Source organism: Agrobacterium bohemicum (assembly GCF_002896715.1).
Classification (GTDB): Bacteria; Pseudomonadota; Alphaproteobacteria; order Rhizobiales; family Rhizobiaceae; genus Agrobacterium; species Agrobacterium bohemicum.
On sequence record NZ_PGEL01000015.1, the window covers coordinates 1 to 57,671 of the forward strand.

The 57,671-nt window shown below is 55.8% G+C and carries 55 protein-coding genes and 5 pseudogenes (1 of these 60 running past the window's edge); 22 read left to right on the forward strand and 38 right to left on the reverse strand.

The features are described 5' to 3' along the window. Nucleotides 1-95: 95 nt before the first annotated feature. Nucleotides 96-265, reverse strand: a pseudogene (locus CUC55_RS23470) (transposase); the annotation flags it as partial. Continuing rightward, nucleotides 264-424 (reverse strand): annotated as a pseudogene (locus CUC55_RS23475) (transposase); the annotation flags it as partial. The pseudogenes CUC55_RS23475 and CUC55_RS23470, both read right to left, overlap by 2 nt. A gap of 295 nt (nucleotides 425-719) precedes the next feature. Between CUC55_RS23475 and CUC55_RS01140 the strand changes: the two are divergent. The 3 genes from CUC55_RS01140 to CUC55_RS01150 all read left to right on the forward strand — a co-directional run bounded on the left by CUC55_RS01140 (nucleotide 720) and on the right by CUC55_RS01150 (nucleotide 3,710). Further along, nucleotides 720-2,162 (forward strand): DUF7125 family protein, encoded by a 1,443-nt coding sequence (locus CUC55_RS01140; protein WP_103086734.1) that lies wholly within the window; start codon nucleotides 720-722, stop codon nucleotides 2,160-2,162. Next, nucleotides 2,159-3,202, forward strand: a complete 1,044-nt coding sequence (locus CUC55_RS01145; RefSeq protein ID WP_103086735.1) for a sensor histidine kinase — start codon at nucleotides 2,159-2,161, stop codon at nucleotides 3,200-3,202. Before CUC55_RS01140 ends, CUC55_RS01145 begins: the two co-directional genes overlap by 4 nt. A gap of 145 nt (nucleotides 3,203-3,347) precedes the next feature. Next, nucleotides 3,348-3,710 carry a response regulator gene (locus tag CUC55_RS01150; protein WP_067653629.1) on the forward strand — a complete coding sequence of 121 codons (363 nt, stop codon included), beginning with the start codon at nucleotides 3,348-3,350 and terminating at the stop codon, nucleotides 3,708-3,710. Between the two features lie 53 nt (nucleotides 3,711-3,763). Here the strand turns inward: CUC55_RS01150 and CUC55_RS01155 are convergent, their stop codons facing one another. Beyond that, nucleotides 3,764-5,227: a sensor histidine kinase gene (locus CUC55_RS01155; RefSeq protein WP_103086736.1), complete on the reverse strand. Its 1,464-nt coding sequence runs from the start codon at nucleotides 5,225-5,227 to the stop codon at nucleotides 3,764-3,766. Nucleotides 5,228-5,673: 446 nt separating this feature from the next. Between CUC55_RS01155 and CUC55_RS01160 the strand changes: the two genes are divergently transcribed. Then, complete coding sequence (locus tag CUC55_RS01160) at nucleotides 5,674-6,537, forward strand: TIGR02587 family membrane protein (RefSeq protein WP_103086737.1); 864 nt, start codon at nucleotides 5,674-5,676, stop codon at nucleotides 6,535-6,537. A 605-nt stretch (nucleotides 6,538-7,142) separates the two neighbouring features. On the opposite strand, the gene CUC55_RS01170 is transcribed toward CUC55_RS01160, so the two are convergent. Next, nucleotides 7,143-8,033 (reverse strand): LysR family transcriptional regulator, encoded by an 891-nt coding sequence (locus CUC55_RS01170; protein ID WP_067653621.1) that lies wholly within the window; start codon nucleotides 8,031-8,033, stop codon nucleotides 7,143-7,145. A gap of 98 nt (nucleotides 8,034-8,131) precedes the next feature. On the opposite strand from CUC55_RS01170, the gene CUC55_RS01175 reads away from it, so the two are divergent. After that, nucleotides 8,132-9,250 carry an aldo/keto reductase gene (locus tag CUC55_RS01175; protein ID WP_067653619.1) on the forward strand — a complete coding sequence of 373 codons (1,119 nt, stop codon included), beginning with the start codon at nucleotides 8,132-8,134 and terminating at the stop codon, nucleotides 9,248-9,250. Between the two features lie 139 nt (nucleotides 9,251-9,389). On the opposite strand, the gene CUC55_RS01180 is transcribed toward CUC55_RS01175, so the two are convergent. Together CUC55_RS01180 and CUC55_RS23480 are read right to left on the reverse strand one after the other, a co-directional pair. Continuing rightward, complete coding sequence (locus CUC55_RS01180) at nucleotides 9,390-9,686, reverse strand: PRC-barrel domain-containing protein (protein WP_067653617.1); 297 nt, start codon at nucleotides 9,684-9,686, stop codon at nucleotides 9,390-9,392. A 125-nt stretch (nucleotides 9,687-9,811) separates the two neighbouring features. Beyond that, the gene (locus CUC55_RS23480) at nucleotides 9,812-10,132 is read right to left on the reverse strand and encodes a GCG_CRPN prefix-to-repeats domain-containing protein (protein ID WP_103086739.1); all 321 of its coding nucleotides are present in this window, start codon (nucleotides 10,130-10,132) and stop codon (nucleotides 9,812-9,814) included. A gap of 442 nt (nucleotides 10,133-10,574) precedes the next feature. Here CUC55_RS23480 and CUC55_RS01190 point away from each other — a divergent pair, with 442 nt between their 5' ends. Beyond that, the gene (locus CUC55_RS01190; RefSeq protein WP_425352699.1) at nucleotides 10,575-11,240 is read left to right on the forward strand and encodes an SDR family NAD(P)-dependent oxidoreductase; all 666 of its coding nucleotides are present in this window, start codon (nucleotides 10,575-10,577) and stop codon (nucleotides 11,238-11,240) included. After that, the gene (locus CUC55_RS23485) at nucleotides 11,224-11,364 is read left to right on the forward strand and encodes an SDR family oxidoreductase (protein WP_425352700.1); all 141 of its coding nucleotides are present in this window, start codon (nucleotides 11,224-11,226) and stop codon (nucleotides 11,362-11,364) included. Before CUC55_RS01190 ends, CUC55_RS23485 begins: the two co-directional genes overlap by 17 nt. 164 nt (nucleotides 11,365-11,528) lie before the next feature. On the opposite strand, the gene CUC55_RS01195 is transcribed toward CUC55_RS23485, so the two are convergent. The 7 genes from CUC55_RS01195 to CUC55_RS01220 form a co-directional block, all read right to left on the reverse strand. After that, nucleotides 11,529-12,161 (reverse strand): hypothetical protein, encoded by a 633-nt coding sequence (locus tag CUC55_RS01195; RefSeq protein WP_103086798.1) that lies wholly within the window; start codon nucleotides 12,159-12,161, stop codon nucleotides 11,529-11,531. A 182-nt stretch (nucleotides 12,162-12,343) separates the two neighbouring features. Beyond that, nucleotides 12,344-12,658 (reverse strand): DUF1810 family protein, encoded by a 315-nt coding sequence (locus CUC55_RS01200; protein WP_342587800.1) that lies wholly within the window; start codon nucleotides 12,656-12,658, stop codon nucleotides 12,344-12,346. After that, nucleotides 12,619-12,756: a DUF1810 family protein gene (locus CUC55_RS23370; RefSeq protein ID WP_342587801.1), complete on the reverse strand. Its 138-nt coding sequence runs from the start codon at nucleotides 12,754-12,756 to the stop codon at nucleotides 12,619-12,621. Before CUC55_RS23370 ends, CUC55_RS01200 begins: the two co-directional genes overlap by 40 nt. Nucleotides 12,757-12,988: 232 nt before the next feature. After that, nucleotides 12,989-13,465, reverse strand: a complete 477-nt coding sequence (locus tag CUC55_RS01205) for an ureidoglycolate lyase (RefSeq protein ID WP_067653613.1) — start codon at nucleotides 13,463-13,465, stop codon at nucleotides 12,989-12,991. Continuing rightward, nucleotides 13,462-14,508, reverse strand: coding sequence for an L-idonate 5-dehydrogenase (locus tag CUC55_RS01210; protein ID WP_103086740.1), 1,047 nt, complete (start codon nucleotides 14,506-14,508; stop codon nucleotides 13,462-13,464). The genes CUC55_RS01205 and CUC55_RS01210 overlap by 4 nt, the downstream gene beginning before the upstream one ends. 39 nt (nucleotides 14,509-14,547) lie before the next feature. Further along, the gene (locus CUC55_RS01215) at nucleotides 14,548-15,315 is read right to left on the reverse strand and encodes an SDR family oxidoreductase (protein WP_103086741.1); all 768 of its coding nucleotides are present in this window, start codon (nucleotides 15,313-15,315) and stop codon (nucleotides 14,548-14,550) included. A gap of 8 nt (nucleotides 15,316-15,323) precedes the next feature. Further along, nucleotides 15,324-16,523, reverse strand: a complete 1,200-nt coding sequence (locus tag CUC55_RS01220; RefSeq protein WP_170063800.1) for a mandelate racemase/muconate lactonizing enzyme family protein — start codon at nucleotides 16,521-16,523, stop codon at nucleotides 15,324-15,326. 157 nt (nucleotides 16,524-16,680) lie between these two features. On the opposite strand from CUC55_RS01220, the gene CUC55_RS01225 reads away from it, so the two are divergent. The 6 genes from CUC55_RS01225 (at nucleotide 16,681) to CUC55_RS01250 (ending at nucleotide 21,452) form a co-directional block, all read left to right on the forward strand. Then, nucleotides 16,681-17,448, forward strand: coding sequence for a GntR family transcriptional regulator (locus CUC55_RS01225; protein ID WP_103086743.1), 768 nt, complete (start codon nucleotides 16,681-16,683; stop codon nucleotides 17,446-17,448). 146 nt (nucleotides 17,449-17,594) lie between these two features. Then, nucleotides 17,595-18,431, forward strand: coding sequence for a 2-hydroxyacid dehydrogenase (locus CUC55_RS01230; protein ID WP_425352705.1), 837 nt, complete (start codon nucleotides 17,595-17,597; stop codon nucleotides 18,429-18,431). A gap of 128 nt (nucleotides 18,432-18,559) precedes the next feature. Continuing rightward, nucleotides 18,560-19,306, forward strand: coding sequence for a transporter substrate-binding domain-containing protein (locus tag CUC55_RS01235; protein WP_425352706.1), 747 nt, complete (start codon nucleotides 18,560-18,562; stop codon nucleotides 19,304-19,306). 70 nt (nucleotides 19,307-19,376) lie between these two features. Continuing rightward, on the forward strand, nucleotides 19,377-20,087 hold the full coding sequence (locus CUC55_RS01240; RefSeq protein ID WP_067653602.1) for an amino acid ABC transporter permease: 711 nt from the start codon (nucleotides 19,377-19,379) through the stop codon (nucleotides 20,085-20,087). Continuing rightward, nucleotides 20,087-20,740, forward strand: a complete 654-nt coding sequence (locus CUC55_RS01245; RefSeq protein WP_067653600.1) for an amino acid ABC transporter permease — start codon at nucleotides 20,087-20,089, stop codon at nucleotides 20,738-20,740. The genes CUC55_RS01240 and CUC55_RS01245 overlap by 1 nt, the downstream gene beginning before the upstream one ends. Further along, complete coding sequence (locus CUC55_RS01250; protein WP_103086746.1) at nucleotides 20,721-21,452, forward strand: amino acid ABC transporter ATP-binding protein; 732 nt, start codon at nucleotides 20,721-20,723, stop codon at nucleotides 21,450-21,452. The genes CUC55_RS01245 and CUC55_RS01250 overlap by 20 nt, the downstream gene beginning before the upstream one ends. Nucleotides 21,453-21,708: 256 nt before the next feature. On the opposite strand, the gene CUC55_RS01255 is transcribed toward CUC55_RS01250, so the two are convergent. The 7 genes from CUC55_RS01255 to CUC55_RS01285 form a co-directional block, all read right to left on the reverse strand. After that, nucleotides 21,709-23,538 (reverse strand): ABC transporter ATP-binding protein, encoded by a 1,830-nt coding sequence (locus CUC55_RS01255; RefSeq protein ID WP_103086747.1) that lies wholly within the window; start codon nucleotides 23,536-23,538, stop codon nucleotides 21,709-21,711. Nucleotides 23,539-23,554: 16 nt separating this feature from the next. After that, nucleotides 23,555-24,313: a DUF1028 domain-containing protein gene (locus CUC55_RS01260; protein WP_103086748.1), complete on the reverse strand. Its 759-nt coding sequence runs from the start codon at nucleotides 24,311-24,313 to the stop codon at nucleotides 23,555-23,557. Between the two features lie 4 nt (nucleotides 24,314-24,317). After that, complete coding sequence (locus tag CUC55_RS01265) at nucleotides 24,318-26,102, reverse strand: gamma-glutamyltransferase family protein (RefSeq protein ID WP_103086749.1); 1,785 nt, start codon at nucleotides 26,100-26,102, stop codon at nucleotides 24,318-24,320. Nucleotides 26,103-26,122: 20 nt separating this feature from the next. Next, the gene (locus CUC55_RS01270; RefSeq protein WP_067653591.1) at nucleotides 26,123-26,998 is read right to left on the reverse strand and encodes an ABC transporter permease; all 876 of its coding nucleotides are present in this window, start codon (nucleotides 26,996-26,998) and stop codon (nucleotides 26,123-26,125) included. Beyond that, nucleotides 26,995-27,942 carry an ABC transporter permease gene (locus CUC55_RS01275; RefSeq protein ID WP_103086750.1) on the reverse strand — a complete coding sequence of 316 codons (948 nt, stop codon included), beginning with the start codon at nucleotides 27,940-27,942 and terminating at the stop codon, nucleotides 26,995-26,997. Before CUC55_RS01275 ends, CUC55_RS01270 begins: the two co-directional genes overlap by 4 nt. A gap of 86 nt (nucleotides 27,943-28,028) precedes the next feature. Continuing rightward, nucleotides 28,029-29,492: an ABC transporter substrate-binding protein gene (locus tag CUC55_RS01280; protein ID WP_425352243.1), complete on the reverse strand. Its 1,464-nt coding sequence runs from the start codon at nucleotides 29,490-29,492 to the stop codon at nucleotides 28,029-28,031. Between the two features lie 119 nt (nucleotides 29,493-29,611). Then, on the reverse strand, nucleotides 29,612-30,340 hold the full coding sequence (locus CUC55_RS01285) for a FadR/GntR family transcriptional regulator (protein ID WP_103086800.1): 729 nt from the start codon (nucleotides 30,338-30,340) through the stop codon (nucleotides 29,612-29,614). A gap of 135 nt (nucleotides 30,341-30,475) precedes the next feature. Between CUC55_RS01285 and CUC55_RS23045 the strand changes: the two are divergent. Beyond that, a pseudogene (locus CUC55_RS23045) lies at nucleotides 30,476-30,729 on the forward strand (hypothetical protein); the annotation flags it as partial. Nucleotides 30,730-30,784: 55 nt separating this feature from the next. Here the strand turns inward: CUC55_RS23045 and pglB are convergent. The 7 genes from pglB to CUC55_RS01325 all read right to left on the reverse strand — a co-directional run bounded on the left by pglB (nucleotide 30,785) and on the right by CUC55_RS01325 (nucleotide 38,411). Then, nucleotides 30,785-32,128 carry a polygalacturonase PglB gene (gene pglB, locus CUC55_RS01295; protein WP_103086751.1) on the reverse strand — a complete coding sequence of 448 codons (1,344 nt, stop codon included), beginning with the start codon at nucleotides 32,126-32,128 and terminating at the stop codon, nucleotides 30,785-30,787. 63 nt (nucleotides 32,129-32,191) lie between these two features. Further along, complete coding sequence (locus tag CUC55_RS01300) at nucleotides 32,192-33,163, reverse strand: mannonate dehydratase (RefSeq protein ID WP_067653582.1); 972 nt, start codon at nucleotides 33,161-33,163, stop codon at nucleotides 32,192-32,194. Nucleotides 33,164-33,196: 33 nt separating this feature from the next. Next, nucleotides 33,197-34,090 carry an SMP-30/gluconolactonase/LRE family protein gene (locus CUC55_RS01305; RefSeq protein WP_082760373.1) on the reverse strand — a complete coding sequence of 298 codons (894 nt, stop codon included), beginning with the start codon at nucleotides 34,088-34,090 and terminating at the stop codon, nucleotides 33,197-33,199. A gap of 24 nt (nucleotides 34,091-34,114) precedes the next feature. Then, nucleotides 34,115-35,200, reverse strand: coding sequence for an ABC transporter ATP-binding protein (locus tag CUC55_RS01310; protein ID WP_067653578.1), 1,086 nt, complete (start codon nucleotides 35,198-35,200; stop codon nucleotides 34,115-34,117). Between the two features lie 39 nt (nucleotides 35,201-35,239). Beyond that, the gene (locus tag CUC55_RS01315; protein ID WP_103086752.1) at nucleotides 35,240-36,079 is read right to left on the reverse strand and encodes a carbohydrate ABC transporter permease; all 840 of its coding nucleotides are present in this window, start codon (nucleotides 36,077-36,079) and stop codon (nucleotides 35,240-35,242) included. Nucleotides 36,080-36,089: 10 nt separating this feature from the next. After that, entirely contained in the window at nucleotides 36,090-37,088 is a 999-nt protein-coding gene (locus CUC55_RS01320; RefSeq protein ID WP_425352701.1) for a carbohydrate ABC transporter permease, read from the reverse strand. Nucleotides 37,089-37,097: 9 nt separating this feature from the next. Further along, complete coding sequence (locus tag CUC55_RS01325) at nucleotides 37,098-38,411, reverse strand: ABC transporter substrate-binding protein (RefSeq protein WP_425352702.1); 1,314 nt, start codon at nucleotides 38,409-38,411, stop codon at nucleotides 37,098-37,100. 371 nt (nucleotides 38,412-38,782) lie between these two features. On the opposite strand from CUC55_RS01325, the pseudogene CUC55_RS01330 reads away from it, so the two are divergent. Next, nucleotides 38,783-39,447: pseudogene (locus tag CUC55_RS01330) on the forward strand (IS3 family transposase); the annotation flags it as partial. Between the two features lie 160 nt (nucleotides 39,448-39,607). Here CUC55_RS01330 and uxuA read toward each other — a convergent pair. The 6 genes from uxuA to CUC55_RS01360 form a co-directional block, all read right to left on the reverse strand. Further along, nucleotides 39,608-40,843 (reverse strand): mannonate dehydratase, encoded by a 1,236-nt coding sequence (gene uxuA / locus CUC55_RS01335; protein WP_103086754.1) that lies wholly within the window; start codon nucleotides 40,841-40,843, stop codon nucleotides 39,608-39,610. A 24-nt stretch (nucleotides 40,844-40,867) separates the two neighbouring features. Next, complete coding sequence (locus CUC55_RS01340) at nucleotides 40,868-41,608, reverse strand: cyclase family protein (RefSeq protein WP_103086755.1); 741 nt, start codon at nucleotides 41,606-41,608, stop codon at nucleotides 40,868-40,870. Between the two features lies 1 nt (nucleotide 41,609). Beyond that, nucleotides 41,610-42,545 (reverse strand): ABC transporter permease, encoded by a 936-nt coding sequence (locus tag CUC55_RS01345; protein ID WP_103086756.1) that lies wholly within the window; start codon nucleotides 42,543-42,545, stop codon nucleotides 41,610-41,612. Continuing rightward, nucleotides 42,542-43,507, reverse strand: coding sequence for an ABC transporter permease (locus CUC55_RS01350; RefSeq protein ID WP_067653567.1), 966 nt, complete (start codon nucleotides 43,505-43,507; stop codon nucleotides 42,542-42,544). The genes CUC55_RS01345 and CUC55_RS01350 overlap by 4 nt, the downstream gene beginning before the upstream one ends. Next, nucleotides 43,500-44,960: a sugar ABC transporter ATP-binding protein gene (locus CUC55_RS01355; RefSeq protein ID WP_103086757.1), complete on the reverse strand. Its 1,461-nt coding sequence runs from the start codon at nucleotides 44,958-44,960 to the stop codon at nucleotides 43,500-43,502. Before CUC55_RS01355 ends, CUC55_RS01350 begins: the two co-directional genes overlap by 8 nt. Nucleotides 44,961-44,972: 12 nt before the next feature. Next, on the reverse strand, nucleotides 44,973-46,010 hold the full coding sequence (locus CUC55_RS01360) for an ABC transporter substrate-binding protein (RefSeq protein ID WP_210200649.1): 1,038 nt from the start codon (nucleotides 46,008-46,010) through the stop codon (nucleotides 44,973-44,975). 311 nt (nucleotides 46,011-46,321) lie between these two features. On the opposite strand from CUC55_RS01360, the gene CUC55_RS01365 reads away from it, so the two are divergent. After that, nucleotides 46,322-46,999 carry a GntR family transcriptional regulator gene (locus tag CUC55_RS01365; protein WP_245417669.1) on the forward strand — a complete coding sequence of 226 codons (678 nt, stop codon included), beginning with the start codon at nucleotides 46,322-46,324 and terminating at the stop codon, nucleotides 46,997-46,999. Nucleotides 47,000-47,151: 152 nt separating this feature from the next. After that, nucleotides 47,152-47,668, forward strand: a pseudogene (locus CUC55_RS23375) (ABC transporter permease); the annotation flags it as partial. Nucleotides 47,669-48,247: 579 nt separating this feature from the next. Here CUC55_RS23375 and CUC55_RS01380 read toward each other — a convergent pair. Then, nucleotides 48,248-48,559: an ArsR/SmtB family transcription factor gene (locus tag CUC55_RS01380; protein ID WP_067653559.1), complete on the reverse strand. Its 312-nt coding sequence runs from the start codon at nucleotides 48,557-48,559 to the stop codon at nucleotides 48,248-48,250. Nucleotides 48,560-48,657: 98 nt separating this feature from the next. Here CUC55_RS01380 and CUC55_RS01385 point away from each other — a divergent pair, with 98 nt between their 5' ends. The 3 genes from CUC55_RS01385 (at nucleotide 48,658) to CUC55_RS01400 (ending at nucleotide 51,676) form a co-directional block, all read left to right on the forward strand. Next, nucleotides 48,658-49,749 (forward strand): NADH:flavin oxidoreductase/NADH oxidase, encoded by a 1,092-nt coding sequence (locus tag CUC55_RS01385; protein ID WP_067653557.1) that lies wholly within the window; start codon nucleotides 48,658-48,660, stop codon nucleotides 49,747-49,749. A 392-nt stretch (nucleotides 49,750-50,141) separates the two neighbouring features. Further along, nucleotides 50,142-51,305, forward strand: coding sequence for a TadE/TadG family type IV pilus assembly protein (locus CUC55_RS01395; RefSeq protein ID WP_425352707.1), 1,164 nt, complete (start codon nucleotides 50,142-50,144; stop codon nucleotides 51,303-51,305). 137 nt (nucleotides 51,306-51,442) lie between these two features. After that, the gene (locus CUC55_RS01400) at nucleotides 51,443-51,676 is read left to right on the forward strand and encodes a hypothetical protein (RefSeq protein WP_067653551.1); all 234 of its coding nucleotides are present in this window, start codon (nucleotides 51,443-51,445) and stop codon (nucleotides 51,674-51,676) included. Between the two features lie 83 nt (nucleotides 51,677-51,759). On the opposite strand, the gene CUC55_RS01405 is transcribed toward CUC55_RS01400, so the two are convergent. From CUC55_RS01405 to CUC55_RS01425, 4 genes are all read right to left on the reverse strand, one after another. After that, nucleotides 51,760-52,110 (reverse strand): HNH endonuclease, encoded by a 351-nt coding sequence (locus CUC55_RS01405; protein ID WP_067653549.1) that lies wholly within the window; start codon nucleotides 52,108-52,110, stop codon nucleotides 51,760-51,762. Between the two features lie 593 nt (nucleotides 52,111-52,703). Further along, nucleotides 52,704-52,814: a DUF2474 family protein gene (locus CUC55_RS01415; RefSeq protein ID WP_082760367.1), complete on the reverse strand. Its 111-nt coding sequence runs from the start codon at nucleotides 52,812-52,814 to the stop codon at nucleotides 52,704-52,706. After that, entirely contained in the window at nucleotides 52,814-53,818 is a 1,005-nt protein-coding gene (gene cydB, locus CUC55_RS01420) for a cytochrome d ubiquinol oxidase subunit II (RefSeq protein ID WP_103086761.1), read from the reverse strand. The genes CUC55_RS01415 and cydB overlap by 1 nt, the downstream gene beginning before the upstream one ends. Beyond that, nucleotides 53,808-55,220: a cytochrome ubiquinol oxidase subunit I gene (locus CUC55_RS01425; RefSeq protein WP_103086801.1), complete on the reverse strand. Its 1,413-nt coding sequence runs from the start codon at nucleotides 55,218-55,220 to the stop codon at nucleotides 53,808-53,810. Before CUC55_RS01425 ends, cydB begins: the two co-directional genes overlap by 11 nt. A gap of 598 nt (nucleotides 55,221-55,818) precedes the next feature. Here CUC55_RS01425 and hglS point away from each other — a divergent pair. Continuing rightward, entirely contained in the window at nucleotides 55,819-57,198 is a 1,380-nt protein-coding gene (gene hglS, locus CUC55_RS01435; protein WP_425352708.1) for a 2-oxoadipate dioxygenase/decarboxylase HglS, read from the forward strand. Between the two features lie 11 nt (nucleotides 57,199-57,209). Then, nucleotides 57,210-57,671, forward strand: partial view of an FAD-binding oxidoreductase gene (locus CUC55_RS01440; protein WP_103086763.1) — the beginning only. 957 nt of this gene lie beyond the right edge of the window; 462 of the gene's 1,419 nt are visible here — the first part of the coding sequence; its start codon is at nucleotides 57,210-57,212; its stop codon lies off the right edge, out of view.

Below are 57,671 nucleotides of genomic sequence, written 5' to 3' on the forward strand. Positions count from 1 at the left end.
ATACGGCAACTGAGTGAGAAAAAACCTGNAATCTTCACTCAAANCCCAAGCCATGACATGCTGGGACCAAACACCTAGGCTCAGGACTCGTTAAATCAAAGCCAGAAGATGACGGCTGCTGCGATGCTATGCTTGAGAAAAAGGTGTGGGCGCATCGATCGTATCGAGTGTGAATTCGCCTCCAGTCCTTGAGCCTGCCAAACATGTTTTCGATCTTGTGGCGCTTTTTGTAGAGCGCCGAATCATGTGAGATTGGCACCTTGCGGTCCGTACTCGCGCGGCGCATCGCGCCACCGTAACCCATGACGCAGATTATGCCGCTCAAAACGAGCCGATCATCAACGCGCGGCACGCCATGGGACAATGGGAAATACGGCTCTATACGGCGCATTTGCGCCTCCGACAAAAGCATCAAATCATTCATCGCACTGTCTCCGTTTGACCCCAATGCATCNAAACAGAGCAAGCCCCGCAAGTTATTTACTAGGTCCTGAGCCTAATTAAGCGTCCTGCCACAGCGCTCCGAGGTCCGGACGGGTCGCGAGATGGGAATTCCGGTTGCGTTCAGGTTCGCGCAAAGCGGGCAACCTCAGTATGTTTCTCCCCGTAGCCGTCATTGATGTTTTGGGAAACCCAAATATAACAGGAAGGCATCTTTCAACGACGATGATGCGCGCGTTCCGTMAAAAAACGCGCTAACTGNTTTTGGAAGATGAGATATGCCGAAACGAAAAGTGCCAGCGGTTGTCAGCACGGGCATCACGGGACTGAACGAAATCTTGCGTGGCGGCCTCCCGGCTTCCAATCTCTATATGCTGCANGGTGCGCCCGGGTCCGGCAAGACGACCGCAGCCTTGCAATTCCTGCGCGCCGGAGTGGAATCAGGAGAGAACTGCATCTATGTCACGCTTTCGCAGACGGCGGCAGAGCTTGAAGCAATTGCTTTTTCTCACGGCTGGACACTGGATGGCATCCGCGTCGAGGAACTGTCCACCTCTGGCTCGGTCGGAGAAGCCGATGACCAGAGCATATTCCTGACCACGGACCTGCGGCTTGACGAGACGCGAAAGGCGATTGAAGCGGCGATTGAAGAATACAAGCCGCGCCGCCTGGTTTACGATTCACTCTTGGAAATCCGCCTGATCACCGGTGACTCCCCAAGGTTTCGTCGGGAACTGATCGGTTTCAAATCCTTTCTGGCAAAGCGCAACGTTGTCGCCCTTCTTCTCGATACCCAGACGCCCGGCTATGATCGTAGCGGGGAAGAAGTAGAAGGACTGGCCCATGGGGTCATCCGTCTCGACAAGGCGCTGGAAGAATACGGCGGCGTGCGACGGCGTGTCGAGATTTCCAAGATGCGCGGTGTTCCTGTCGCCGACGGCTATCACGACATGGCGATCCGGGAAGGCGAGGGCGTCGTTGTCTTTCCTCGTATCATGCCCAACACTGCGTCGGAAAATACCAAGCCACAACTGATAAAGTCGGGTGTCGCAGCGCTTGACGATATGTTTGGTGGCGGCCAGGAAGCGGGAACCACTACACTGGTTATCGGGCAATCGGGTACCGGTAAATCGACCATGTCGTCGCTGTATGCGACCGCAGCGCTTGAACGAGGCGAAAGTGTCGCGCTGTTCCTGTTCGAGGAGCGGTTGGAAACCTTTTTCCGCCGCTCTGAAGGTCTGGGCATGCAGCTTCGGCAGTTCCACAAGGATGGCAAGCTCATTCTGCGTGACTTCAACCCGAACGAAATTTCCCCGGGCGAATTCGGACAGATCGTCCAGGATGCCGTTACCCAAAACAAGGCCCGCGTTGTCGTGATTGATAGCCTGACCGGCTATCTCAACTCGCTGCCGCACCGGGAAAAGGCTGTCCGCGATATTCAGTCGCTGCTGAAGTTCCTTGCCCGTTCCGGCGTGCTGACGATGCTGATCGTTGCCCAACATGGCCTGATCGGTCAAAATGTCGGCATCGATGTCGACGTCAGCTTTCTCGGCGACACCGTCCTCTTGCTGCGGATCATGGAGCACGAAGGCCGTCTGCGCCGCAACATCACGGTTGTCAAAAAACGTCACGGGCCGCATGACCTCAACATCCAGGAACTGCTGATCGAAAGCGGCAGCGTCAGCGTCGTTTCCTACAACCCCCTTCCTGATCCGAAATGAACGAAGCCCTGAGCGAGAGTGAGTTGGACTGGGTGCTCGTTCTTGCCCCCTTTCGCAAGGACGCCGACTACATCGCGGCGTCTTTGCGGGAGCAGAACGTGGCTGTCAGGCNAAACCAGGTTGGCGAGGATCTAACCCATAATTTGTCGCTATCGCCCGGCGTCATCATCATCACCCACGAAGCCTTGAACCCGCCCGCGGTCGCAACCATTGGCGATCATCTCGCATCCCAGCCGGACTGGTCTGAAGTTCCGATCCTTATCCTGCTCGAGAAGGCAGCACAGGTTACTCAAATTCGCAATCAGCTCGAACGGTCCTGGCTAGGTGCCCGTCTCCTGTTCCACACACGCCCGATTGCACGATTGGAGCTGGTGAACAGCGTTCAGACCAATCTTCTCGTTCGGTTGCGCCAAAAGCAAGTGCGTGATGCCATTGAGCGCGAAGTCGAATTGCGGCTTGAGCTCAACCATCGTATCAAAAATATTCTTGCGAGCGTGACCTCGATTTTTCAGATGACACGGCGCAGCGCATCCACGGTTCAAGAACTTGCTGCAGACTTCACAGGCCGCCTTCACGCCCTGTCCAACGTCCATACCGCAGTATTCGAGGCAGGCGGAGAGGAAGTTTCTTTGCCGTCTGTGATCGCCCTAACCGTCGCCCCCTACAATGACGACGAAGTGAGCCGGATCAAAGCCGAAGGTCCGGAGGTGTTCATAAACCGAACCTCTGCCACAACCATCGCACTTTGCCTTCACGAGTTGACGACGAATGCCATCAAGTACGGTGCGTTGTCTCAAAAGGAAGGTCGTGTGGAGGTTATCTGGTCCATTTCGGAGGAAGCAGCGCCGGTCTTTACGATGAACTGGGTCGAGACAGGCGGACCCGAAGTTGTTGAACCGACCCGGCAGGGTTATGGCACGAAGTATGTTCGCTCGGCCCTAGCGTCGTTATTGGGTGCGACGCCCGCCATCACCTTTGATCGGGATGGGCTTCGATGCTACGCTGCGGGTCCTTTGGCACGGCTTCAAATTGGTCATTGAAAGTGACTGATGCGGCGAAACGGCGACCTTTATTGATGTTGCCGCAAAACCGTATGAAACCCACGGATCAATATCGCCCAAGCAGCGTTACCAAGGTTGTGTCCGTATATGAANTTTTTTAGTGAACCACGATGGAGCTTTGGGGATGGGCGACAGCGGCGTAACGGTTCTCGTCGTTGAGGACGAGGTTCTTGTCCGAATGGATATCGTAGAGTCGCTGGAGGACGATGGTTTCGATGTGCTTGAAGCGTCGAACGCAGACGAAGCGATCGTTCTTCTCAATGCGCATCCCGAAGTTCGTTTGATGTTCACCGATATTGATATGCCCGGCAGTATGGATGGTCTAAAGCTCGCAGCTGCAGTTCGAGACCGATGGCCACCAGTGAAGATTATTGTCACGTCCGGTCATCTTCAGATGAGTGACGATATGCTTCCAGTCGTCGGGCGATTTTTCAGCAAGCCTTATGATCCGTCAAACGTTATCCATGCGATACGCGAAATGATCTAACGTAACTGCGTAACCGACTTAGGTGATCTCGTCGGACCGCCATTTGTGTTCAGTCATGAAAGCCGTGATTGAACATGGTCGTTGTCGCTCCAACCGCTGTCGAGCGGCGCGCTAATGATGCAATGGACGCCGCAAACGTCGTAGTTGAGTTCTACGTAGCCTCCGAGTTGGCCAGACGACAGGGCTTCGATCAATCGGGATCCAAAACCCTTTCGGGATGGCGGCGTAACTTGCGGTCCTCCCGTTTCTTTCCAGGAAATAGACAGTTGGGCATCGGAAGATGAGACGTCCCATGACACGGTCACCCTTCCGGAAGACACTCCCAAGGCCCCATANTTTGCAGCATTCGTGGAAAGCTCATGCAGGATAAGTGCGAGCCCCACCACGGCCTTCGGCGAGATGTTCACTTCTGGTCCACTGACGTCGAACTGCTCCGGTGGATAAGGAGATAAAGCCTCGGACACCGCGGTACGAAGGCTGGCGGCCTCCCAGCTTCCGCGCGTGAGCAGGTCATGCGCTCTGGCCAGGCTTTGCAAGCGCGCGTCGAATGCTGTCCTTGCTGTTTCAATGTCCTGTGCGCCGGTAAAAGTCTGTCGGGCTATGGCGGCGACGGTCGCAAGGACGTTCTTGACGCGATGATTTAGTTCACCAATCAGAAGCTCCTGAACGCGCTCTGCTTCTTTTCGCGCTGTGATGTCGCGGGCAATTTTCGACGCGCCGACAATCCTCCCGTCTGCGTCATAGATTGGCGAGACAGTCAGGGAAACGTCTAGGAGCCGTCCGCTTCTGTGCCGTCTGACGGTTTCATGAGTCTCCACCCGTTCGCCTGCCTTTATGCGAGCGATAATACGCGCCTCCTCCTCGACACGGTCATCTGGCACAAGAAGCGTGATTGACCGACCTACAATTTCCTCGGACGAGAAGCCATAGAGCTTCTCGGCTCCAGTATTCCAATCTGTGACCATCATATCGAGGTCGGTGCCGAGGATTGCGGCTTCGGAAGAAGAGACGATAGCCGCCAGGCGTTCGAGCGTCGCCTCGTAGCCGACGCGCTCTGTCGTTTCATTGACGATACACAGGACGGCCAGCACCTGGCCATGGTCATCGGAAACGGGTGAATAGGAGATGTCGAAGTACACCGTTTCGGGGACACCGCGTCGTTCGATATAGAAAGGCCTGTCCTTTGCGACAACGGTCTCGCCGGCGTCCCGCACCTTAAGCAGGAGCGGCTCAAGATCGTCCCAAAGTTCGGCCCAGTTTTCCTTCGCTGGTCGCCCTAGGGCGTTGGGATGCTTGGCACCGATCGTCGGAGCATACGCATCATTATAAATGGCGGTGAAGTCATCGCCGCNAAACAATACGATCTGCGCTCCGGATGGGATTGCGAGATCAACCGCGCATTTCAGCTGGGACGGCCATGACGACATCGGCCCCAGACTGGTGGTTGCCCAGTCGTGGTTGCGGATCATGTTAGCCAACGACACCTGATCGGAGATGACAGGATTATGATTTGCCATTGAACCCCCTCGCTCTTTCAACACATTTGGAGGCTTCCGCTCTTTAAGTCAACGCAAAACTTGCACGAGAAACCACATCGATCGAATGTATTTGTTCATGCAAAACAGGAGGTTAGTGGACGTCGACTACGATGTTAAGACCGGTACGCCCTCGAATGGAGTTCTTGTCAGGCATGACGACTGGAACTCGGATAGCCTGTGCATTGACAGACATTGAGACCTCTTGGTCGCGGTGCTTGGGGGAGCTCTTATCGACCTGTGTCCCCAACGCGACAAACGCCCGCGCAGGTAGAATTGCGTTTACCCCACGTAACGGGCTGCGATTTGCCAAAGACGGGAACTTGTCGGTGACCACGGCCTTACACTTGCGAGCATAATCTTACTTCAAGGGCCGCCACACTGATGCCGTTGCGCACTACCAGAGTGGTCATTCTGTGGAGGNAAAAATGGGTTCGGAAAACAGCGCGAGTGGCTTCGATACAAGGAAATTCCTCGCTGGAATAGCGCGCGGAGTTGCAGGCGCTTTATTGTTCGCCCTGCCTATGTTTATGACGATGGAAATGTGGGAGCTCGGCTTCTATATGGACCGTACCCGGCTTTTGCTTCTGCTGCTGCTGAATGTGCCTTTGTTAATCGTTTTGTCTCGCCGCATGGGGTTTGAGCAGACCTCGGGTTGGCGGCAATCTGCCCGAGACGCCGTCATTGCCTATGCATTGGGGATGGTCGCAAGCACCTTGATCCTCTTGTCCATAGGCGTCTTGCAGGCTGGTCAAACGTCGCATGAGATCGTGGGTATGATTGCTCTGCTGGCAGTTCCGGCGAGCATTGGTGCGATGTTAGGCCGGAGCCAACTGGGCGGCCAGTCCGACGACGATGAAGACACTGAGGATGACGATGATCCGGTTCAAAATCGTGAGACGAGTTATGCAGGCGAGCNTTTTTTGATGGCGGTTGGTGCGCTGTTTTTAAATCTGAACGTGGCACCCACCGAGGAGATGATATTACTGTCATTTAAGATGACGCCTTGGCACGGCCTTGCCATTATCGCGGCGTCGCTGATCCTCATGCATGGATTCGTTTACGCGCTGTCATTTCATGGAAGTCACGATCTCGTGGAGGGAACGCCCAGCTGGCACGCATTCGTGCGCTTCACATTGCCTGGCTATGTGATAGCAGGATCTATCAGCGCATACTGTCTCTGGACATTCCATCGGATTGACGATCTGGGCTCCACGCAGGTGCTTATGGCGATCGTTATCCTGAGTTTCCCCGGTGCTATCGGAGCGTCCGCCGCTCGACTTATCCTCTGAGGGTTTCATGACCAAAACGATTGGCGACAAAAATCTCGAGGCGCAAAATCCTCACTGGCTCGAGTGGCTTACCGGACTGGTATCCGCAGTGATTGTGCTGGCAGTGGTCGGCTGGATCGCNAAAGATGCNTTTAGAGATCAGGACACAACGCCCGACCTTGGCGCAACAGTCGTTACCACTGAACAGCGCAGCAACAAGTTTCAGGTCTTGTTCGAGGTGTCGAATGGTGCAAGCGCAACGGCCTCGCAGGTGACAGTCCACGGCGAAATCCTCGATGGCTCCGATATCGTTGAAAAGGCCAGCACGATACTGGATTATGTTCCGGGAAAATCGAAAGCCCGAGGCGGCCTGANTTTCAAGAATGATCCCACCGGCAGGATCATTCTCAATGTGTCAGCCTTCAACGAGCCTTGAGTGCAGCTTGACATAGGCGCTGATCCGCGCGCATCTTTTGACAGCGATGCGTGCGGTCATAGAAGAGGTTGCCGAGCTGCAAACTACTGACGAGCGCGATCCATATCCAGTAGAGGATACGGCCATTCAAGAACCTGCAAATGAAGGGCCGGCCACAAATCAGGCTCGACCGAACGAATGAGGTGCATGGTCATGCCAGTTTGAGGGCCGCGATCAGCGCCCTAAGGGCTGGTGGCGATTGCCTGCGACCGGGGTGATACAGATAAAACCCCGGATAGCTTGGACACCAGTCCTTCAGGACCTGAACAAGGGTTCCTGCCGCGATCTCGTCAGCCACATCATGCTCCATGATGTAGCCTAGTCCCGCGCCGGCACGAACCGCAGCGGCTGGCAGATCGCCATCATTGGCGATCAAGGGGCCGCTGGTGCGGATATTGATCTCTTTGCCGTCTTTCTCGAATTCCCAAGGCAACAATCCACCGGATGTCGTCAGCCGGTAGCCGATACAGGCGTGCCGTTCGAGGTCATATGGAGTCAGCGGGGGAGGGTAGCGGTCGAAATAGGACGGCGTGCCGACCACCACCGTCCTCAAATCCGGCCCGACCTTGACCGCGACCATGTCCTTGGCGACGGCTTCTCCTAGTCGAATACCGGCATCGAAGCCTGCTGCGACGATATCCGTCAGGCCATCATCGATATTGACCTCAACCCTGACATCCGGATTAGCCAGCAGGAAGGCTGGCAGTTTCGGTAAAAGCACCATGCGCGCCGCATAGGCGAACGTGGTGATACTGACCGTGCCGGAAGGGTTGTCACGCCACTCCGCCAAGGCTTCCAGCCCGCTTTCGATATCGGCGAGCGCCGGATTGAGCGATTCTAGCAACCGCACGCCCGGTTCTGTTGGCGCGACGCTGCGCGTCGTGCGCGACAGAAGCCGCACGCCCAACCGTTCCTCCAGTCCGCGCATCGCATGGCTCAGCGCAGAGGGTGACATGCCGAGAATGGCAGCAGCACGGGTGAAGCTGCGCTCGCGTGCCACTGCAGCAAAGGCAAGCAGATCATTGAGTTCATTTCGTTCCATTGATGCACTGTGCTCACAAGTTCATGTCGCTATCAATGGCTTATCCTCGTGGGCGCCTGTCGTTACATCATGTTGCATGACAAAGATGGAGAATACCTATGAATCTCACCAGTTACCGCACGCTCGGCAAATCCGGCCTGATCGTCAGCCCGTTGGCGCTGGGCACCATGACATTCGGGGCAGAGCGCTGGGGAGCCGGTGACAAAACCTCGCGCGCGCTTTTCGACGCCTATGTCGAAGCAGGCGGCAATTTCATCGATACTGCAGATGTCTATTCCGCGGGCCGTAGCGAGGAAATGCTCGGAGAGTTTGTGTCCGACAGTAGCACGCGTGATCGGTTAGTGATTGCGACCAAATCCGGTTTTCCGCGCGGGCAGGGAACACCTTTATGGGGCGGTAACGGTGCCAAGAACATCCGTATGGGCATAGAAGGCTCGCTAAAGCGGTTGAAAACCGATTACATAGATATGTACTGGATGCATGTGTGGGACCGTACCACACCAGCAGAGGAGGTTCTGCAAACACTGACCGATGCGGTTCGCTCCGGTAAAATCCTGCATTACGGNTTTTCCAACACGCCTGCATGGTATGTGGCAAAAGTCGCGACGCTGGCCGAAGCGCATGGCCTGCCCAAGCCAATCGGATTGCAATACGCCTATTCACTAATCGACCGCGGAGTGGAGTTGGATCTCATTCCGGCTGGCGCCGAATTCGGTTTGGGCATGGTACCATGGAGCCCGCTTGCGGCTGGCCTGCTCACGGGNAAATACGGTCGTGACAAGGTCAGCGACGCCAACCGTGCAACCGCTCTACCAGACAAGACCGGAACTGTGACCGAAGGCGAAAGCGATGGGCGCCTCAACGGTGACAACCCGTTTGGCGGTATGCTGTTCACGGATCGCAACTTTGATATTGTAGATGCTCTTAAGGCTGTAGCATCGCAAGTCGGCCGTTCGCCTGCGGAGGTCGCCCTGGCCTGGCTGGCGAAACGCCCTGGCGTGTCCTCCGTGTTGATCGGCGCAAGCAGGGTAGACCAACTCACCCAGAACATCGCCTCGCTGAATGTGGTGCTGGAGGAAGACCATCTGCAGCGGCTGGTGGAAGCCACCGCGCTACCTGTCCTCAACCCTTATTTTATCTTCCAAATGCCAACTGAAATGGTGTTCGGTGGACAGAAGGTCCTTGGCTGGCAAATGAACTCGAACCGGGGGCCCTAAGTCCTGACACTATTGGGCCTTGGTGAACGAATCTTCAATGTGTGACCTTCCGGTGTATGGAGCCGGAATGAGAATATAGTTAGACTGCGGGAAAAGCGGCAGGTTCAGGGCCCGATCTTGCTACCGGGCCCTGAGCGCATCAGTGATGATGTTCTGGCATATCTTTCAACTGGTCTTTGGTCCATGACGTCACAGCATGGATATCGCCGTCTTCGTCACGCATAAAATCAAGGTCGCTGAGAGCGACTGCAACAGGCTTGGCACCAATTCCGAGAAAGCCGCCGACGTCGATAATGACTTGACTGCCTGCGCCCGCGCCATGGACATGATCGACCTTGCCAACCTTATGGTCATCCGCGCCGTAGACAGTGGCACCTTCCAGGATTTCTGGGGTCAACTCTGTCGTCGATAGGCGAACGTGGTTTGTATGATCCATTGGTTTTCCTCCTTGTTGAATGATTACCTAACGGGATCGAGCACCACAGGTTCCCAAATAAAGCCAAGCTTTGACTAACTCGTTAAGCAAATGGCTCGGCTGCGAGTCACAAGAGAATCCAACGATTACCATCGGTAGTCACGATACTCATGTCGCCCCCGCCACGTGCGTTGGTCATAAAAATCGCGGCGTTCTCTCCATTCGCGACGATCGCGTCTATCACTCCATTCTCTTCTGGCTTCCCACCGATCTCGATATTCAGGCGGCGGTCGATTTGGCCGGCAATAGCCACGAGGGGAAAGGTGGAATCCGCGTCCACAAGCGTAGTCTACCNTTTGCACGACTGATACCGACGGGACAGATGGTTGAACTGACGGCATTGCGTTGGCCACGTTTGCAAACACACTGCTTAGAATTATTCCCGCGCCCATAACTATCTTGCGCATCTCACATCACTCCGTTGGCGATGACGTGATTTAGCAGTTCAACTCGTGAACCATGCCTGAATGAATGTTGACGTTTTCGTGGCATTGAACGGTAAGAAAGAGTTTCGCACGCTCCTCTATAGCGGTGGAACTTCCGTCTCTATACAGTGTCGCGAGCAAGGCAGCGTACGGCCCACAAGGACTTCGGGACAGCTGTTGATCGCGTGTTGGAAGGGCTTGTCGTCCCTCCGATCCTGGTAGTTTGGATCANTTTGAGTAAGCGGATGTCAGGTCATATTTCCGGGTTCTTGACCGACCTGGTGAGGATGAGTTAGTCAGAACCTGCTGATAGGGAGTATATGACCATGGACAGCAGTATCCGGTAATCCGGACTTTCCTTACTGAGGCCACGGCTAAACTAGACGTGGTGCTTCATTTGTCATTACCACCTGAAGGACCAATCATGCCCAGACTGAACGGCAAGACCGCACTCGTGACCGGGGCTGCGCGCGGTATCGGCGCGGCCATTTCGCAAGCCTATGCCGATGAAGGGGCGCACGTCATCGTCACCGACATAGACGAGGAAAAGGGCCGGGCGACTGCGGGCGCAATCGGAGGGACATTCTTTCGTCTTGATGTCTCGTCAGAAGCCGAATGGACGGAAGTCGCCCGTCAATTTCTCACCGTTGATGTGGTCGTCAACAATGCAGGGATAACCGGTTTCGAGGGACCTTTTGAAGGCAATCCGCCTGCCCACGATCCGGAGAATGCAGAACTCGCAGACTGGCGCGCCGTTCATGCCGTTAATCTCGACGGCACCTTCCTCGGCTGCCGCTATGCCATCCGCGCCATGCGAGCAAAGGGTTCGGGCTCTATCATCAACATATCCTCGCGCTCGGGGCTTGTTGGCATTCCCCTGGCTGCAGCCTATGCCTCATCGAAGGCCGCCATTCGGAACCATACCAAGAGTGTCGCCCTTTACTGCGCCAGTCAGGGTCTAAACATTCGTTGCAACTCCATCCATCCTGCCGCTGTCATGACGCCGATGTGGGAACCCATGCTGGGGACCGGATCGCGCAGACCGCGAAGCAGCTATGGTCAAGGATACGCCTATGCAACGCTTTGGTAAGCCAGAAGAGGTGGCTGCACTGGCCGTCTTGCTTGGTTCAGACGAGGCGACCTACATGACCGGTGCGGAACTGACCATAGACGGCGGAATTTTGGCCGGATCAGCCGCAGCGCCCGGGAGTTGAAAATTGGTGCCGTGCTCTGCGGTTGTATCCCTCGTCTGTCTGGTACGGCGAGGAATTTGTCAGTGAGTTCAAAGGGTTTCGCGCTGTCATGCTGGTGCTGGGAGCGCAGGATGTTCAAGGTCCACGCGGACTGACTTGTGCGCGAGCCTGCTTACGAAACAGAATTAACGAAGCAGTCCGTCGACGTCGAACTCTTCCCAGCCGCCAAGCTTCGGGACCGTATCCCTAGAGCTATCTTTTGCCTTCTTGGATTGCTTCGCAGCCTCTTTCTTGAGAGACCGCGTCAGCTTCGCCTGATACGCAGCCCGCTGCCTCTTTTCAGCTTTCGCTTCGGCATCCTCCACCCGCCATTCTTCCACGGCTCCCTTGTCGAGAAGCTCTTCCACCATCTTGGGGTCGAAGACATGGAACGTGATCTGGCGAGCGCGTCCATTCAGTCTGACGGTTCGCGTGCCCGCGCTTGGCAGACGACCGTCGGCAAGCCAACGATGTCGCTCGCTGGTCTTGATGGTCAGGATGTCCTCGATTTCTCGCGGAATGACGGGAAGTGCTTCGGCTTCCGTCATCACTTTCTTAGCGACGGCCGCCGCAACATTGAAGGCAGTCTTTTCACTCGCGGCCATCGCAAGTGTGAGATCCACGCCCTGAAGGGAAATCGANTTTTTCGAGATGGCAGGCAGCCTTGCCTGTATTTCTTGCAGAACGCCCTTCGCGCGAACCGCCGACCCCATCGTTACAGCGGCTGGCAAGCTCCAAGTCCTGATCAGTTCGATGTGANTTTTTTCACGCTTCGGCATGGCAAACAGATGGTGTGTCACCGCTTTCAAGTCAACGAGCATATTTAAGGCTCCCCACGCCGAGCTGTAGTATTTCCATCAAGATGCTCAGGATGAGTTTTACGGTAGGATTGGTCCGGCAGCTTTCTGGCCAGACGTTCGAAAGCAAAATTAGAAAGTACGGGAACCAATTGGCCACAGTTTTACAATGCTGCGAGCGTTGCTTGATCGCCTTCACCTCCGTNAAAAACCTCAAGAGCTTTTTCAAACGACGAACCACTCCGCGCGACGGCTCCAAACAATGTCATGCTGGAATGAAACTTGACGTCATCGGGAGATCCAAGAATGTCATGTGCGCCGAGATCAGGATGGCTAAGCATGGCGTGCGTGCACTCCTCCAAACGCGGCCCCACAATAGAGTGATTCAGGTAGGCTTCGGCCTCTGAAAGTCCCGAAATCGCGTAAAAGCGGGCAGTATCTAACGACCAAGTCCGCGAATTTGGGGGAAGATGAACCACATCCAGTGCGATTCCTTACGGCCGGCACGCAACTCACGCAAGGCTATGCTGTAGACGTCCTGCTGCGCTATGACAAACCGCGCCAGATTGAATCCCATCCGTATTCCTTCCGCTCGCCATATTAGACTGTGGTAGTTTGGCTATCCGTCATCGCTTTCACCCGAGCCATCCCTGAGATCGACTGCCTGAAGCATATCGCCGTAGAACTCTTCCGCATAAAGTCGCTGCCCCCGCTTGCGACGACTGGTGGCACCACTTCAGTCCCTTTCCAACTGTGCAAACCACGCAGCGTGCGATATCTTTGCTCGACGAACTCCGTATGAGGCTGCGCTAGACGCTTGGATCGACACCAACCGGTTCGCCAAGTTCGTAAATAACCGTGTCACCGCCGCGGCCCGTTTGTCGCATCGCCATGGCAAAAGTCGCCAATGCTGCGAGTGGCGTGATCTTGTGATGCAGGACGCCCCGGTGATAGGTGATAATCTGATCAGGCCGTGCAACGAAGGCTTTGAGCGTCGCTACGTCGGGTCCTTCGGTTCCATTCCAGTCACAAACGACGATCAGAGAGGGCGCCATGTCCAGGGGAAGGAAGGTCTGCGCCGAAAAGGGGTGAGCCTCCAATTGCTTGATCACAACAATCTGTTGAGGTGAGGCGATTTTGACGACTTGAAGCACCGGTTTTTGAGCGTCTTCAGTCGCACCGAAAGCGTCTTCAATGAGAAGGGAGCCAACTTCCGTCAGACCGGAAACCAGTCCGTAAGGCGCAAATGTTTCCTGCGTCAAGGGTTGGGGGACAATCGAAATCATGGATTGCTCCGCGTNAAATCAAGTTGAACCTTCATGCTACGTGACCGATCACCTGCCAGTTCGAAGGCTTTTGTTGCTGATGTAAATGGCAAGGTTGCGGAAATGAGTGGNTTTACATTGATCAGGCCCTTGCCCATCAGATCGACAGCTTCAGCGAATTCGGTGTGGAAACGGAACGTGCCACGAAGCTGAAGTTCCTTGGTGACGATGGTGTTGACCGGAAGTGTCATCTCCCCGCCCAGCCCAAGCTGCATGATCACGGCACCGGGTCGCAACGCGTCCAACGCCGATGCAAGTGCGGCCTGGTTGCCCGATGCCTCAAACAATACATCGAACGTTCCTTTTTCCTTGCCGTAAGCTTCAAGCGTCGTGGTGTTCTTAACGACGTTGATGACCTCCTCGGCGCCGANTTTCTTTGCGATCGCCAGGGGTTCGTCAGCCACATCTGTGACCACGATGCGGGCCGCACCGGCAAACCGCGCCACGAGAACGCAGAGCGCGCCAATTGGGCCTGCACCAGTAATCAGTACCTGTTTGCCCAGCAGTGAGCCTGCCTGCTTGGCCGCATGAAGGCAGACGGCCAGAGGTTCAGCCATCGCAGCCTCTCCCATGGACAGGCTGTCGGCAATCGGCACGCATTGCGAAGCATTGACCGTCACTGTTTCACGAAAGCCGCCTTGAATATGGGGAACGCGCATTGCGCTGCCCATGAAACGCATATCGAGGCACTGGTTCTGCATGCCTTCGGCACAGAAGCGGCAGTGTCCACAGGCCCGGCTGGGGTTTACGGCGACGCGCATGCCCGGAACGAGATGCGACACTCCGGTGACAACCTCAGATACGACACCTGCAAACTCGTGGCCGAGCGCCATCGGCTCCAAAACCCTGATCGTTCCGAACCCGCCATGGTGATAATAATGCAGATCCGACCCGCAAATGCCACCTATCGAAACCTGTACTCGCACCTCGTTCGAAGCCAGTTCTGGTTCTTCCACCTCTTCTACACGCAGGTCTTTGGGGGCGTGGATGATGATCCCTCGCATAGTCTTATCTCCTCCCGCTATTCGATGNTTTTTGCTGCGTCACAGCACCGAAAGCATCCCGCCATCGACGTAGATGATCTGGCCATTGACATAGTCCGATGCCGTCGATGCCAGGTAAACGGCGGTTCCCGCCAGTTCCTCTGGCTTGCCCCAGCGTTTCGCGGGTGTGCGGCCTTTGACCCAAGCGTCGAATTCAGGATTGTCGATCAGGGCCTGGTTCATGTCGGTGATCATATAACCGGGTCCGATGGCATTGGCTTGAATGCCGAACTGCGCCCATTCGGCAGCCATGGCGCGGGTCAGCATTTTGATGCCGCCCTTGGCGACCGTATAGGGTGCCACGGTNGCGCGCGCCAGTTCGCTGGTCAGCGAGCCGATATTGATGATCTTGCCGCGGNCGCGCGGGATCATGCGGCGTGCCGCCTCCCGTCCCAGCATGAAAGCGCTGGTCAGGTTGGTGTCGATCACCCGTTGCCAGTCTGCCGTTTCCAGATCGACCATCGGTTTGCGGAACTGAATGCCGGCATTGTTGACGAGAATATCGATGTCTACGCCTTGTGCGTCGAAATCTGCAAAGGCTGCTTTGATGGCCTCTTCCGAGGTGACATCGAAAACGGAAGCGCTGGCCTCATAGCCGTTTGCTGAGAAATCGGCCACGGTGCTGGTGACACGTTCACCGTTGGTGCCGTTGATGATGACATGCGCCCCGGCAGCAGCGAAGCCGTCAGCCATGGCGCGGCCAAGGCCGCGTGAGGAGCCGGTGACGAGCGCGTTGCGCCCTTTGAGATCGNAAAGGGGATTGGTCATGATGGGCCTCACAATGTGCTGCGACGGACGCTGAGGTCCGAGCGTTCATAGACGGCAGGAAGAAGATCAACACCCAGTCCCGGACCTTGCATCGGCAGGACGTAGCCATCCTTGATGACCGGGACATTGTCGACAAGTTCCTTGTACCATCCGGTATAGAAGGCACGCACGGATTCCTGGATCAGCGTGTTTGGCTGGCTGAAGGACGCGTGGATTGCCGCGATGAAGCCGACAGGGCCGATGCAGTCATGCGGGGCGAAGGGGCGGTGATAGGTGTCGGCCAGTGCGGCGATCTTGCGCCCTTCCGTCAGACCGCCGGTCCAGCAGAGATCGGCCATGACGATCTGCATCGCATCGCGGTCCAACATATCCTTGTAGGGAAAACGCGAACCGAGCGTTTCGCTTGCGCAGACCGGAACGGTCGTGGAGCGTGCAAACTCGCTCAGTGCCTGCGGCGAGTTCATGCGGATGGGATCTTCGTACCAGGTCGGCTGATATTGTTCCAGCACGCGCGCGATCTTGATGGCAGTCGGCAGGTTCCACAACGAGTGGAATTCGACCATGATCTCGATCTTATCACCCACCGCCTTGCGGATTTTCTCGAATGGCTCGACAGCCTTCTTCATCTGCTCAGGCGTGATGTGCACGCCGTTGTTCTCAATCGCTGCCGGGTCGAAGGGCCAGATTTTCATGGCGGTAATGCCGCTTTCCAGCAGACTTTCGGCCACGGCGTCCGCCCGGTTCATGAAGCCGTCGAGATCTTCGTAAGGGCCGTTCGCATCGCCAAGGTTCCAGGTGGAAACCGGCTTGATGTTGTGGGATCGGACATATTTGTAACCAGCGCAGGTGTTGTAAACACGCTGCTTGTCGCGGCACAAGCCGCCAAGCATCTGATGGACCGGCTGATCACAGACCTTGCCAAAGATATCCCACAGGCCAATGTCGATAGCCGACGTCGCGCGGGATTCTGCCCCCGTTGATGCCTGCGCCATGGGAAGATTGGTCATTTCCCGGTGCAACGCTTCGATATGTAGTGGGTTTTTGCCTAACAGGCGCATCGCCAATGTGTCGTGGATATGCGCTTCGACGGCTCCCGCACCGTAAAATGTCTCGCCGAGCCCGATGATCCCGGCATCAGTGTGTATGCGAACCCATAGGACATTGGAAAACTCTTCGGNTTTCAGCGTCTCGATCTGCGTGATCTTCACGGTGTTTTCTCCTACCCGCTGCGATGCCGGCCCTGTTGCCAGTTGCACCTCTCCCTTGGGCGGGGACAATAATCTTGCTTGTAATATTTCACAACATGTTTTAAACATTTTTCTAGATGAGCCAAGTTGGCTTTGTCGTGACGGGAGGAAATCGTTCATGGCGAAAAAACGGACGGCTCCATCCTTGGTGGTGGAAGGCGAGACCTTGCCGCGGCGCAACCGCGTGAATTTCTTCGAACTTGCTTACCAGCGCATCGAAGAAATGTTGATCAAGTGCGAGCTGAAGCCCGGCCAGTCCTTGACCGTGCAGGAGTTGCAGGATTTGACCGGTCTGGGCCGGACGCCGGTTCATAATGCCGTCAATCGCCTTGCCGCAGATACGCTTTTTATCATCGTTCCGCGCCATGGCCTGAAGGTTGCCCCGATCGACCTTGCTCGTGAGCGCATGCTGTTGCAATTGCGCGGAGACATGGAGCGTTTTGTCGTCAGACTGGCAATAGAGCGCGCCAGCCTGTCGCATCGCAATCAAATGCTACATATCGAGCGAGCACTGAAGGCGAAACGTGACGAGATCACGCTGGCGGAATTCAATGATATCGATCGGCGGATCGATCAGATTCTGCTGGCTGCCGCAAGCGAACCGTTCCTCGAACACACACTGCGACCCCTCCACACCATCTTTCGTCGCATCGGGTTTATCCATCACACCCATTGCTCGGTGCAGATCGATCTGANCCCGACAATCGATTGCCATCTCGCGGTGCTGAGCGCTGTCGCCAATCGGCACATGGATGCAGCGGTCTCGGCCTCAAACCAGCTCATCGCCTTCGTGGATTCGATGTTCGATACGATGGAATCAGGCTTGGACCCGCGTCTGCTGGATTGCAGTATCGAGCCAATTTTTAGAATTCAGGGGAGGGACTGACGATGCCACGCATCGTGTTTCACGGTGAAAATGCCGCCTGCTTCAGTCATGGNTTTGCCGATCTTGCGCCGCACGACGCGCGGATTATCGTATTGCCGGATGTGCTGGAGACGGACGAGCAGAAGAAGGCTTATGCCACAGCCGACATGATCGTCGGCGTCAAGTTCGATGCCAGCCTTCCGCTACCCGNAAATCTATCGCTGTTCCATGTGCCGGGCGCTGGATATGACGCCGTCAATTTGGAATTGCTGCCCGCAACTGCCCTGGTTTGCAACTGCTTCGGGCATGATCCAGCGATTGCGGAATATGTTTTCGCTGGCATCCTCAACCGTCATGTGCCGCTTGACGACGCTGATGCGAAGCTGCGTCAGGGAAACTGGGCCTATTCATCCGGCTCGCGAGACCGTCTCCATGACGAAATCTGTGGCAAGACGATTGGTCTGCTGGGCTTCGGCCACATCGGCCAGGCCATTGCCCGGCGCGCCAAGGCGTTTGGCATGCAGGTCAGCGTTGCCAATCGCAGCCCCGTTGCGAATTCCGAGATGGTGGACCAATCGTTTACGCTGAATGAACTGGCCGATTTCTGGCCGACGGCTGACTACGTCGTGGTTTCGGTGCCAATGACTCCTTCGACGACCGGGATCGTCAACGCCGACTCCTTCAGCGCAATGAAGCCCGGTGCGGTCATTTTCAACGTCGGTCGCGGCCCGACCATCGATGAGCAGGCGCTTTACGATGCGCTGAATGAAGGGAAGATCGGCGGCGCGGTTATCGACACCTGGTACACCTATCCAGGTCCCGGCAAGCCGATACAATTGCCGTCCAGTCTGCCGTTCCACACGTTGAAAAACCTGATCATGACGCCGCACATGTCGGGATGGACGCATGGCACAGTGCGCCGACGCCAGCAGACGATTGCAGACAATATCGCGCATCGTTTGGCAGGTTCACCCTGCATCAACATCGTCAGAAAGGACAGCTAACGACATCCGGCGGGGAGGCCGGATTCGNAAGGGTGACAAGACCGTAAGCTCAATTAACAAGGGAGAGAGTGATGAGCATTTCCAAATCATTTAAACTGGCAGGTGCCGTGGTTGCGATTTGCGCCAGCATGCTGACAGCCACCGTGACGCATGCGCAAAGTGTCGATGAAATCGTCAAGCGGGGCAAGGTGAAGATCGGCGTGCTGGTGGGCGCTCCACCGTTCGGGTCGGTCGACGCCATGGGCAATGCCATCGGATATGACGCCGATGTTGCGGCGCTGGTCGGCAAATATATGGGTGTCCCGGTCGAGATGGTTCAACTGACACCGCCGTCGCGTATTCCGGCACTCGAGGCGCGTAAGGTCGATTTTCTGGTCGCAACGCTTGCCAAAACCCCGGAGCGTGAAAAAGCCGTTACATTCACCAATCCCTATAGCGCATTCCAGGTCGGCATTTATGCCAGCAAGGATGAGAAAATCACCGACTGGTCAGGTCTGAAGGGCATGATGGTTGGTGTCAACCGTGGCTCCAGCGTCGAACATCAACTGGTTGATCGCGAACGTGAGCTTGGCTTGACAGTTTTGCGTTTCGATGATGACGCGACAACGATGCAGGCCTTGTTCTCGCGTCAGGTCAAGGCTGTTGCCAGCCCTGAAGCGCAATCCAATGCTGCGATGAAGGCGCGCGGCGAAACCACCATCGAAGCGAAGTTCTTTTTCTCCATGCAGCCCAATTCGATGGCTGTTCGAAAGGATGCCGTGGAGCTTCAGCAATGGTTGAACGGCACCATCGAGAAGATGAAAGCCAGCGGCGAACTGGATGCAATCTCCNAAAAATGGGTTGGATCGCCGCTCCCGAAGCTGCCGACTTACTAAGGCGGCTCTGGTGCCGCTTTGGCGGCACCAGAGCTTTCTATGGTAAGTGGCCAGATCAAGGACATAGATCATGAGTTTCACACTTCAGTTCGAACCCGTGTTGGCTGAAACCGACCTGATCTTGAATGGGATCAAGCTAACAATCTTGCTTTCCGCCGGTGCGATCATTCTGGGAACGGCGCTGGCTATTCTGCTCGTCGGGCTTCGCAGCCTGGCTGGTGGCATTCTCGCTTTTTGTGTCGACGCTTATGTCGAGCTTCTCCGCAACACGCCGTTTCTGGTGCAGTTGTTCATGATATTTTTCGGTCTTCCCCTCCTGGGCCTGCGGATGTCGGGTATCGAGGCGGGGCTGCTGGCTATGACGCTGAACCTCTCGGCCTATTCGACAGAAATCATCCGGGCAGGTGTCGATTCCACGCACAAATCCCAGCTTGAGGCAGGCCTTTCACTGGCGCTGAGCAGGCTGCAAGTGTTCCGCTACATCGTACTGAAACCAGCGTTTGCCAAGGTCTGGCCAGCACTGTCCAGTCAGTTCGTACTGATGCTTCTGGCCTCCAGTATTTGCTCTTTCATTTCCGTGCCAGAACTTTCCGGTTCCGCTGCCATCGTGGAGCAGCGCACGTTCCGCAGCTTCGAAAGCTACATCATCGTGACCATTGCCTATTTGGTCATTGCGCTGACATTGAAGCTTGGTTTGATCGGGTTGGGTCACGTTCTCTTCGGCAAACGTGTCAAGCCAGATGTCATTCCCGCAATCGCCACCAAAGGGAGCGCCGCCTGATGACTTCTTTTGGTTGGCCTGAATTTCTTTTTCTGTTGCGCTCGGCTGGTTGGACCGTCGTTTTGACAGCGATTGCTTTCAGCATCGGTGCCGCGTTTGGTGGCGCTATCGCTATCATGCGCCTGGCACAAAACAGCCTACTTCGTGCCATTGCTATCGGTTATATACTTGTTATCCAGTCCATTCCGGTCTTGATGATCTTGTTCATGTCCTATTACGGCCTGACGTTGATCGGCTTCGATATTCCGCCTCTGTTGGCAGCGTCCGCGTCGTTGGCGATTTACGTGTCGGCATATCTGGCAGAGATTTGGCGCGGATCGATCCAGGCGGTCCCGTTTCAGCAATGGGAAGCCTCGGCTTCGCTGGCGCTGACCCGCACTCAGCAATACCGCTATATCATCCTGCCGCAGGCACTGAGGATATCGTTACCGCCAACGGTCGGGTTTCTCGTCCAACTGGTCAAGAACACGTCCATCGTCTCAGTCGTCGGATTTATAGAACTGTCGCGAGCTGGTCAGTTGATCAACAACGCCACCTTCGAGCCGTTCAAAGTCTTCATGGTGGTCGCGCTCATCTACTTCTTCATCTGCTTTCCGCTTTCACGCCTAAGTCGTTATCTTGAAAGGGTTCTCCATGTCGGTCGTAGCCATTGACCAAGTTCACAAGCGTTACGGTGCGCTGGAAGTTCTCAAAGGCGTTTCGATGCGCGTGGAGACCGGGCAGGTCGTCGCACTCATAGGCCGCAGTGGTTCTGGGAAAAGCACCATGTTGCGCTGCATTAACGGGCTGGAGGCGTTCCAGTCTGGAAGCATCCATGCGGCTGGTCATCAGGTAGAGCAGGATCAGGCCAAGTTGCGGGCATTGCGTAAGGACGTCGGTATCGTCTTTCAGAGCTATAACCTGTTTCCACATCTGACTGTTGGCGAAAACATCATGCTTTCGCCACGCATCACCCAGGGGGTGTCGAAAGCAGATGCCGATANTTTAGCCCGAAAGGCACTGGAACGCGTCGGCCTTGCCGATAAATTCGCGGTTTATCCGGAAATGCTGTCGGGCGGTCAGCAGCAGCGCGTGGCCATTGCCCGGTCGCTTGCAATGCGACCGAAGGTCATGCTTTTCGATGAAGTCACATCGGCTCTCGATCCGGAACTGACCGGCGAAGTTCTTCTCGTGATTGAAGAGCTGGCTCGGGAGGGCATGACCATGCTGCTGGTAACCCATGAAATGAATTTCGCTCGCAGCGTCGCGAATATTACGGTCTTCATGCATCAGGGTAAGATCTGGGAAGCAGGTCCTTCAGCCGAATTGTTCGCGAATCCCCAAACGCCGGAGCTTCAGGCATTTCTATCGAACGGTGTGAAGTAAGCGCGCTAATTTCTATTCGGAATTGGACGCTCCAAGGTTTGGCCACCCGCGTTGAAGTAGGATCGACCGGACGTCCTGAAGGGTCGGCGAGACCGGTCTTACGACGAAAATGGCCCGTCTGCGAGGACGCACAATTTGCGGCGAGCCACGACGGTGGACAGGAAAGCCGCTCGTCACCCCAATTAGGAATCCAGATGAGAACAAAATCCGGGCGGTCAATTAAAATGACCTCAGTAATAAATCCTTCNAAACAACATCACGATAAAACCTTATGTCCCGGCGACACGTCACGGTAAATTCTTTCCGGGCTGTTGTAACCTAACGGACGAATTGGGCTTTTCAGTTCCTCGATCGCAGCATTGCGGCGCAAGCCTCTGCGCGCGGGATCGGGTACCGGCACTGCGGCCATCAGTTTCTTGGTGTAGGGGTGTTGCGGGTTGGCGAATATGGATGCTCGTGGGCCGATTTCGACGATTTCGCCGAGATACATGACGGCAACCCGGTGGCTCACCCGCTCTACCACGGCCATATCATGGCTGATGAACAGGAAGGCGATCTTGAACTGCTCCTGAAGATCGAGCAGCAGATTGCACACCTGGGCCTTGATCGACACGTCGAGAGCAGACACGCTTTCATCCGCGATGATGACCTTGGGGTTCAATGCCAGTGCACGCGCAATAGCGATACGCTGACGTTGGCCACCGGAAAATTCATGCGGATAACGATCCATCATCGAGGCCGACAGACCGACACGCTCCAGCAAGTCGGTAGCCAGCTGCTTGGCCTGCGAAGACGACGCGATCTTGTGTTTGATCATCGGTTCGGCCACCGCATAGCCCACCGTCATGCGCGGATTGAGACTGGAGAACGGATCTTGNAAAATCATCTGCACGCTGCGTCGCATGTTGCGCAAGGCCACCGGATCAAGCGTCAGAACATTGAAACCATCCAGCGTGACCTGACCACTGCGAGGTTCTACCAGTCGGGCAATGGAGCGCCCCGTCGTTGATTTACCGCAACCGGATTCGCCAACCAGAGACAGGGTTTCGCCCTGAAACAGATCGAAGGAGACATTCTCCACGGCATGCACAGCACCCGTTGCGCGGCCCAGCAGTCCTGAACAGATATCGAAACGTGTCACGAGGTTCTTGACCGAAAGAACCGGCGTCATGCCGCTCTCGACGGTATTTGACACCTCCTTGGCATCCGAGATTTCGCCGCTTGCCATATCGACACGGGGAAAGCGCAGCGGCCATTTATGCCCCTCCATGGAGCCGAGCTTCGGAACTGCCGCCAGCAACGCGCGGGTATAGGGATGCTGGCCACTGTGAAAGACATCGGCAGTTTCGCCGGTTTCGACCTGATCGCCGCGGAACATCACGATCGTGCGGTCGGCAATCTCGGCAACGACACCCATGTCATGGGTGATGAAGAGAACGGCCATGCCTTCCTCTTCCTGCAACTGCTTGATGAGATCGAGGATCTGGCCCTGGATTGTAACATCGAGCGCGGTCGTCGGTTCGTCGGCAATCAGAAGCTTGGGCCTCGATGCCAGCGCCATGGCGATCATCACCCGCTGTCGCATGCCGCCTGAGAACTGGTGCGGGTACTCATCGAAACGGGTCTGGGCATTGGGAATGCGGACCTTTTCCAACAGCCGGATGGTTTCTGCCCGCGCCTGCGCCTTGTTCATGCCCTTGTGACGGGTCAGCACTTCAGAAATCTGGCGGCCGATGGTGAATACGGGATTGAGCGATGTCATCGGCTCCTGAAAAATCATCGCCACGTCATTGCCGCGCACGGTGCGCATTTCCTTCTCGGAAATCGCGAGAATCTCTCTTTCCCCGAGCAGAACCTTGCCTTCGATACGGCTGGAGTGCTTATCCAGCAACCGCATTATGGAGAGAGAGGTGACGCTCTTGCCCGATCCGCTTTCCCCGACGATGGCAACGGTTTCTCCGGCCTTCACCTCGAATGAAAGGTCACGCACGACACTCTTCCATTCGCCATCCACCATGAAGGAGGTGGTGAGGTTTTGAACCGAAAGGACGGTTTCGCGCGGCGATGTTTTAACGGCTTCGGTCATATCGTTTTCCCCGGCATCATGCTGGTTTCAGCGGCGTCGCGAAGGACGAAGAAGCCACGCCCTTCGCTGCCCGCGCGGCTTCCAAAGTTGCTATTTTTTCATCGATTTCAGTTCTGTCACGCATGCCATGCGGATTGGCGCGTGTCGGCATTGTCTCGGCCACGTACAGATAACGTTCCTGCGCCACGGCATAGAGGCGGCGGAGTTCCACCANGGGATCGGCGTGGTCATCGGTGCGAACGTTGAGCCACGGATAATCCTGATCCCGGTAAACCACTAGTGCCGCCGATTGCCGGCCGCGTTTGTCTCCACCTGCAGCTTCGCCTGCCTCTATGGCGAGAAGCAGACGTTCGGCAAATGGCAGGCCCACAGTGTCCCTGTAGATCCGCATCGTCTGTTCGATCACCTGAGGCCCGGCCAGCATGTTCCCTGCGACGGAGACGTTGTGATCCACCAGATGCCCCGCCCAATCAATGCAGCTTTCTCCGGTGAAAGCTGCATTGTGACCTTCGGCATCGATCATATGCAACTGCCGCTGGGCGCTGCCTTCATCCCGCGAGATGAGGGCATCAATGATCTCTTGCGGCATCTTGCCTTCGGCAAGCTGGGTCAATCCATCCGTGCCATAGGTGGGGTTGATAAAGGCCTGCGTGGCAATCGCGCCAATCTTGCCGCGAATATGCGGAACGAGCGCGCCAACCGCAAAGAAGCGGGTGGCAACGGCAATTCCCAGATGGCCTGTTTCGGGTTCTCGCGCGACGATGGACCAGGTCATGCGATTACCGTCCCACTGCGTAGGCTTGCATCAGGCGTGGAGTGGCGGCAGCCCTCAACAAACCGTCGGCGTCTCGTCGCGCCGCAGTCAGGCGACCAACTGTCCAGGGGTCGGCTGCGGAAATATCATGCCCACGCGTCTTGAGATCGGAAAGTGCTGCCTCGCCAATGCTGCGCTCGATCATGACATTGCCCGGCTGGCGCGTACGCGGATAGAAGGAGCCTGGGAAGTGGGTGGTATGGAACAGCGGCAGGTCGATTGCCTCCTGCAAATTCATGCCNAAATGGGCGTAACGCAGGAAGAAAGACAGCTGCCACTGGTCCTGTTGATCACCGCCTGGCGTTCCGAAGGCCAGCGTCGGCCTTCCCTCAAACAGGGCCAGCGAAGGGGTGAGCGTTGTACGCGGACGCTTGCCGGGTGCCAGAGATGTTGGCAGGCCCGGCTTCATCCAGAACATCTGCGCGCGGGAATTGAGACAGAAGCCAAGACCGGGAATGATAGGCGATGACTGCAACCAGCCACCTGATGGGGTGACGGACACCATGTTGCCGTCACGATCGATGACATCGATATGCACTGTATCGCCGCGCTTTTCGGTCAGGTGTGACATGGTTGGCTCGTAGACGGCACCGATGCCTGCCATCGAATTAAGCATTCCCATGGTGAGATCATGTTGGGTATCGAAACCGGGTATGCGACCNGGGCGCAGGTCCATGGAGGCTTTATCGGTGATCAGCTTGCGGCGTTCGTCATTATATCCGTCCGACAGCAGCGTCTGGGTGGGGATTTGCCCGAAGTCCGGGTCGCCGTAATAAACCTCGCGGTCGGCAAAGGACAGCTTCATCGCTTCGACCACCGTGTGGACGAAGTCCGCGCCTGCGGGGTCCATCGCGCCGATATCGATGCCCTTCAGGATCGCCAGTGACTGGAGCAGCACAGGACCTTGCCCCCATGGACCTGTCTTGGCAATCGTCCAGCCGTGATAATCATAGGTCGTGGGGTCTTCGATGGTCGCCGTCCAATTGGCCATATCCTCGGCGGTCAGCACACCCTTGTGGCGGTTGCCGCTGGCATCCATGACTTCCGCAGTCTTGAGATAGTCGCTGATCGCCTCCGCGACGAAACCCCGATAGAACGCATCACGTGCAGCGTCGATGCCAGCCTCGCGACCGGGCTTGGCCTCAGATTCCGCGATGATGCGTTTCCACGTCTGAGCGAGAACCGGGTTCTTGAAGCTGGAATACGGCTCGGGTGCAAACCCGCCCGGCAACCATGTCTCATAGGAGGTAGGCCATTCCTTCTGGAAGAAATCGGCCAGTCCCTTGATGGTGGCTGCCACGCGCGGCAGCATCGGATGGCCGTTTTCGAGATAGTAGATCGAAGGCTCCAGCACCTCGCGAACGGTCATGGTGCCGTAGTCGCGCAGCATCAGCATCCAGCCATCGAAGGCGCCGGGAATGACGGTTGCAAGCAGGCCATCACCGGGAATGAGATTAATGCCCTCCGCGGTATAATGTTCGATGGTCGCCGCTGCCGGTGCCGTGCCCTGCGCACAGATGACCTCGACCTTGTCTTTCTTTTTCGAGTAGATGATGGCGGGCATATCGCCGCCCGGTCCGTTCAGGTGCGGCTCCATAACCTGCAGGACGAAACCGGTGGCAACGGCGGCGTCAAAGGCATTGCCACCTTTTTCCAGAATGCTCATGCCGACAGCAGAGGCAATCCAGTGCGTTGATGTAACGACGCCGAAAGTACCGAGAATTTCCGGACNGGTGGTGAATGTGGTCATGGTAGTATCCTTTGGAATTCTTAGTTTTCGCGTGGATCGAGCGCATCGCGCAGACCATCGCCAAGCAGATTGAAGCCAATCACGACACAGAAGATCGCGACCCCCGGCCACATCGCCATCCATGGTGCCTGGGTCAGGAAGTTCTTGGCAACGTTGAGCATTGAGCCCCAGCTTGGAGCGGGAGCCTGCTGGCCAAGGCCGAGGAACGAAAGGCTTGCTTCGGCAATGATGGCGGTGGCGACCGTCAGTGTCGCTTGCACGATGATCGGTGGCACGATGTTGGGCAGGATATAACGCAGCATGATATCGCCGTGGCCAAGCCCGATGGAGCGCGCACCCTCGATGTAATCTTCCGTCTTGACGGCGAGCACCTGGGAGCGGGTAAGCCGCACGAAAATGGGCATGGCGGACAGGCCGATGGCGATCATCGCATTCATCAGACTCGGTCCAAGGAAAGCGGCGAGCGCAATCGCCATGATCAGAAACGGCATGGCGAGAAATGCTTCCGTGATGCGTGAAATCACCTGATCGACCCAGCCACCGAAATAACCGGAAATGAGCCCGAAGGGGACGCCCGTCAGAACGGCGATCGCGACCGATATGACGCCCGCCATCAAGGATGCCTGAGCGCCCCAGATCATCCGGGAAAGAACGTCGCGGCCAATATCGTCGGTGCCGAGCCAGTGCGCTGCCGAAGGCGCTTTGCGTATGGCACCCCAGCTCGTGGCGAGCGGATCGGCCAGCGGCAGAAGTGGGGCGGCGATTGCCAGTACGGTGAAGAAGGCAATGATGATGAGACCGGCAATCGCACTGCGATTACGCTTCATCTTCTTCCACGCCCGGTTTTCGCGGGGTTTTGTCTTTGCGGCTGGGGCGACCTGTGCAGACACACTCATATGGCTGCCCTCATGCGTGGATTGAGAAGAACGGTGACGACATCCGCCAGCAGGTTCATGAAGATGAAGCCAACGGCTGTGCACAGCACGACGCCTTGCACCACCGCGTAATCACGGTTGAACACTGCATCAACGATCAGCTTGCCGAATCCGGGGATGGTAAAAATCTGCTCGGTAAGCACTGCACCGGCCAGAAGCTCGCCGAACAGCAGTGCAGTCAATGTAATGACGGGCAAAAGCGCGTTGCGGAACGAATGGCTGAGGACGACTTCACGGGTGGATAATCCCTTGGCACGAGCGGTACGAATGTAATCTGACTTCATCACCGACAGCATGGACGAGCGCGTGTGTCGCATGAGCGTTGCGGCCAGTCCCGTTCCCAAAACGAAGGACGGCATTATCATNGTTTGCAGGGAGCGAACCGGATCAACGAAAATCGACTCGTAGCCCGAAGCCGGTAGCCAGCCGAGTTGAACGGAAACCAGCAGGATCAGCATGATGCCAAGCCAGAAGTTGGGAATGGAAAGCCCCGACAAAGCAACGATGTTGGCGAGGTAATCAATCCACGTGTTCTGCTTCACGGCCGCCAGAATGCCCATTGGCACCCCGATGACGAAGGCNAAAAACATGGACATCAGTGCGAGCTGAATGGTGACAGGCAGCTTCTCAGCCACCAGCTCCAGCACCGGCTGGTTGGTGCGCAAGGATACGCCGAAATCTCCCTGCACCACGGAGCCGAGCCAATAAAAATACTGATACACGACAGGATCGTTCATCCGGTATTTCTCGCGCAGCAGTTCAATCACCGCAGGATCGCGTTCCTCTCCGGCCATGGCGAGAATGGGGTCGCCAGGCAGAAGTTTCTGCAACGAGAAGACAAAAACGGAGATGATCAGCAACGTCGGTATCGCTACCAGCAGCCGCTTGGCGATGTAGATATGCATGAAAGCAAATCCTTATACGGGCAAGGCTTTGGAGTAGGGTTGCGGAATGCGCTGAAGGGCGCATCCCGCACGTGCACAAGGCAGCTTCAGTCAGTCTTCTTGACCCCGGTCAGACGGATCATGCCGTCACCGGATGGCGTGAAGCCGCTGATTTTCTTGGAATAGGCGTAGAGATAGGCCTGATGGCCGAGATAGATCAGCGGCAAATCCTCATCGAGGATTTTGGTGGCGGCGTCGTATTTCGTTTTGCGAACGGCATTGTCCGTCGAGGCACGCGCCTCGTTCAGCAGCTTGTCGACTTCAGGATTGCAATATTTGGTGTCGTTGATACCGCCCTTGCAGGTCACGAACTGGTGGATGTTGCCATCAGGGTCGGAACGGCCGGACCAATCGGAGCGCGACAGAACGTAGTTACCTGCAGTTTGCTCTGACAGCAACGTGGCGAACTCGGTGGCCTTCAGTTTCACATCAAACCCGGCTTCGGCAGCCATGGACTGGATGACCTGCATCGCCTGCGTCTGTGTGGTGTTGTTGGCGTGCTGAAGTTCGATTTCGTATTTGTCGAACCCGGCCTCCTTCATCAACGCCTTTGCCTTTTCAACGTCACGGGCAGGAACTGGTATGTCCTTGTTGTACCATGGGCTGGAAGGCGGCCACGGCTGGTTGCCTGCCATGGCAGTGCCCTCAAAAACCACCTGGTTGATCGCTTCGCGGTCGATTGAAAGGGAGAAGGCCTGACGAAGACGCTTGTCCTTACCGAAAGGGTTGTCTGCCTTGGCGCCATTACCGATGTTTACATATAGCGCCATGTAACCGGGTCCGACGATCTCGCCGTAGTTAAGTTTCGCATCTGCCTTGACGGACGCCACGTCCGACGCAGAAATGCGTTCTGCAAGATCGAGATCGCCCGATTGCAGGTTGGCCAGACGTACCGTTGTATCCGGGATCGGCAGGAACGTGACCGTATCAATGAAAATATTGTCCTTGTTCCAGTAATCGGCGAATTTCTCCAGAACGATACGGTCCTGCTGGATGCGTTCCACAAATTTGAAAGCACCGGAGCACACGGGTTTCGTATTGAACTTGGCGCCCAGCTCCTTACCAGCTGTCGGCGAAATCATCATGCCGGCGCGGTCTGAAAGCTGCGCCAGAAGGCTGGCATCCGGGCTTTTCAGTGTGAACTTGACTTGGTATGGCCCAGTCGCTTCGACCTTGGCAACAGATGCGAGTTCGCTTTTGCGGCGCGATTCCGGCAGCGTCATGTTGCGGTCGATATTGTAAACCACCGCTTCGGCGTTAAACGGCGTGCCATCGTGGAAGACGACGCCTTCACGCAAGTCCATCGTCAACGTGCCGCCATTGTCACCCCAGGCCCATTTGGTGGCCAACTGTGGAATGATGGAGAGATTATTGTCGAGATCGACCAGCTTGTCGCACAGGCTGGTGTAGACGATGCGGCCAACGAATGTGCGCGACTGAGCGGGATCAAGCACATCGGCATCGTCCATCAGGCCAATCCGCAAGTCGGCGGATAGTGCCGATGTTGCCATCAGTGAGCTTACAAAAAGAAGTCCGGAAAGTTTTTTCAGTCGTTTCATGATCTCTGTTCCTCTGGTGATTTTTCAACAAGCCGGTTTTCCGGTCTTTTGTTTTCAAAGTGTGGGCGGCTTTAAGACTTGGTCGTCTCCTCAATGAATGCTGGCTGATCGCTCTGTTCCATCGATGTCTGGCGGATCAGTCGTTCCTGAAGCGTCAGCAGGTGCGTGCGCATGGCCTCTCCGGCCCGCGCAGGATCCCGCGAAGCGATGGCCTCGATGATATCCGTGTGTTGATCGCGCGATTCACGCAGTGTTTTATGCTGCTTGCGAGCGCGTTCGCGCACCGATTGCCAAACCGGGTCCTGACGAACGCGGTTGATGACATCGAAGAGCGAGAGGNAAAGCTGATTGCCAGCCGACTGTGCGATGAGCCGGTGCAGAGAACCGTCCCAAAGCTCGCGCCAATCCGCATCCGTTCGCTCATAAATCTTGTCGCGCAGATCCCGCATGCGCTCAATATCGGCGTCCTTGGCGCGCAGTGCAGCCAGTTGTGCCAGTTGCGGCTCCAGTCTCAGGCGCACTTCCATGATTTCCATGAAATTGGTTCCGGTCACCAGACTGGCAGCGTGATCGCTCCAGCTGTCCGGCCTCTGGCCCAAGAACGTGCCGGCACCCTGCTTGCGCCAGATTAGCCCTTCAGCCTCAAGAACCTCCAGTGCCCGGCGGATTTCGCGCCGGCCTACACCAAATCGCTCTGAAAGCGCTCGCTCTGTCGGCAATTTCCCATCGGCGGCAAGGGTGGTGACGCGCAACAGTTCACGCAAACGCTCCAAAGCGTAGTTGGAATTCTCAACAGCAATGTCGCCTGGTTTCTCGTTCAATGGTTCGCACCAATTTATGATTGGTTCAATGAAGCTGTTCGCGGACCTTTCGTCAAGCCGCTTTTTTCAGCGATACGCNAAATGATGGAAAATGAGGCAGAAAGGGTGGATTGGATGATATTGGTTCGAGGCCAAACACTATTAGATGCGCTGCCTCTGACACTAAGAGAGCCAATCCGTCGAGCATTAAATAGTGAACAGAGCCAGAGAGCGCGTTCGAAGCGGTACGGACCAATCAGAAGCCGGCGGCCAAATGGAGGGAGCCACCTTTGTCGCTTTTCGCAGGCACAGGCTCCCTCCTGTTGACGATTGCCTTTATGCCTTTCAGCCGACAATCCGCATCAACACGCTCTTCCCTACATCGATGCTGTAAAGCGACGAGAAAACTCGACATTGCTCCAAAGCGAGGCAGGATACAGCGCGTTAGTCTTCTACAACGACGATCTCCGAATTCCAGTTTTCCGGCAGTGGATTGGGTCGCGTGATCTGAATGTCTTCTGTGACGAGATCGGAAACGCCCTTGGCGAAAATTCCGGGAATTCCGTTCGGATAGTCTATCAAGCCAATGATTTTGCCGTCAGGACCAAAGCGCCATGCGTTCACGCGGCCAGCACTTTTATCGCCGATGGGAAAGCGGTCGAAGCGGTCTTCGATGGTTGGGCGAATGTCGTAACACAGACCGGTTTTCAGCGGGCCGGCATGTTGTTTCAAGGAAATCCGGCGCAGGACAACATTGGATATGCCGCCTTGCTGTTCGGCCACCATGTTGATCGCACCTTCCATCGATCCCGAAACGTCCTCTATCAAGATGTTGCTGACGGTACCTGCTGGAAACTCTTCTGGTCTGCGATCAAGAACGTTGATGGTAATCGCTTCACCCGAGCCCCAGAATCCCGCCGGTGTCTCGTGGCAATCCACCAAGATACGTACGAAGCGAATGCCCTCAACCAACCCGCCATCCCGCGAGAAGATTCCAAGTCCCCGATTTGATTTTTCGATGCGGACATCTTCAAACGAAATATTGCGGAATGGCGAAAAGCTTTCTGTTCCCAGTTTCAGTGCGCAGGAACGGCTTTCCACGATGCAGTTTCGAACGGTCACGTTTTCGCATGGTCCGGTCAGCGATCCATCTTCGCGGCGTGTCGTTTTCAGGACGATACCATCGTCGGCGGTTCGGAACGTGCTGTCGAAAATTTGCACGTTGCGGCAACCGTCGATCACTATACCATCGGTGTTGGGCATGCGGCGGTCGTTATCGACTTCGACGCCCTTGACCTCGATATTCTCACAACCGGCAAAATGCATTGTCCACATCGGTGAATCGTGAATGCGTAGACCTTCGATGCGGATGTCGCGGCAATCGTCCAGAACAAGAATGCGCGGGCGATAGCGTGACGCGGTAAGGGTTCCCATATCACCGTCATCACCCTGCGTGTATTTCGTTGAACCTGCACAGAAAATGCGCCCGCCGCCAACAAGCGCCATGTTTTTAGCACCCACCGCCGTCATCATGGCCCTGTCGCTTTCCTCGGCGACTATGGCCACGGTGGTCTGTGCGTAGGCGTCGTAATCAGGGATGAAATGGAGCTNCGCGCCATCTGCGATCTCGATCGTCAGATCGGAGCGCAGACGCACCCCTCCGCACCGGTGAATGCCGGGTTCCAGAATAACATGCAGTGCACCCGCATGGCTATCGAACAGGGCTTGCAACTTATAAGTAATTTCATCGGCTTGGGATGAAATACGAACGACTTCAGACTCTGACATGGGTAACCTGCTGGTTTATGCGACATTCAAGAAGGATGGCCCGCAATCTACGGGCCATTTGATTCAGCAACGGGTTTGAAGGAGTGCTGCGATATAGCCGTAGCAAAATGCGAAAGCGACCTGCTGCTGGTTATCACCTGAAAGCGTTGGCGCGTGGTCGGGCATGACCATGTACTGGTAACCGGTGTCGCGCAGTGCATCGAGAACCGCAGGCATGTCGATGTCGCCGTCTTCAAGGAAGCTCTCACGGAAAGAATAGCGTTTGCCGACGATGTTGCGGAAATGGATGTTCATGATCTTGCCGCGTTCGCCGAACCAACGCGTGATGGCAGGCACCTCGGTGACATCCTCGACCATTTCGCCAAGAGTGCCGATGCAGAAATTCAGGCCATGAACCGGGCTCTCATGCATCTGAACAAAGCGCTTCATTCCTTCCACGGTTCCCAACACGCGTGTCACGCCCATAAAGCCGGGTGGTGTCGCNGGGTCATGCGGATGGCAGGCAAGACGGATATTGACGGACTCGGCGACGGGAACCACACGCGCAAGAAAATAATCCACGCGCTCCCAAATCGTGTCCTCATCGATGGCGCCGATGCCATCAGGGGTAGGTTCGTCAGGGTTTGCCAGATCCAGGCGAAAGGCCTCTGCCATATAACCGCCACGGCCCGGTTCCATCGGCGTGCGTGGAATGCCGATATAGTTGAAGTTATAACGCACTGACGGAATGCCTGCAGCCGCGCAATTCTCGATCAGGCGGCAAATGCCATCGATCTGCTTGTCGCGATCAGGGCCGGCCAGCATGATATCCTTGCATGGCACATCACGATCGACGCGGGTCGATGGCAATGGTAACTGTGTCATGTCGAGTATAAGGCCGAAGCTCTCGATCTTCTCGCGGAAGGCCTCCAATGTTGGGCGATCCCAAGTTCGCCAGTCACCCGGCGGCGTTGCCGAAATGTTGTTTACACCAAGCTGCTTCATAACCCGGTAATCGTCGTCATGGCGTGCGGGAATTTGCGTTCCGAGATACATGTGCGTTCCTCTAATTGACATTCGATGGGCCCGTTATCGGCCCGGATTATAGCACGGCTCTGCCAGCCCCTGATAAGGCAGGTCAACGACGTAGACGTCGCCACCCGGACCTGTGCCGCCCGCTCGAAGCGTGGTGATGAAGGCGGTTTTCAGATCGTTGCCGATGAAACAGATATTCGTCGGGTTTGGGACGTCAATGCGAATTTCAGCATCTATTTTACCATTCGGCGTCATACGCAAAACGCGGCCACTATCGCTGGCTGCGATCCAGTAGCAACCATCCGCATCCATCGCCGCACCGTCCGGGCGACCGCCGAGGGTGACTTTGTCCGCAAACAACCGACCATTGGTAAAGTCACCTGTGGCGGGATCGTAATCATGGACCAACACATAGGGATCGAGAGGGTTCGAATCTGACACATACATGGATGCACCATCCGGGCTCCATGCAAGGCCGTTTTGTGTTCTGAAACGCCCGCCCCGTTCCAGAACTTTCCCGCTGGTCTCTATGCTGAACAGCGTACCGAAGGCTCCGGGGGCAGACGTATCCGGAGCCATGGAGCCGGACCAGAACCGTCCCTGCCGGTCGCACGCGCCGTCATTCATCCGCCAACCGGGTGTGAGATCTGGCCCCGCACCAAACTCAAGTTCTACGACACCATCAACTATAGAAAGCCTGGCAAAGCCGCGCTCTGTGGAAGCTATGAAGCCGCCATCTGCATGGACAGCCAGAGCCCCAACGCGCAGCGGCAAGTCAAACCGTTCGACAACGCCATCGGGGTACGTGACCCGGTACAATGCGGCGCCGGGAGAGTCGACCCATGTCACACGCGCATGTTCCGGCTCCCATACCGGCGTTTCCCCAACGGTGCAGCCTGTCCGGGCTATTCGTTCAGCGGTAAAGTGCGTCGGGTGATGTCCTGTCATGCTTTTTCAATCTGCGCTTAGGTCTCAGGCCGACGGCGTCAGGCGACGTTCGGTTTGCTTGTCAAACAACAGTGCCTTGCCGTCTGCAACGCGCAATGCGATGTCTTCCCCCATGTGAAGGGGACTGCGGCTTTTGGATGAAACAAGGATCTGACCAACCGGGCTGTCGCATATCACGGTCGTATCCGAACCGGTCGTCTCAACAGCGCGAACGGTGGCGGGCAAGGCATCGACGGTATCGTGTGACACCACCTCCAGATATTCGGGTCGGATGCCGACCACCACCTCGCGCCCGGCAAAGGCACTGTAATTACCCGGCACCGGCAACCGACTCTGGCTGTCGCGCAGCGCGAGACTTTTTCCGTCGGCATCGATCGTCGCGTTCATCATATTGATGGCCGGTGAGCCGATGAAGCTTGCCACGAAGATGCTGTCGGGCAAATCGTACAGTTCCAAAGGTGTACCGGCCTGTTCGACGCGGCCATCGCGCAAGACGACGACCTTCTGTCCCATCGTCATGGCCTCGACCTGATCATGCGTGACGTAGACCGACGTCGTGTTCAGGCGGTGATGCAGATCGCGGATTTCACCGCGGACCTGGCTGCGCAGCTTGGCGTCCAGGTTCGAAAGCGGCTCGTCGAAGAGAAAGACAGCAGGGTTGCGCACGATTGCACGGCCCATGGCCACACGCTGGCGCTGACCGCCCGAAAGCTCCTTCGGCAAACGGTCCAGAAGCTTTTCGAGCCCGAGCACCTGCGCCACCTGATCGATCTTCTGATTGATCTCGTCTTTGGGGCGTCGCGCAAGGCGCAAGGCGAAGCTCATGTTTTCGCGCACGGTCATCTGCGGATAGAGCGCGTAACTCTGGAACACCATGGCGATGTCGCGCTGCTTTGGCTCAAGGTCGGTGACATCGCGTCCGCCGATGTGGATTTCGCCATCACTGGCCGTCTCCAACCCGGCGATGATCCGCAACAACGTCGACTTTCCAGAACCACTCGGCCCGATCAACACACAAAACTCGCCCTCGGCGATGTCGATCGACACATCCTTTATGACGTCAACGACACCAAACGACTTGGAAACGCCCCGTAGGGAAACTGCACCCATTTCATTCCTCTTAAGATTGTTTCTGCGCAAGTGGCGCGATTAGCCTTTGACCGCGCCGGCCATAATGCCGCGATTGAATTGTCGCTGAAGCAGAAGATAAACGATGACGCTTGGGGCCATGGCGATGAGTGTCGCCGCAACCAGAATGTTCGGCGTTATCGTGTCATCCACTCTAAGCGAACCCAGTGCCACAGGCAGCGTCATCAGTTCCTTGTCGTTCACCACGATGAGTGGCAACAGGTACTGGTCCCAGATCATGATGAAGCCGAAGATCAGCACGGTTCCAAGTGCCGGACGCACCAGCGGAAGAATGACCCGGTAGAAGATTTGCCACTCGCTGGCACCATCGATGCGCGCCGCTTCTTCCAATTCCATTGGTATCGCACGCATGAACTCGGTCAGCATGAAGATTGNAAACGCCCAACCGACGACCGGCAGGATCATTGCCAGATAGGTATTATAGATCGACACATTGATGATCGGTATTTCTTTCTGCATCACCAGATATAGTGGGATGGCAATCACTTCTTCCGGCAGCATCAACGTGCACAAGATAAGCAGGCTGACGATGGCAGCGCCGCGAAATTTCTTGCGAGCCAGAGCATAGGCAGCCAGCGCACTGACCGTGACTTGCAGACCCGTGCCGACAATCACCACGATTACCGAGTTCATCAGATAGCGCCAGACCTTCATGTCGAAAAGCGCGATCCGGAAGTTCTCCAGCGTCGGGNTTTGCGGGATCAGTGTCAATTGACCGGGTTTCAGGCTGACGCCACTGAAGGCGGTAACCAACGCACCCCAGAAAGGGCCGACAAAGATAACGATCAGGATGGCATAGAGGCCATACCGGGCCAGGTTGAGCAGATGAGAAGTTTTCATCGGACGCCTCTTACGCGGTGAGCTTGGATTTGACCTTCATGTGCAGCAACGTCAGCGCGACGGTAAACAGCAGCAGCATGAACGAGACGGCGGAGGCGTAGCCATAATTCAGTTCTTCGAACCCGACTTTGTAGATATGTGTCATGATNGTTGACGTCGAACCAGCCGGACCGCCACCAGTGGTCGCATAGACCTCGGCGAAAACTCGGAAGCCTCGAATGAAAGACAGCATCAGGACAACTGAAATCGATGGGATGATGCCCGGCAGTGTCACATGCCAAAGCTTGCGCCAGGCACTGGCACCATCGACGCTTGCAGCGTCATAAAGCTCCCGGTTCACGCCAACCAGACCGGCGACAAAAATGACCATGTCATAGGGAGCGCTCTTCCAGGCGCTCATCAGGATCAACACCCAGAGAGCCTGGTTCGGATCGGATAGGAAGCCCTGCGGTTCTATTCCGATAAAGCCGAGAATTGAATTGACGAGGCCGTAATCGGCAGAGTTGAACAGAATGCGCCAGATTTCGGCAATGATGGCTACGCTGGTGATCGCCGGAAGAAAGACTGCTGTTCGGATGATACCGAGATGGCGCGCCGGGCCTTCGAGGGTCAACGCCATGAAGAAGGCGAGAACACAAGCCGAAAGTGTTCCGACGATAACGTAGATGGTCGTGTGGATGACCGCGCTGCGCAGAGCAAGGTCGCTGAAGGCACGATAGAAGTTATCCAGCCCGACCCATTTGCTCTCGGAATAGAACTGCACATCGTAAAACGACATGGAGAAACCCGAGACCATTGGATAGAACTTGAACCATGTGAAGATGATCAACGCTGGTGCAAGAAACAGCCAGGGCGTCATCACGGTGCTTAGACGCCGTTTGGCGGGACGCCGCGCCGTGCCAGACTTGGTCTTGACGCTACCGACAGCGGAAGTTTGGGGCGTAACGGACATGTTGACCTCAGAGACAGTGCTCGTTGCATGCGCCGCAGTTTGTCTACCGCGACGCATGAAAGCTGTTTACTGTTGGGAAGCGGAGAGTGCGTTCTGCCCACTTAACTCGATCTTGACCTGTTCGTTCAGGGCCTTCAGTTCGGTCGGAACATCCGCATCGCACTGTGCTAGAATACGGTTGAAACCTTCACCGGTGACAGTGCGGATAGCCGTCCAGTTCGGAACAGCAGGCATATAGTGGCCGTATTTGTCGAAGGTCTCCTTGAACACCATCCAGCGCGGATCTTGACGAACGGCGTTTNCGTCGACTTTCGTATTTACGGGCAGACGTACGATCGGGGTCCGTCCTGAGCCCTGCGCCATCGCGATTTCCTGACCCTTCGGCGAGACGAGGAACGCCAGGAACTTGTTGGCGGCGTCTTCATCCTTGACGCTTTTCAGCAGATAAGCGCTGGTACCTTCCGAAAGGGAAGCAATACCACCGGGACCAGCAGGCAACATGACGACTTCCGTCTTATCCTTACCCGGCTCCGCATCGATCTGTGGGATGTGATAGGGGCCGGAAACGAAGATGCCAGTCTGGCCGGAACGGAATGTCGGCAGCGTATCGCCCGTCGTGGCGTTGATGGCGCCCGGCTGAGCCAGCTTGTCGCAGATCATACCACGCACATAGGTCAGCGCTTCGGCAACTTGCGGCGTATCGAGCGTTGGCACGAACCCGTCCGGCAACTGCTTGACGTAATCACCGCCCGCCTGCCAGATGAAGCTGCTCATGAACCAACTCGCATAACCACGCGTGGTTGAGCCGGGAATTGCCATGCCGAACGTATCTGCCTTACCGTTGCCATCCGGGTCCTGCTTTGTGAAGGCTTCGGCCAGCTTGCGCACATCGTCCCAGGTCTTTGGCTGCGGCATATTCAGCTTTTCTCGCCAGTCCTTGCGAATAAACATCGCGAAGGACTGAGCCGAGATCGGCACCGAATAAAACTGACCATCGCTGGCCTTCGNCCCATCCCACGCCGATGTAGAGACATCCTGACTGCCGGCGATCTTCGATGGATCGATGGGCTTCAGAATGCCCATCTGGTTCATCTGACCCATGGCAGTCGTATCATTCAAGACGATGTCGGGGAGAGTGCGACCGGCAGCGGCGCGGGCAAGACGTTGCTCGAAGTCGATGCCCGTATTGAAGGTCTCGACCTTGATCCCGCTATCTGCCGTAAACGCATCCGTCAGCGCCTTCAACACGCTGATCGATTCATCCGTTTGCCTAGACCAAACGCTGATGGATTGGGCCTGTGCGCCATGAGCGCCACACAAAACTGCGCAGCCAACGAGCAGAGACTTCAAAGACGTTTTATGCATTCGCACCTCCCACATTTCGCCGATTGAGGCACAGAACGAAATCCGCCCCAAGTTAGATGATGACTTAAGCTAAGTCATAAGATGATACAAGTAATTTATGTGTTTACATACGATGAATTAGGAACTCCTGTAATAGGCTGGCTCACTTTCCTGACTTTTGAGCATCTGCACGGGCGTCACCGTTGCTTCACCTTTGCCCACCTAATTCAAAGCTGGAGGGACAATACTTTTATCGAAGCGCTGACCACGCAAGACATCGCGAACTTCCGGCTATGACCTGTCTACCGAACGATCTGTCGGATCGGGATCAACGACATTGAACCGCACCGGGTTTGCCGGAGGCTCCAACTTCTGAGAGACCTGAAGTCCGCAACCGTGCCATCCGTATGGTGCTGGACCACGAAGCCGAGCATCCATCACGCTGGGCTGCCATTTCATCTATCGCTGCCAAGATTGGCTGCTCGCGAGCCACCCAGCACGAATGGGTGAAGAAGACTGAGGTCGGCGGCAAGCGAGCAGGTCTGCCGAGCTATGTCGCAGAGAAGATGAAGGCTCTTGAGCGGGAGAACCGCGAGCTTCGCTAGGCCAAGAGATTCTGCGTAAAGCCTCTGCCTGTTTCGCGATGGCCCCTTTCGGCGAATGCAGGCATTCGCCTGTCGGGTGCGAGGAGCTCGACCGCCCCTTCAAACGATGATCTCGTTCATTGACGAGCACCGTGGCGTGTTCGGGGTCGATCCGCGCCCGCAGCGATATCAGCCTGAAGATCGAGATACGTCGTGTCTTCGAGCAGAACTTCCGCGTCTATGGCGTGCGCAAGGTCTGGTGGCAATTACAGCGGGAGGGCTTCGACATCGCCCGCTGTACTGTCGCTCGGCTTATGAGGGCAATGGGGCGGCAGGGCATCATTCGCGGCAAACCGATCAGTATGACGATCGGCGATAAGACCGCCCCATGTCCACTCGACCGGGTGAACCGACCCTGCTTTGCACCAGCGCCAAACATGTTGTGGNTTTCAGATTTCACCTATGTGGCAACATGGCATGGCTTCGTCGATGGGGCCGAAGAACGATATTACGCCATGCTGGACGCACCGACCGTGGCCGCATAACTTAAACGAAATAGCCTCCGGCAAACCCGGTGCGGTTCACCTGGGTCGACATCATCAATACTAATCTTTAGTATCGCCCGATCGAAGAAATGTACCGCGACCGCTATCGGAACAACTCTCTTTCCGCAGCAACTGGTCGTAGCCCAGTCGCGCTCGATGCAGGGTGCGAAAGGGTATGCTCGATGCCGCGCAGCTCGGCAAGACCTTTGAGCCGCCCGATTGCAGGATAGCCTGGTTGTGCCCCACGGGTGAGATCATCGAGAATCTCCTGGCCGTGATCCGGGCGCATGNAAATCTCATGGTCGTTCCGACCGGTCGATTTCCGTCGACGCTCTTCGTCGATGAGGGCCGCGACGACTGCCACCATGTCGGTGTCGCCATCAAGATGGTGGTCTTCGAAGAACGAGCAGGGAAAGCCTTGTGCTTCGCGGCTGACGTTGCGCAGATGAGCAAAGTGAATGCGTGGCGCTAGACGCTGCACCATGGCCGGAAGGTCGTTGTCTGGACGAGCCCCTAAAGAGCCTGTGCAGAAGGTAACACCATTGGCGTTTCGGTCGACGGCGTCGAGTATCTTCACATAATCTGCTTCGGTCGAGAGAATGCGCGGCAAGCCGAGTAACGGCCATGGAGGATCATCGCCGTGGGCGCAGAGGCGCATGTCAAGCTCCTCTGCAACCGGAACGACCTCCGATAGGAAAGCAATCAGATTGTCTCGGAGTTTGTCGGCACCAATACTGTCATAGTGGGAGAGTGCATCGCGTAGTTGCTCTACGCTATAGCCATCGGACGAGCCGGGCAGGCCAGCGCCGATATTCGTAGAGAGGGCGGCGATCTTGCCCGGCGACATCATCGCGAAACGCCTCCGCGCGTCCTCGACCAATTGGTCCGGGTAGTCCTCAGTCGCACCCGTACGCAGCAACACATTGATATCGAAGGCTACGAAATCGACGAGGTCGAAACGCATTGCGCGCGCACCGTTGCGGGTTTCCCAACGCAGGTCCGTACGCGTCCAGTCCAGGACCGGCATGAAATTATAACACACAGTCGAAATTTTCGCCCGTGCGAGCCGGCGAAGAGTTACCTTCCAAGCTTCGATATGGGACTTCCAGTCACCGGTCATCGTTTTGATGGCTTCGGAAATTGGAATGCTTTCTACGAGTTCCCACTCTAGGCCACCTGCACGAACCTCATCCTGACGCTTGAGGATTTCGTCCAAACTCCACGCTGTGCCCGTTGGTACATGATGCAGCGCGCTGACAATCCCCTGGGCGNCCGCCTGTGCAGCATCGCGCACACTCACCTTGTCAATCGGGCCAAACCAGCGCCAGATATGTCGCATTCTAAGTTCCTTTATAGGCCAGGGTTAAATGGCGATGCTGGAGAGAGTGTTTGAATGGGCACCTTTGGCAAAAGCTGCGACAGCTCGGATGGGAGATCCCGAACCGCCGGCGATTGGCAGCGGCAAGGTGATTAGGAATGAGAAGACNGGGACGTNCCCGAGCCTAGCGAAATTCTCGCCAATCAGAACACCTGCTTCCAGCATCATATTGTGCGCCGGGAAATCGGTGCTTCCAAAGCAATCGAGCGAGAGGCAATCCGAACCGACGATGCGAACACGGCGGTCGAGAAGATATTGCGAAGCCTCGCGCGACAGGCCCGGCCAGTCGCTGAGAAAGCTTGGGTGATCTCCCGGATCCTCCCAGAAACGATCCCAGCCGAAATGGAAGAAGACCGCATCACCGGCGCGGATTTCGCCATGCTCGGCTTCAAAAGTTTTTATTCGCTCGACGCCTACGGCTTCCCGCGGTCCACAATCGCGGGCATCTATCTTCGTCATTCGGCCGAAGAAGGTCTGCAAAGCAACGCTATCAATTGCAGCCGCACCCTTGACGAAGTGCAGAGGGGCGTCGAAATGCGTGCCGGTGTGCTCGCTCATACTGAGGGAATGATTGCAGGCCAGGTCGCCATGATCATAGCTCTCCACAATTTCGTGACAGAAGAAGGGATGCGATGGCCATACAGGGACGCTTGGAGTGAGCCTATGGGTGAGGTCGACAAGGGTCATTTCTGAGCCGAATGCCCGTGTTAATGTCGCTATATCCATGTCAGGTGACCTTCGGCCGGGGTACGATTGCAACGATCAAGATGATCAGAGCGCCGGTCAGGACAAAGCGAACACCTACTTGCATCTGGAAGGTATTCAGCATTGTGGCCATCAGGTTGAAGAACAGCGCCGCGCCCCAGATACCCACCGCATTGGCTTGCCCGCCAGCGACACTTGTGCCGCCTAGTACAACAACTGCGATGGCCTCAAGAAGATAGGTATCGCCCATGTTGAGTGCCGCGCCGCCGGAAAATCCAGAAAGAAGGAAACCTGTTAGAGCCGCCGAGACTCCGCNAAAGAGATAGGCAAGCAACCGGACCCGCGTTACAGGCACCCCAGCCAGTCGAGCGGCACGCTCACTTTGGCCAATTGCGAGCAACTGCCGGCCCCAGACACTACGGGCGAGGATGAAGGCGACCGCTATAGTGAGGGCGATAACGGCGATCGGCATGACGCGCATGCCACCGATCGACCACAGGGTGAATGCCGAAAGTGCTGCCGGGGGCTTCAGTGTCGCTTCGCCGCCAAGATTGAAGGCCAGCGACTGGAACACAAAACTCCAGGCAAGTGTTGCAATAATTGGCGGCAGACGTAGAAGGCTGATCGCCAGAAAATTAGCAATACCTGCCAGAGCGCCGACTACCATGGCGACGGCCAAGCCCGGAAGGATCATTTCGTTGCTACCGCTCATCACCGACATCGATAGGTAGGCTGCCAACGTTAGAACTGATGGCATGGAAAGGTCGATATTGCCGGGTCCGGACGAAATCACCAGCATCTGGCCGGTTCCGACCACCACGCTGAACGCGGCAAAGGCAAGAGCTGACGACAAGGTCGGCACAGCACTTCCGAGACCGGAGTAAGAGATGGTTACGATCCACATAACAAGTGCTACGATGAATCCGTAAGTCCAGGGTTTCAGGGCATTTCGGCTCATGACTTTTTCTCCGTGAGCAGGACGCGTCCGGCCAAAACAAGGAAAAGTATTCCTCCCTGAGCGCCGATCTGCCACGTCGACGGAACCTGCAGGAAGCTGAGAAGTGATCCTGCGAGAGCAAGCGTCAGAGCGCCGATAACAGTGCCGACCGGGGATACGATGCCGCCGGTAAATACCCCTCCACCGAGAATGACGGCGCCGACGCCCAGAAGCGTGTAAGCCGGGGCGATGTTTGGATCGCCCGAGGTCGTCAGCCCCGTGAGCGTAATGCCTGCGATGATGCCGAGAGCACCCGCTGCCGAGTAGATCGCCGATCGGATGACGGTGATCGACCAGCCGGCGCGCTGAATGGCCCGCGGATTGCCACCTGCACCTCGTAGCACCACACCATATGAAGAACGGCTGATGATGAAATGACCCACGGCAGCGGCCAGAATGGCAAGCAGAACGGGCAGGGGAATAAATGGCGGGCGCCATGCCATGAAACCCAGCAACCAGGGAGGCGCGGTGCCGCCAGGGGCCGGAAGTATCATAACCGCGCTGCCCAGCCATATGAACGACATGCCAAGGGTCACGATGATTGATGGCAATTGTCTGACATGGATCAGCAACCCGACAACGGCATAGACAACAACGCTTCCTAAGTAGATCGCAATCGCCAGCGTGGGTGCCTTGTCCAGATAGAGCGCGGTTACGCAGGTTATAAAGCCCACGAAAGCGCCGATAGACAGGTCGATATCGCCAAGCATGATGACAAGCATTTGTGCCAGCGATGCGAACATCAACGGGACCGCCAGTTTAAACAATAGTGTGAAGCCAAAATAGCTCATCGCCGTTGGCCGGATCCAGAAAATGACGGCGAGCATGATAACGAGGGCAATTGCTGGCAAGCCGATCTGCAACGCCGGTGCCAGACGTTCTCCCAAGCCGCGGTTCTGCCCAGATGGGATGATCTCAACCATTGGCGCCTCCGAACGATGCTTCAAGAACGCGGTTATGGTCGATCTCATCGCTTCGCAACTCTGCAACGGCTTTGCCCTCACGGAAAACGTATAGGCGGTCGCAGTTCTTCAACTCTTCGAATTCTGTTGTGTACCAAATAAAGGTGCGACCGCGTGCGGCCTCTTCACGGATCAACTTGTAGACCTCCTGCTTCGTCCCGACGTCCACACCGCGCATCGGATCGTCCAGCAGGATGACCTGACCATCAGATGCAAGCGCGCGGGCGAAAAGCACCTTTTGTTGATTTCCGCCGCTGAGTGCCAAGATGGGAGTGTCGATCGTCGGAGCCTTAACCTTCAACCGTTTCGACCATGTTTCGGCAAGCGCGCGTGCTGCCGGACTGGAAATGATGCCACCTTTCTGGAGCGCATTGAGACTGCGGATGGTTAGATTATCGGCAATCGACCAGAGCGGCATGATGCCCTCGACACCGCGATCACCCGCCACAAAGGCTACCGGAATCTTTCTCATGGCCATATAGATGGCGCGCAGCCGCTCGCGTTGACCGTGACCGTCCAGGCCTGCAAATCCTATGATCTCGCCTACGGCAGCCCTGATCGGGAAATCTGCTTCGTCGATACCCGTATGATCGACCACAATTCTATCTTGAATTTCACTTCTGGCCACCATCGCTCTCTCGCCGGGCACTTCGATATTTCCCATCATGCCGACCAGTTTAGAGCGCGTCAGACCGGACGCCGGGCGGTCTGCGACAATCGCGCCATCCATCATCACCACTACGCGGTTGCAGACGTCGAGAATTTCGTTGAGCCGGTGTGTGATCAGGATGCAGGCGACACCGCGCGCAGATGCCATTCGAATGTAGGTCAGCAGCTGTTCCGCTGGCTTGTGGCCCAAAGCCGAAGTCGGCTCGTCGAGAATGACACAGCGGACATGGCCTTGGGTTTCGGTAAAGGCGCGGGCGATCTCGACCATCTGTCTCTCACCAATCGAAAGATCACCGATCTTTGCGTCCACGTCGATTCCATGCCCTGGAAAAATATCGTCCAATGCTTGTGTGACAAGCGCGCGCGCTTTACGCCGCCACGCAAAGCCGCACAGACTGCGGTGGACGATCCTCGTGTTTTCCGTTGCCGATAGATTTGCGCAAAGCGAGAGCTCCTGAAAAACGCAACGCAAACCGTTAGTCTTGGCTTCGGAAGTTCCCCAACGGTCGACGGCGTGCCCATCGTAAACGAACGTTCCCTCCGTCCTTTGGAAGGCACCTGACAGCACGTTCATCAAGGTCGACTTGCCAGCACCATTATGGCCGACCAGCCCCAGGACTTCACCTTTGGAAAGGGTGAAGTCTACGNCGACCAACGCGTGGACTGCACCGAAGCTCTTGCGGACCCCGCGGGCCTCAATAAGAAGGCCCGCGGCGGTGTCTGCGGCAGCTGGGAGGAAAGCCATCGTTTTGTTGCCTTACTTGGGAGCCGGAACCAGTGGAAGAGGCTCCTTTTTCACGTTTGCATCGATGATTTTAGCGACCAGTTCTTGCGGATAGTCGGCATTGACAACGCCGCCATCCGGCACCGTTTTTAGCCAGGCATCGAGATCAGTTTGCTGGATCTGTAGCAACGGCACTTCGATAAATTTTGGCATTTTCTTGCCGGCCAGCAGTTGCTGCGCGACCCAGAAGGCAACCTGGGAGACGGAAGGGGTTGCACCGAGCGAGAACGTTTCATAGCCATTTGCATCGTGCTCTTGTTTCCAGAGCGCAAGCTCGTCCTGTCTGTTGCCCATGATGATAATCGGCAACTGGCGACCAGCAGCTTTGAAAGCCTGTGCTGCGCCGTAGCCATCACCGCCCTGGGTCAGGACACCATCTATCTGCGGCAGGGACGGCAGGATGCCGGACACTTCTTTCTGTGCCACTGTTGCCGTCCACTGGCCATAGACTTCACCAACCTTCTTATAGTTGGGGTGGGCCTGGAAAGCTTTCTTGACGCCTTCATTCAACCGCTTGTCGAAGCCGTCTCCTGCCATCCCGCGGATTTCGAGAATATTCGCAGGTTTGTTACCAAGTTTGCTGGAAATGTAGTCCATTTCCGCCTTGGCATAGGAATCCAAATTGTAATCCACGACATAGGCGCACGGTTCGGTCACGCCGCTGGCAAAAGCAACCACCACAATCCCCGCATCACAGGCGTCTTTGATTGCACCGTTCAGGGCAGTATCAGAACCGGCCNAAACAATGATGGCGTCGTAGCCTTGCAGGATAAGGTTCTGGATTTGTGATGCCTGCTCCGTGACGGAATTATTGGAACTGACCACTGTGGTGCCAGCGATTTTCTTCTCGCCCACAGCCTTGGCGCCCATTGCTTCGAAACTCTTGATCATGACCTGGCGAAATGAATTGCCGGCATAAGAATTGCTGAATGCAATCTTTTTTCCGCTTGTGTCTGTGGTAGCCACGCCATCTTGAGCAGCGGACGCACCCGAAAGCATTGCGCCGGTCATGAGCGACAACGCAACGGTTTTAACGATTCCGAATTTCATGATTCATATTCCTCCCTGAGTCAGATCAAGGCGCTATCGGCCTCAGCTGAACGCTGCCCGAAATTTATCGGCAAGCGTTCCTCTCCATCCCGTGCTCCCGNAAACAATTAAATACTACCATGGCAGTATGTCAACACAGTTATAGATTGTCGGCGAATTATATGCGATTCAGAGTATGCAAAGCCTATTTAATAAGCGGAGATTCAATTTTGGGACGTCGACCGAATCGAGGAGCGGCCAAGGCCTCAAGTCCAGAAATACAGGCGCGATCGGTGCTGCAGGCCATAAACCCTCGCCAACCAATCGCGGCGCAAATCTATGAGCAATTGAGGCGTGCCATCACTTCCCTGTCGATGCTCCCGTCTGAGGCGCTGAGCGAGAAGGAGCTATCTTTGCAATTGGGTGTAAGCCGCACGCCGGTTCGTGAGGCGCTAATTCGTCTAGCAGACGAAGGGCTCATCGATATTTTTCCGCAACGTGGAAGTTTCGTTGCACCTATTCGTCTCCGCGATGTCGAGGAAGCCCAATTCATCAGGGAATCTCTGGAAGTCGCGGTGGCCAAGCGCCTATCCGCGGGATGTTCTTCTCGTTTCCTCGCCGAAGTCAAAAGCAATCTCTCTGATCAAGAGAAAGCCGTCAGCGCTGAAGCCTTGGATCTTTTTCTTGAACTGGATGAAGCGTTTCACAGGAGTTTTTGCGAAGAGGCTGGCTTGTCGAAGAGCTGGCGCGTGATCCAGACTGTAAAGTTGCAGATGGATCGTGTGCGATATTTGAGCCTTCCCGATCTTGGGCATCTGCGGGCATTATTGGTACAACACCGATCGATTGTCGATGCGATAGAATCGGGGGATGCCGAACTTGCGGGAGCCGCGATGGCTCTGCATCTGAAGGAAGTACTAAAAACCGCACAAAAGCTCAGCGAACAAAGGCGCGATCTCGTCGAACACTAAACGCGTGCCAAGATCAATGAATGAATATTTGAATGATAATGCGCCGTCGAGGGTTGGTCCACTGTAGACCCAGCAGAACACTTCCCGAGGAAGGTACTATGCTGCCCGGTAGGTGGTAACTCCGCAGGTCGCTTTGCTTTCCTGTTCGTTCAGATGATCAGGGGCGAGACATGCTGTCGGCCATCCTCTATGGCCTCCGCATAAGCCTGATCGTGGGCTGGGTTCTGCCGCGCTCGCTTTTATCATAGGCACCGCGTTCGGCCTGACAGCCGCATATGTCGGTGGACGGATTGAAAACGCAATGATGCGGCTTGTCGATCTCCAGCTGTCCTTTCCAACGATCCTTTCTGCGCCGATGATCCTTGCACTTTTCGGCAAAAGCGTTGGCAATGTCGTCGTTGCAATCGTTCTGGTGGAACGGGCGACCTATGCTCGCACGGCCCGTGGCGCTACCTTGACCGACTTCGCCGGGAATATGTAGAAGCGGCGCGGTCGCTACGTTTGCCGCATCGCAACATCCTGTTCCGCCAATTGCTGCCGAACGGTCTATCGCCGCTGGTCGTACTGCTGACGATGCAGGTCGCACGTGCGATCACTCTTGAGGCAACGCTGAGCTTCCTTGGTCTTGGTGTCCCTGTGACAGAGCCGTCACTCGGGCTTTTGATCGCCATCCCCCGCGACCTTGCACGATCTGCTAATCAGTAGTTCGGGTGTCTATCATCAGCCAGTAAGTCCGGGCAGCAATACGAAGAATATATCTGAGCGCGGACAGCGGAACTCTCGATCTCGCTTATTCTGGCTCAGTCCCGCAATCTTGTCGAAGAAGCCGACAGTGTGAGGATGGTGGCTGGCAGGTCGGCGTCGGCAGGGACATCAGAGGCGCAAATCTTGGATTTTCGGTCCCGGGACCTCGGCGGGTAGGTAGCCCTCATTGGTTTGGCGCTGGGTATGAATGTCATCGATCACAACAAAACCCGCTCGTGGCATTGCTGGAATCGCCACGCCTTTCTCGTCATGCTCGCCTTCGCAATTATGGCTGTGGTTCAGATATCGTGCCAATAAGCTTGCCCAACGGCGTGTAAAACCCGCCTACGTCATCGCATGGTCATGTTGGAGACGAGCGCATCAAGCTGCCGCGCGACGCACTCATTTGAAACCAAAAAGGCAACTGTAATGCTAGGCAGTCACCATGACGCGGAGACCTGTTTGCCGGAGATTTCATCACAAACGAGACATTATGCTTTGCCGTCAGTCCGGTTCTTCTGATGCGGCCAGTACCGCGTCCAATAGACCAGGAAACCGCTCGTCCATCTCTTCACGACGCAGTTCATTCAGATGCGCTGGTCCATCCGTGCGGGTGAATACCAGACCGCCCTCTCTCAAAACTTTAAAGTGGTGAGACATGCTGGATTTGGGTCGTCCGCCATCCAGCGCGGAACATGTGGCCTGTCCCTCGCTTGACAGCTGACGCACGACGCCTAGCCGTACAGGGTCGCTGAGCGCATAGAGCACCTGAGTGAGTGTCACGTCTTTAAGGGCGGGATGTGGAATGGCGCGCATGAATCAACCTAGCATCAGACGATATTATTTGATAGTTCGATTGTAATCGAACAATCAAATATTTATATGAATATTCCTAATTATCAGTTGGAGCTTCCATGTCATCCTTATTTACCCCCTTCAAACTCAAAGACGTAACGTTGCGAAACCGCATAGTCGTGTCACCCATGTGCCAATATTCGGCCGAGGACGGCATTATCAATGATTGGCATCACGTTCATCTGGCCGGACTCGCGCGGGGCGGAGCAGGCTTGGTGGTTGCCGAGGCGACTGCAGTATCACCGGAAGGCCGTATCACGCCCGGATGCGCTGGCATTTGGAGTGATGAACAGATCGAGCCTTGGAAAAAGGCGGTGAATTTAATGAAGGCTGCAGGTGCTGTTCCGGGGATTCAGATCGGACATGCCGGCCGCAAAGCGAGCGCCAACCGCCCATGGGAAGGCGACGACCATATCTCTGCTTCTGATCCGCGTGGCTGGGAAACATTGGCACCATCAGCCATTGCGTTCGGAGGAAACCTTGGCAAGGTGCCGCAGGCGATGACCCTTGCCGATATAGAGCGGATCAAGGCAGACTTCGTCGCTGCTACGAAGCGGGCGCTGGAAGCCGGCTTTGAATGGCTTGAGCTTCATTTTGCCCATGGTTATCTTGGACAGAGTTTCTTTTCGACCTGGTCAAACAAGCGCACAGACAACTACGGCGGTGACTTTGACGGGCGAGCCAGATTTCTGCTCGAAACGCTGGCTGCTGTTCGAGATGTCTGGCCCGAACACCTGCCGCTTGCCGCACGCTTCGGCGTAACCGAATTCGATGGATCGGATGATCTGGAAGAGGGAATCGAGATGGTTCGTCGCTTCAAGGCTGGGGGCCTCGACATTGTCGATGTCAGCATTGGTTTCTCCACGTCGACCGCCAATATTCCCTGGGGCCCCGCTTTCATGGCACCCATCGCTCAGCGGGTACGGCGCGAGGCTGGACTTCCTGCCACGACAAGTTGGTTCATCAGCGAGCCAAAGCAAGCCGATGCACTGATCGCGGACGATTTCGTAGACATGGTCTCGCTCGGTCGCCCGCTGCTTGCTAACAGCCATTGGCCATATCATGCGGCGCTTGAACTCGGCATCGACAAGCCGTCCTGGACACTTCCCGCACCATATGCTCATTGGCTAGAACGCCACAGAACAGCCTGAATCCGAAGGATTAATCGCAGGTATTGGCCACCGCTGTCGATAAAACCGCGGTGGCTGCTGCACTTCTGGCATGGAAGTTGATCGACAGTAAAACGATGGCGTTCATGCAACGTATGGGCCAACGCTTTTGCGGACAAGATACGATCAGCGGTTCCCGACGGACCGAGATTATACTCATACAGAATCCAAGGGTTTTTAAAATCGAATATAAGTTATTAATATAACGGTTATCCTACATCNTTTTATAAAATTAAATCACAATAATTATTGGGATATGCAAAGGAATTTGTGTTCGAAGGTCCCATGCGATGAAGNAAAAACTCTGTATAGCGCCACACTATATTGCTCTGAGATACAGAGGCATGATCAGAGATAGAGGTGGAAATTTTGCAATGCTCGCGGCGTTGATGACACCAATCCTCCTTGTGATCGCCGGTGGTGCTGTGGATGTCATGGGTGCGTTGACCGAAAAGCAGCACTTGCAAGAGAAGCTTGACGCAGGCGTTTTGTCCGCAGCAACAAAAACGACACCTCAAGCGCAACGAACCGAAATTGAGAATTTTCTGAGCGATCTTGTTTCTGAAGACGATCAGGCGATCAATTTGCAGGATTCCGTCTCTGTGGCATCAAATTCAGACGGAAGTGTCACTGGTAATTTTCATGCCAATTTCAAACCGTCATTTCTTCCCCTCATCGGCATGAACACGATGCCGATTTCCGTGTCGTCGACGGCTATTGCGCCAAAGTCCAAAGCTTCCGGTGCCTGCATCTATGTTCTTGGAAACAAAAATCAGGCAGTGCTGATCAACTCGGGTGCCCGGATAAAAGCGGAAAATTGCGGCATCGACGTACAGTCAGTCAGCAACCCAGCTTTCATCATGAACAGTGGATCAACCATTGATACCACGCGGTTTTGCGTTAAAGGCACGCAGTACATCAAGAATGGCGGCACTTTGACAAACTTGCAGGTTGGTTGCAATGCGTCGACCGACCCCTACGCAGGTAAACTTGCAGAGCCGAAACTACCGACAGCCTGTACAGACAGTGGCACCAAGGACGGCCAGATTCAGTCTATCAAGCCTGGCATGCATTGCGATCTGACATTCAATGGCAGTCCAACTATTACATTCGAACCTGGGCTTCATATTATCAAGGGACGTATGATCATCAACAGTAACTCGACGGTTACTGCTAATGGTGTGACGTTTTATTTCCCAGATGTCGACAGCGAGATACGCGCCAATGGCGGCCTTTCCTTCAAAGCGTCGGCACCCACAAGTGGTGCCTACAAAGGCGTGTTGATGTTTGAGAAAACCAGCAACGTCGCTGTCGGTTCCGATACGCGTCAGTACANTTTCAACGGTTCAAACGGCGAAATATTGGAGGGCATCATCTACCTTCCGAACCGCGACGTCACATACAACTCCACGACCAATCAAGCCAACAAGATTTCGTTGGTTGTGAATACGATGATCGTCAACTCGGCCAATTGGAATCTTAAACCCTATGATGGTTTGGACAGTGGAGTGAAAACGGCGTCACGGCTTGTAAAATAGGACGAAGATCACCTCTCAGTCACCTTCAAACTCAAAGGCGGTATTCCTCTTTTCGCAGAAGTTATCTACAACGCGCGACAGCAGGGTGGACCAGACATATTTGGTAGGCGCCAGCCGAACAATGATAGGAGAGTAGAGTGAACGGACCTGATGTAGCAGATGTGACAGATCGAATTTATGAATCACTCAATACCGATAATGCTGACATCGATGGTCTTATCGCAACGCTTAAGGCAGCATTGGCGCGGGCCGGATTGAAAGAGGCCGTATTCGACCCCGCGAAGCTGGTCCAGAATAACCGTTCTGGCAGAAAGCTCATGCAGGCTTATTTTCGGCAGCGCGGCGTAATTGTAAAATACGTGAACTCGTGATGGCTTTCAGGACGGCTGGTTGGCCGTCCACCGCAATTTGCCCGAGCAGTAGTTTTGTCGTCCAGTATGCTGGGTGACGACTGCTATTTTCGTCCTCTGCTTGAAAAGGGTCCTTGCTTTGAATCCTTTGCTGCATCGGAGAAACCCGCAGGCTTGGTCTTTATCCATGCGACGAATTTCTGCATGGCAGGATCCTCGAGTAGAGCGTCGATGGTGAAGAACGTCTTTGCCAGTTGCCCATCGGTGAAGATGGCGTGTATCTGGCGGTGACAAACATGGTGCAGCACGACGGTCGTCTTGCCACCCTTGCTCTTCGGGATGAGGTGGTGTTTTTCCTTCTGATCATCCGGGACTGTCCGCTCGCATATCGGACAAATCGTCGGCTCTGGTTCGGAATCTGATGAAGCGAACTCATCTCGGATCTTGCGGGCCATTTTGTCCTCGGTCAATTTGACGATTGCGGCTCGTCTGCGGTGTAATTACTCCGCTGACCTTAGCAGCAAATACCATCAGCGCTGGACCGTAGACAAGATAGAAAGTCCGATCAGTTCCAAATGGAGATGGGGGTTGATCCAAGGCGGATTTCAACAGGAAAGTATAAATACGTTGCCGCAGCGCATCGGTTTGGACATAACTGTCTGAAAGAAAACCGCGTTTGTGGATTGAGTGATTTCCAATGGGAAACAAGTCGTTTTGGGTGTGGCTCTTTGTCCTGGCCGTACCTGTANTTTCACTCGTAGCAGTTCAGATCGATACGAATTCCGGAGCCTCGATCGGCGGTGGCGGTTACGATCTTGGACCGTTTCTATATTCCTGGCTGTTGATTATTGTAACCGCTATTTGGTCGCTTTTCACTCTTGCGGTCGCGTTGATTCACCGCGACCGGTCAGCCAAGATGCGGGCCGTGTGCTTGACCGTCATCGGATGTTTCACCCTCATCATCGTTCTGTTTATTTACCGAAAGAATCTTTCCTGAGAATAACGGCCATCGCGTAAAATTCGGAGCCTTTCAACGGCGTACCGACCTCTATCCGATGATGACCAACCGGATCGCATAGGCGACGACGCCGAGAAACAGTACGCTGGCCAGCCAGAGTCCGACGAACCATAATATCCGCTTTGAACGCGAAGACGGCATCAGTGATATCCTTCGTCGGGATCAATTTTGCCGCGAAATACCCAGTATGCATATCCGGTGTAGGCAAGGATGATCGGAACCAGAACGCTTGCCCCGACCAAGAGAAACGCAAGGGAGCTATCCGGTGCCGCAGCTTCCCAGATCGTCAGCGATCCCGGCACGATATAGGGATAGAAGCTGACGCCAAGACCGGCGAAACAGATAACGAAGATGCCGAGTGCTGCCAAGAACGGCTGAAGATGTCTGTCTCTTGTCAATCCCTGCCAAAGTGCGGCTGCACATAGCGCCACGAGCAGCGGCACGAAGGCTGNAAAAAATGCCGTCGGCCAGCCGAACCAGCGCTCGAAATAAACACGGCTGATGAAGGGTGTCCAGATGCTAACGACACCGATGAGGGCAAGTGTGCCGACACCAGACACCATTGCAAGCTTTCGCGCCTGCGCCTGCAAAGCACCGACCGTTTTCAGATTAAGCCATGTCGCACCAAGAAGTGCGTAACCGACGACGACCGCCAGTCCAGTGGTGATGCTGAACGGCGTCAGCCAATCCCACCACCCGCCGGAATAGGCGCGGTTGGTGATCTGGATGCCTTGTATCAGCGCCCCAAGCGCAATTCCCTGCATCATGGCAGCGATTGTCGAGCCGATACAGAAGCCCCAGTCCCACCAAATGCTGCCGCGCGTTGTCCGCCAGCGGAACTCGAACGCAACGCCACGGAAGATCAANCCCAGCAGCATCAGAGTAATAGGCATATAAAGTGCAGGCAGCACCGTGGCATAGGCGACAGGAAAGACTGCCATCAACCCGCCGCCGCCCAGCACCAGCCACGTCTCGTTGCCGTCCCATACCGGAGCGATGGAGTTGGTCATAACGTCGCGGTCATGCCTTCTGGGNAAAAACGGGNAAAGGATGCCTATTCCAAGATCGAAACCATCAAGGATGACATAGGCAAGAACGGCAAAGGCGATGATAGCGGCCCAGATAAACGCAAGATCAAACATCATGACGGACTCCGGAAAGGTCTTGAGTGGGGCCGGGTGTAATGCCGGCTGTTCGCGTCGGAGCGTGATCCAATTCGTGATCTTCAACAAGGACGGGTGTACGGCGCATAAGCCGCAGCAGGTAAAAGACGCCAGCCCCGAAGACGACGAAGTAGACGATGATGAAGGCGAGAAGTGACGCGCCAACGGCAGGTGCGGCAATGGGTGAAAGGCTATCTGACGTACGCAGCAGGCCATAGACCGTATAGGGCTGGCGCCCCACCTCTGTCGTGTACCAGCCCGCAAGTACCGCGATGAANCCCGATGGGCCCATGAGCACCGAAGCCCTGTGCAGCACACGGCTGTCATAGAGACAGCCTTTCCACCGCGCCCAGAGCGACCACAGGCCGACCAGCAGCATCAGCACCCCGAGACCCACCATAATGCGGAAGGTGATGAAGGGAATGAGGGCTTTTGGTCGGTCGTTCTTGCTCCACTCCTTCAGGCCCTTGATCTCGCCATCGAGCGAGTGGGTGAGGATCAGGGAACCGAGTTTGGGAATCTCGACCGCGTATCGCGTTACCTCTGCTTCATCATCGGGAATGCCGAAGAGAATGAGCGGTGCGCCGCGATGGGTCTCATAGTGACCCTCCATGGCAGCAATTTTTGCTGGCTGGTGCTCCAGCGTGTTGATGCCGTGCAGATCGCCCACGAAAATCTGGATCGGGGTGACAAAAGCGGCCATCCACATGGCCATGGNAAACATGACCCGTGCCTGACGGTTGCTTTTATCTCGCAGCAGGTGGTAGGCACCCACGGCGCCGACGCCGAATGCCGTGGTAAGAAACGCGGCCAGAACGGTGTGTACCAGACGATAGGGAAAGGACGGATTGAAGATGATCTTCCACCAGTCCGCAGGCAGAAACTGGCCGTTCTCACCGATGGTGAACCCCTGCGGCGTTTGCATCCAACTGTTGGCGGACAATATCCAGGTGGCGGAAATGAGGGTGCCGAAAGCCACCATGGCAACTGCAAACATATGCAGGCCATCGCCCACGCGTTTGCGCCCGAAAAGGGCAATGCCGAGAAAGCCTGCCTCAAGAAAGAAGGCCGTCAGAACTTCATAACCCATCAGCGGCCCGATGACTGGCCCAACCTTATCGGAGAACACCGCCCAGTTCGTGCCGAACTGGTAGCTCATGACGATGCCGGATACGACCCCCATGCCGAAAGTAATGGCGAAGATGGGTTTCCAGTATTCGAAGAGCTTCAAATAAATGGGATCACGCTTCCACAGCCAGAGCGCATTGAGGACGGCAAGGTAACTCGCGGTGCCGATGGAGAAAGCCGGGAAAATAAAGTGGAATGAGACCGTAAACGCAAACTGTATGCGCGCCAGAAGCTCTACACTAAAACCATCAAACAATTTGACCTCCATCGCGGCACAAGATTGCTTGTCGTTCTATACCTGTTTGTGCCGAGCGACTGCATGCCAAATTAGCGCGTGCCAAAACATCACACGTGTCATTCTGCCGCGTTGGATGACAACGAAGCTTTCACATTTGGAGACAAAGGCTGTTTCTGTCGCCGGACCCTTTTGTTGAGCCGCGGGGGNAAGCGTGACCCGGCATGGGAAATCTCCTCGAGCAGGTCGATCTGGGCAGGAGCAATCCTGGCTTCATGCGAGATGTCCGCATGGCATCGGGCATCCCAATATTAGCCAGCTGGTCCGTGTCGCTGGTCGAAGCTGTGTCTTGGGATGCATTCCTCAGCCTGCAGGGCATTGAGATTAAGCGGAGGATGTTATCTGAGAGAATGCACTTTCAAACATGACGGTGTGGAGGTTTGTCAATGTAGCGCCACTAAGCTGCTATAGTCTGCTGACGCCATCGTCATTCCACATTCGCATCAACATAGTTGGAAAGGTCACGTGATTTGCGTTTATGCAGTCATTATAGTGCCTGTACCGCATGATTGCCGCCTTCAATGCTTCGAGGTAAAACGCCGTGACCTGCATTTCCTTTATGTCTCCAGACGATATCCGTTCAGATTTTTCTCTGGCCATGTCGGCAATGTATCGCGACGAGGTGCCAGCATATGGTACGTTGATGTCTCTCGTCGGCAAGGTGAATGCGGAAACGCTTGGCGCAGATCAGCAACTCAGGGAGCGGCTGGAAGCCACCGATACGCTGGAGCGGATTTCGGAAGAGCGTCACGGCGCCATCCGGCTTGGTACACCAGCTGAACTCCACATGATGCGTCGGGTCTTTGCAGTCATGGGAATGTATCCGGTCGGGTATTACGATCTGTCCACCGCTGGTGTTCCTGTCCATTCTACAGCGTTTCGTCCTGTTGCCGAAAGCAGCCTCAATCGCAATCCCTTCCGCGTTTTCACGTCTCTACTTAGGCTCGACCTGATTGCCGACGAGGCACTGCGTGCGGAGGCTGCGGCGGTTCTGGCATCGCGTAAGATTTTCACGGATGCGGCTGTTGCTCTGGTGGAAAAAGCGGAGAAGAATGGTGGTCTCGATGCTGCGAATGCGGCACGTTTCGTTGAAGAAGTGCTGGAAACATTCCGTTGGCACGATAAGGCCATCGTCGATATCACAATGTACAATCGATTGCTGAATGCGCACCGATTGATTGCTGATGTCGTGTCGTTCAAGGGGCCGCACATCAACCATCTTACGCCGCGCACGCTCGATATCGACAAGGTACAGGCGATGATGCCCGCAGAGGGCATCGCTCCGAAAGCTGTGGTCGAAGGCCCGCCAACACGTCAATGCCCCATCCNTTTGCGCCAGACATCCTTCAAGGCGTTGGAGGAAGCCGTGTCGTTCGTAGGTGCGGATGGCGACTGGCAGGAAGGCTCGCACTCGGCACGTTTCGGCGAAATCGAGCAGCGAGGCATCGCTTTGACGCCGAAGGGGCGGGCTCTATATGACGCTCTGCTCAACGAGACGCGCGCGCGGGTCCGTCCTGCGGCCGATGGTTCGAATTCCGGTGCTTATGAAGCCGCATTGGCAGACGTTTTCAAAGCCTTTCCGGATGACTGGAATGCCATTCGCAAGGCCGGTCTCGGCTATTTCAGCTATTCTCTGACCGCCGCATGCGAGACAGCCAATGTCTCGGCACTTGGCCTCGAAGATGCTATCGAACAGGGCTATGTTCGATTTGATCCTATCGTTTACGAAGACTTCCTGCCCGTCAGTGCTGCGGGCATCTTCCAGTCGAACCTCGGTGACGAGGTTGCGCAGGAATTTGTCGCCAGCCCCAATCAGGTCATGTTCGAGCGGGATCTTGGGGCAGGGGTGCTGGACGAATTCCAGCATTATGCAGGCATCGAACGCGCTTCGCTAGAGGCATGCCTGACAGCCGTGCATAGCGCCGTGGCTGCGGAGTAACGGGTGCTGAGATGACGGAATCCCGACATATCGAAGTGCTGAAGCATATTCTCGGTGATAAGGGTTTGGTGACTGAAGTTTCTGATATGGTGGCCTATGAGACGGGTGCGCGGTATGATCAGGGCCGAGCAGCCTTCATTGCGCGCCCTGTCTCAACGGCTGAGGTCTCGGCGGTGGTTGCCTATTGCGTGAAGAATGGTATCGCGCTGGTGCCGCAGTCCGGCAATACGGGTCTTGTTTCAGGGTCGACACCGGATGGTTCCGGGCAGCAAGGCGTTCTTAGCCTCGACCGGCTGACCGCACCCTATGAGCTTGATCGTGTCAGCCGTACCGTCAAGGNCGGCGCCGGGTTGAGATTGTCCGATCTTAATACGAAACTCGAAAAAAGCGGCCTGTTCTTTCCCATCGATCTCGGGGCTGACCCGCGCCTTGGCGGCATGGTAGCGACCAATACTGGTGGTTCTCGTTTTCTG

Coding starts and splice junctions, on each gene's coding strand:
- CUC55_RS01150 (WP_067653629.1), top strand. CDS start 3,348: ATGGGCGACAGCGGCGTAACGGTTCTCGTCGTTGAGGACGAGGTTCTT.
- CUC55_RS01170 (WP_067653621.1), bottom strand. CDS start 8,033: ATGGAACGAAATGAACTCAATGATCTGCTTGCCTTTGCTGCAGTGGCA.
- CUC55_RS01180 (WP_067653617.1), bottom strand. CDS start 9,686: ATGGATCATACAAACCACGTTCGCCTATCGACGACAGAGTTGACCCCA.
- CUC55_RS01190 (WP_425352699.1), top strand. CDS start 10,575: ATGCCCAGACTGAACGGCAAGACCGCACTCGTGACCGGGGCTGCGCGC.
- CUC55_RS23485 (WP_425352700.1), top strand. CDS start 11,224: ATGCAACGCTTTGGTAAGCCAGAAGAGGTGGCTGCACTGGCCGTCTTG.
- CUC55_RS23370 (WP_342587801.1), bottom strand. CDS start 12,756: ATGGGATTCAATCTGGCGCGGTTTGTCATAGCGCAGCAGGACGTCTAC.
- CUC55_RS01205 (WP_067653613.1), bottom strand. CDS start 13,465: ATGATTTCGATTGTCCCCCAACCCTTGACGCAGGAAACATTTGCGCCT.
- CUC55_RS01240 (WP_067653602.1), top strand. CDS start 19,377: ATGAGTTTCACACTTCAGTTCGAACCCGTGTTGGCTGAAACCGACCTG.
- CUC55_RS01245 (WP_067653600.1), top strand. CDS start 20,087: ATGACTTCTTTTGGTTGGCCTGAATTTCTTTTTCTGTTGCGCTCGGCT.
- CUC55_RS01270 (WP_067653591.1), bottom strand. CDS start 26,998: ATGAGTGTGTCTGCACAGGTCGCCCCAGCCGCAAAGACAAAACCCCGC.
- CUC55_RS01280 (WP_425352243.1), bottom strand. CDS start 29,492: ATGGCAACATCGGCACTATCCGCCGACTTGCGGATTGGCCTGATGGAC.
- CUC55_RS01305 (WP_082760373.1), bottom strand. CDS start 34,090: ATGACAGGACATCACCCGACGCACTTTACCGCTGAACGAATAGCCCGG.
- CUC55_RS01310 (WP_067653578.1), bottom strand. CDS start 35,200: ATGGGTGCAGTTTCCCTACGGGGCGTTTCCAAGTCGTTTGGTGTCGTT.
- CUC55_RS01350 (WP_067653567.1), bottom strand. CDS start 43,507: ATGGTTGAGATCATCCCATCTGGGCAGAACCGCGGCTTGGGAGAACGT.
- CUC55_RS01380 (WP_067653559.1), bottom strand. CDS start 48,559: ATGCGCGCCATTCCACATCCCGCCCTTAAAGACGTGACACTCACTCAG.
- CUC55_RS01385 (WP_067653557.1), top strand. CDS start 48,658: ATGTCATCCTTATTTACCCCCTTCAAACTCAAAGACGTAACGTTGCGA.
- CUC55_RS01405 (WP_067653549.1), bottom strand. CDS start 52,110: ATGGCCCGCAAGATCCGAGATGAGTTCGCTTCATCAGATTCCGAACCA.
- CUC55_RS01415 (WP_082760367.1), bottom strand. CDS start 52,814: ATGCCGTCTTCGCGTTCAAAGCGGATATTATGGTTCGTCGGACTCTGG.